49 protein-coding genes, 1 tRNA gene, 1 pseudogene and 1 riboswitch (1 of these 52 running past the window's edge) are annotated in these 57,671 nt (G+C 49.0%); of the genes and pseudogenes, 37 read left to right on the plus strand and 14 right to left on the minus strand.

Annotation, left to right across the window (positions count from 1 at the left end; all coding sequences use genetic code 11):
• Window positions 1-267 precede the first annotated feature (267 nt).
• From Q0612_RS01810 to mscL, 5 genes are all read right to left on the minus strand, one after another.
• A complete protein-coding gene (locus Q0612_RS01810; protein ID WP_021719328.1) occupies window positions 268-747 on the minus strand; it encodes a YbaK/EbsC family protein in 480 nt (159 codons plus the stop codon).
• Window positions 748-772: 25 nt separating this feature from the next.
• Window positions 773-1,633, minus strand: a complete 861-nt coding sequence (locus Q0612_RS01815) for an Mrp/NBP35 family ATP-binding protein (protein WP_298880004.1) — start codon at window positions 1,631-1,633, stop codon at window positions 773-775.
• Window positions 1,634-1,673: 40 nt separating this feature from the next.
• Window positions 1,674-2,999, minus strand: coding sequence for a branched-chain amino acid transport system II carrier protein (gene brnQ / locus Q0612_RS01820; protein WP_298880006.1), 1,326 nt, complete (start codon window positions 2,997-2,999; stop codon window positions 1,674-1,676).
• 102 nt (window positions 3,000-3,101) lie between these two features.
• Entirely contained in the window at window positions 3,102-4,325 is a 1,224-nt protein-coding gene (tyrS, locus tag Q0612_RS01825) for a tyrosine--tRNA ligase (protein ID WP_021719331.1), read from the minus strand.
• 166 nt (window positions 4,326-4,491) lie between these two features.
• Entirely contained in the window at window positions 4,492-4,920 is a 429-nt protein-coding gene (gene mscL / locus Q0612_RS01830) for a large conductance mechanosensitive channel protein MscL (RefSeq protein ID WP_044483902.1), read from the minus strand.
• Window positions 4,921-5,085: 165 nt separating this feature from the next.
• Between mscL and Q0612_RS01835 the strand changes: the two genes are divergently transcribed.
• Both Q0612_RS01835 and Q0612_RS01840 read left to right on the plus strand, forming a co-directional pair.
• Complete coding sequence (locus Q0612_RS01835; RefSeq protein ID WP_021719333.1) at window positions 5,086-5,421, plus strand: hypothetical protein; 336 nt, start codon at window positions 5,086-5,088, stop codon at window positions 5,419-5,421.
• Window positions 5,422-5,502: 81 nt separating this feature from the next.
• A tRNA-Pro gene (locus tag Q0612_RS01840) sits at window positions 5,503-5,579 on the plus strand.
• A 73-nt stretch (window positions 5,580-5,652) separates the two neighbouring features.
• Here Q0612_RS01840 and rhuM read toward each other — a convergent pair.
• The gene (rhuM, locus tag Q0612_RS01845) at window positions 5,653-6,582 is read right to left on the minus strand and encodes a virulence protein RhuM/Fic/DOC family protein (RefSeq protein ID WP_298880010.1); all 930 of its coding nucleotides are present in this window, start codon (window positions 6,580-6,582) and stop codon (window positions 5,653-5,655) included.
• Window positions 6,583-6,991: 409 nt separating this feature from the next.
• On the opposite strand from rhuM, the gene Q0612_RS01850 reads away from it, so the two are divergent.
• Window positions 6,992-8,599: an MBL fold metallo-hydrolase RNA specificity domain-containing protein gene (locus Q0612_RS01850; protein ID WP_298880013.1), complete on the plus strand. Its 1,608-nt coding sequence runs from the start codon at window positions 6,992-6,994 to the stop codon at window positions 8,597-8,599.
• Window positions 8,600-8,689: 90 nt separating this feature from the next.
• Here the strand turns inward: Q0612_RS01850 and fba are convergent, their stop codons facing one another.
• The 3 genes from fba to Q0612_RS01865 form a co-directional block, all read right to left on the minus strand.
• Complete coding sequence (gene fba, locus Q0612_RS01855) at window positions 8,690-9,619, minus strand: class II fructose-1,6-bisphosphate aldolase (protein WP_021719683.1); 930 nt, start codon at window positions 9,617-9,619, stop codon at window positions 8,690-8,692.
• An 85-nt stretch (window positions 9,620-9,704) separates the two neighbouring features.
• Window positions 9,705-10,358 carry an RluA family pseudouridine synthase gene (locus Q0612_RS01860; RefSeq protein WP_298880017.1) on the minus strand — a complete coding sequence of 218 codons (654 nt, stop codon included), beginning with the start codon at window positions 10,356-10,358 and terminating at the stop codon, window positions 9,705-9,707.
• Complete coding sequence (locus Q0612_RS01865) at window positions 10,358-10,555, minus strand: DUF896 domain-containing protein (RefSeq protein ID WP_021719681.1); 198 nt, start codon at window positions 10,553-10,555, stop codon at window positions 10,358-10,360. The genes Q0612_RS01860 and Q0612_RS01865 overlap by 1 nt, the downstream gene beginning before the upstream one ends.
• A gap of 198 nt (window positions 10,556-10,753) precedes the next feature.
• Here Q0612_RS01865 and Q0612_RS01870 point away from each other — a divergent pair, with 198 nt between their 5' ends.
• The 6 genes from Q0612_RS01870 (at window position 10,754) to Q0612_RS01895 (ending at window position 18,648) form a co-directional block, all read left to right on the plus strand.
• Complete coding sequence (locus Q0612_RS01870) at window positions 10,754-11,704, plus strand: ABC transporter substrate-binding protein (RefSeq protein WP_298880019.1); 951 nt, start codon at window positions 10,754-10,756, stop codon at window positions 11,702-11,704.
• Window positions 11,694-12,716 (plus strand): iron ABC transporter permease, encoded by a 1,023-nt coding sequence (locus Q0612_RS01875; RefSeq protein WP_293691173.1) that lies wholly within the window; start codon window positions 11,694-11,696, stop codon window positions 12,714-12,716. The genes Q0612_RS01870 and Q0612_RS01875 overlap by 11 nt, the downstream gene beginning before the upstream one ends.
• A complete protein-coding gene (locus Q0612_RS01880) occupies window positions 12,716-13,525 on the plus strand; it encodes an ABC transporter ATP-binding protein (protein WP_298880023.1) in 810 nt (269 codons plus the stop codon). The genes Q0612_RS01875 and Q0612_RS01880 overlap by 1 nt, the downstream gene beginning before the upstream one ends.
• Window positions 13,526-13,723: 198 nt before the next feature.
• Window positions 13,724-13,877: riboswitch (cobalamin riboswitch) on the plus strand.
• 208 nt (window positions 13,878-14,085) lie between these two features.
• Window positions 14,086-15,042, plus strand: a complete 957-nt coding sequence (locus Q0612_RS01885) for a TIM barrel protein (RefSeq protein ID WP_298880026.1) — start codon at window positions 14,086-14,088, stop codon at window positions 15,040-15,042.
• A gap of 167 nt (window positions 15,043-15,209) precedes the next feature.
• Window positions 15,210-17,486, plus strand: coding sequence for a primosomal protein N' (priA, locus tag Q0612_RS01890; protein ID WP_298880029.1), 2,277 nt, complete (start codon window positions 15,210-15,212; stop codon window positions 17,484-17,486).
• Between the two features lie 127 nt (window positions 17,487-17,613).
• Window positions 17,614-18,648 (plus strand): 3-deoxy-7-phosphoheptulonate synthase, encoded by a 1,035-nt coding sequence (locus tag Q0612_RS01895; RefSeq protein WP_298880031.1) that lies wholly within the window; start codon window positions 17,614-17,616, stop codon window positions 18,646-18,648.
• Between the two features lie 99 nt (window positions 18,649-18,747).
• Here Q0612_RS01895 and Q0612_RS01900 read toward each other — a convergent pair whose 3' ends face one another.
• Window positions 18,748-19,158, minus strand: a complete 411-nt coding sequence (locus tag Q0612_RS01900) for an ACT domain protein (RefSeq protein WP_021719676.1) — start codon at window positions 19,156-19,158, stop codon at window positions 18,748-18,750.
• A gap of 389 nt (window positions 19,159-19,547) precedes the next feature.
• Here Q0612_RS01900 and Q0612_RS01905 point away from each other — a divergent pair, with 389 nt between their 5' ends.
• The 10 genes from Q0612_RS01905 to rpe all read left to right on the plus strand — a co-directional run bounded on the left by Q0612_RS01905 (window position 19,548) and on the right by rpe (window position 29,713).
• Window positions 19,548-20,585 (plus strand): substrate-binding domain-containing protein, encoded by a 1,038-nt coding sequence (locus Q0612_RS01905; protein ID WP_298880035.1) that lies wholly within the window; start codon window positions 19,548-19,550, stop codon window positions 20,583-20,585.
• 171 nt (window positions 20,586-20,756) lie between these two features.
• Entirely contained in the window at window positions 20,757-21,239 is a 483-nt protein-coding gene (gene def / locus Q0612_RS01910; RefSeq protein ID WP_298880038.1) for a peptide deformylase, read from the plus strand.
• A gap of 43 nt (window positions 21,240-21,282) precedes the next feature.
• Window positions 21,283-22,218 (plus strand): methionyl-tRNA formyltransferase, encoded by a 936-nt coding sequence (fmt, locus tag Q0612_RS01915; RefSeq protein ID WP_298880041.1) that lies wholly within the window; start codon window positions 21,283-21,285, stop codon window positions 22,216-22,218.
• Between the two features lie 32 nt (window positions 22,219-22,250).
• The gene (locus tag Q0612_RS01920; RefSeq protein WP_298880044.1) at window positions 22,251-23,066 is read left to right on the plus strand and encodes a DUF116 domain-containing protein; all 816 of its coding nucleotides are present in this window, start codon (window positions 22,251-22,253) and stop codon (window positions 23,064-23,066) included.
• The gene (rsmB, locus tag Q0612_RS01925) at window positions 23,035-24,396 is read left to right on the plus strand and encodes a 16S rRNA (cytosine(967)-C(5))-methyltransferase RsmB (protein WP_298880046.1); all 1,362 of its coding nucleotides are present in this window, start codon (window positions 23,035-23,037) and stop codon (window positions 24,394-24,396) included. Before Q0612_RS01920 ends, rsmB begins: the two co-directional genes overlap by 32 nt.
• 15 nt (window positions 24,397-24,411) lie before the next feature.
• Window positions 24,412-25,467 (plus strand): 23S rRNA (adenine(2503)-C(2))-methyltransferase RlmN, encoded by a 1,056-nt coding sequence (gene rlmN, locus Q0612_RS01930; protein WP_298880049.1) that lies wholly within the window; start codon window positions 24,412-24,414, stop codon window positions 25,465-25,467.
• Window positions 25,467-26,213 (plus strand): Stp1/IreP family PP2C-type Ser/Thr phosphatase, encoded by a 747-nt coding sequence (locus Q0612_RS01935; protein ID WP_298880053.1) that lies wholly within the window; start codon window positions 25,467-25,469, stop codon window positions 26,211-26,213. The genes rlmN and Q0612_RS01935 overlap by 1 nt, the downstream gene beginning before the upstream one ends.
• Window positions 26,206-28,170 carry a Stk1 family PASTA domain-containing Ser/Thr kinase gene (pknB, locus tag Q0612_RS01940; RefSeq protein ID WP_298880055.1) on the plus strand — a complete coding sequence of 655 codons (1,965 nt, stop codon included), beginning with the start codon at window positions 26,206-26,208 and terminating at the stop codon, window positions 28,168-28,170. The genes Q0612_RS01935 and pknB overlap by 8 nt, the downstream gene beginning before the upstream one ends.
• A gap of 2 nt (window positions 28,171-28,172) precedes the next feature.
• Window positions 28,173-29,072, plus strand: a complete 900-nt coding sequence (gene rsgA, locus Q0612_RS01945) for a ribosome small subunit-dependent GTPase A (protein WP_298880058.1) — start codon at window positions 28,173-28,175, stop codon at window positions 29,070-29,072.
• Window positions 29,072-29,713 (plus strand): ribulose-phosphate 3-epimerase, encoded by a 642-nt coding sequence (gene rpe, locus Q0612_RS01950; RefSeq protein WP_367181679.1) that lies wholly within the window; start codon window positions 29,072-29,074, stop codon window positions 29,711-29,713. Before rsgA ends, rpe begins: the two co-directional genes overlap by 1 nt.
• Window positions 29,714-29,820: 107 nt before the next feature.
• On the opposite strand, the gene Q0612_RS01955 is transcribed toward rpe, so the two are convergent.
• Complete coding sequence (locus Q0612_RS01955; RefSeq protein ID WP_298880064.1) at window positions 29,821-30,447, minus strand: DNA-3-methyladenine glycosylase; 627 nt, start codon at window positions 30,445-30,447, stop codon at window positions 29,821-29,823.
• Window positions 30,448-30,708: 261 nt separating this feature from the next.
• On the opposite strand from Q0612_RS01955, the gene gltX reads away from it, so the two are divergent.
• The 8 genes from gltX (at window position 30,709) to Q0612_RS01995 (ending at window position 41,581) form a co-directional block, all read left to right on the plus strand.
• A complete protein-coding gene (gene gltX / locus Q0612_RS01960; protein WP_293725064.1) occupies window positions 30,709-32,178 on the plus strand; it encodes a glutamate--tRNA ligase in 1,470 nt (489 codons plus the stop codon).
• Between the two features lie 140 nt (window positions 32,179-32,318).
• Window positions 32,319-33,161: a protease inhibitor I42 family protein gene (locus Q0612_RS01965; RefSeq protein WP_298880072.1), complete on the plus strand. Its 843-nt coding sequence runs from the start codon at window positions 32,319-32,321 to the stop codon at window positions 33,159-33,161.
• Between the two features lie 16 nt (window positions 33,162-33,177).
• The gene (locus Q0612_RS01970; RefSeq protein WP_298880075.1) at window positions 33,178-33,597 is read left to right on the plus strand and encodes a cell division protein ZapA; all 420 of its coding nucleotides are present in this window, start codon (window positions 33,178-33,180) and stop codon (window positions 33,595-33,597) included.
• A 7-nt stretch (window positions 33,598-33,604) separates the two neighbouring features.
• On the plus strand, window positions 33,605-36,070 hold the full coding sequence (locus Q0612_RS01975; RefSeq protein WP_298880080.1) for a DUF3656 domain-containing protein: 2,466 nt from the start codon (window positions 33,605-33,607) through the stop codon (window positions 36,068-36,070).
• Between the two features lie 280 nt (window positions 36,071-36,350).
• Window positions 36,351-37,604, plus strand: coding sequence for a DEAD/DEAH box helicase (locus Q0612_RS01980; protein WP_298880083.1), 1,254 nt, complete (start codon window positions 36,351-36,353; stop codon window positions 37,602-37,604).
• Window positions 37,605-38,285: 681 nt separating this feature from the next.
• A complete protein-coding gene (glyQ, locus tag Q0612_RS01985; protein WP_293828876.1) occupies window positions 38,286-39,167 on the plus strand; it encodes a glycine--tRNA ligase subunit alpha in 882 nt (293 codons plus the stop codon).
• Window positions 39,167-41,338, plus strand: coding sequence for a glycine--tRNA ligase subunit beta (glyS, locus tag Q0612_RS01990; RefSeq protein WP_298880089.1), 2,172 nt, complete (start codon window positions 39,167-39,169; stop codon window positions 41,336-41,338). Before glyQ ends, glyS begins: the two co-directional genes overlap by 1 nt.
• A gap of 24 nt (window positions 41,339-41,362) precedes the next feature.
• Window positions 41,363-41,581: a hypothetical protein gene (locus tag Q0612_RS01995; RefSeq protein WP_009146335.1), complete on the plus strand. Its 219-nt coding sequence runs from the start codon at window positions 41,363-41,365 to the stop codon at window positions 41,579-41,581.
• 231 nt (window positions 41,582-41,812) lie between these two features.
• Here Q0612_RS01995 and Q0612_RS02000 read toward each other — a convergent pair whose 3' ends face one another.
• Entirely contained in the window at window positions 41,813-42,193 is a 381-nt protein-coding gene (locus Q0612_RS02000) for a desulfoferrodoxin (RefSeq protein ID WP_293828873.1), read from the minus strand.
• A 282-nt stretch (window positions 42,194-42,475) separates the two neighbouring features.
• Between Q0612_RS02000 and rlmD the strand changes: the two genes are divergently transcribed.
• Together rlmD and Q0612_RS02010 are read left to right on the plus strand one after the other, a co-directional pair.
• The gene (gene rlmD / locus Q0612_RS02005; protein ID WP_298880094.1) at window positions 42,476-43,858 is read left to right on the plus strand and encodes a 23S rRNA (uracil(1939)-C(5))-methyltransferase RlmD; all 1,383 of its coding nucleotides are present in this window, start codon (window positions 42,476-42,478) and stop codon (window positions 43,856-43,858) included.
• A 191-nt stretch (window positions 43,859-44,049) separates the two neighbouring features.
• On the plus strand, window positions 44,050-45,753 hold the full coding sequence (locus tag Q0612_RS02010) for an AAA family ATPase (RefSeq protein WP_298880098.1): 1,704 nt from the start codon (window positions 44,050-44,052) through the stop codon (window positions 45,751-45,753).
• An 85-nt stretch (window positions 45,754-45,838) separates the two neighbouring features.
• On the opposite strand, the gene iadA is transcribed toward Q0612_RS02010, so the two are convergent.
• Window positions 45,839-47,008, minus strand: coding sequence for a beta-aspartyl-peptidase (gene iadA, locus Q0612_RS02015; protein WP_298880101.1), 1,170 nt, complete (start codon window positions 47,006-47,008; stop codon window positions 45,839-45,841).
• 296 nt (window positions 47,009-47,304) lie between these two features.
• Between iadA and Q0612_RS02020 the strand changes: the two genes are divergently transcribed.
• The 4 genes and pseudogenes from Q0612_RS02020 to Q0612_RS02035 all read left to right on the plus strand — a co-directional run bounded on the left by Q0612_RS02020 (window position 47,305) and on the right by Q0612_RS02035 (window position 51,132).
• Complete coding sequence (locus Q0612_RS02020; RefSeq protein ID WP_298880104.1) at window positions 47,305-48,111, plus strand: SH3 domain-containing protein; 807 nt, start codon at window positions 47,305-47,307, stop codon at window positions 48,109-48,111.
• A gap of 57 nt (window positions 48,112-48,168) precedes the next feature.
• Window positions 48,169-48,954, plus strand: a complete 786-nt coding sequence (locus tag Q0612_RS02025; RefSeq protein ID WP_298880107.1) for a hypothetical protein — start codon at window positions 48,169-48,171, stop codon at window positions 48,952-48,954.
• Window positions 48,955-49,136: 182 nt separating this feature from the next.
• Window positions 49,137-49,568 (plus strand): annotated as a pseudogene (locus Q0612_RS02030) (peptidylprolyl isomerase); the annotation flags it as partial.
• Between the two features lie 130 nt (window positions 49,569-49,698).
• A complete protein-coding gene (locus tag Q0612_RS02035) occupies window positions 49,699-51,132 on the plus strand; it encodes a glucose-6-phosphate isomerase (protein WP_298880115.1) in 1,434 nt (477 codons plus the stop codon).
• A gap of 68 nt (window positions 51,133-51,200) precedes the next feature.
• Here Q0612_RS02035 and Q0612_RS02040 read toward each other — a convergent pair whose 3' ends face one another.
• A complete protein-coding gene (locus Q0612_RS02040; RefSeq protein WP_298880118.1) occupies window positions 51,201-52,517 on the minus strand; it encodes an acyltransferase in 1,317 nt (438 codons plus the stop codon).
• A gap of 252 nt (window positions 52,518-52,769) precedes the next feature.
• Between Q0612_RS02040 and Q0612_RS02045 the strand changes: the two genes are divergently transcribed.
• The 4 genes in view from Q0612_RS02045 to carB are tightly spaced (at most 2 nt apart) and all read left to right on the plus strand, a layout consistent with a single transcriptional unit that may run on beyond the window.
• Entirely contained in the window at window positions 52,770-53,726 is a 957-nt protein-coding gene (locus Q0612_RS02045; protein WP_040564652.1) for an aspartate carbamoyltransferase catalytic subunit, read from the plus strand.
• Entirely contained in the window at window positions 53,710-55,005 is a 1,296-nt protein-coding gene (locus Q0612_RS02050) for a dihydroorotase (protein WP_298880125.1), read from the plus strand. Before Q0612_RS02045 ends, Q0612_RS02050 begins: the two co-directional genes overlap by 17 nt.
• Window positions 54,990-56,069, plus strand: coding sequence for a carbamoyl phosphate synthase small subunit (locus tag Q0612_RS02055; protein WP_293828858.1), 1,080 nt, complete (start codon window positions 54,990-54,992; stop codon window positions 56,067-56,069). Before Q0612_RS02050 ends, Q0612_RS02055 begins: the two co-directional genes overlap by 16 nt.
• A gap of 2 nt (window positions 56,070-56,071) precedes the next feature.
• A protein-coding gene (gene carB, locus Q0612_RS02060) for a carbamoyl-phosphate synthase large subunit (protein ID WP_298880131.1) crosses the window boundary here: on the plus strand, window positions 56,072-57,671 show its 5' portion. It continues 1,610 nt past the right edge of the window; 1,600 of the gene's 3,210 nt are visible here — the first part of the coding sequence; it begins with the start codon at window positions 56,072-56,074; the stop codon falls past the right edge of the window.

Here is a 57,671-nt window from a genome sequence, read left to right on the forward strand (position 1 = left end):
AAGGTAGTCTCTATGTCTATCTTTTTGAATTGAATTTGCGCAACTTATTATACGTTATCAGGTATTTTGCTAGGTAACTTCTTTAGCATAATTATATTTTGCAAAATGAAAAAATAGCTTGTGAAAATAATCTAAGCATATGCAAAAAGACCTCCTGTAATCAGATATAAAAATCTGCTTGCGGGAGGTTTTTTTATGCGTAAAAAAACACAGCAGACACTGAATCTGCTGCGTATTAAAGATTGAATTTGATGTTGTTACAGATGCTTATTCCTGCCAGCCCTTGCATAAATCTACCCACCCCTGACAGTTGGCGCTGTACTGCTCCAGCTCGTCCGGAGTAAGCTCAATAGCGCTGTTGTGGCTGCCGCAGGCAGGGAAGAAGGTTACAAAGCGTTTGAGGGAAACGTCAAGATAAACCTTAACGCCGTCATTGATGCCGAAGGGGCAGACGCCGCCGATAGCGTGGCCGATATCCGGCTCCACTTCGTCAGCAGTCAGCATTTTGGCCTTGCAGCCGAAGAAATGCTTGTACTTGGCGTTATCTACCTTGGCATCGCCTGCTGTGACAATGAGGATAACGCTGTCATCATGCAGCTTAAAGGAAAGGGTTTTGGCAATGCGCGCAGGCTCACAACCTGCTGCCTGTGCTGCCAGCTCTACGGTAGCGCTGGAGGTTGCAAACTCTATGATACGATTATCTGCATTAAATTGTTTCAAATATGTACGAACCTTTTCTATAGACATGACAAAAGCCTCCCTTTAAAAATGCTTACTGAAAATTATCAGCTAAAAAATCACAGCAATCGTCCAGCTCTGCTACATGGCAGTCCGCCAGCTTGCCTGCATCGCAGGCTGCGGCCAAGGACGGGTTAATCGGCAGGCGGGCGAGCACCTTCAGACCATAGGCATCGGCAGTTTCTGCCAGATGGCTGGGGCCGAAGATTTCGTAATCCTTGCCGTTATCGGGGCAATGGAAGTAAGCGTAGTTTTCAATCAGACCGAGAATCGGAATGTTCATCATACGCGCCATTTTTACTGCCTTGGCAACAATCATAGAAACAAGCTCCTGCGGAGAGGTTACGATGATGATGCCGTCGACAGGCAGGGATTGGAAGACGGTCAGCGGTACGTCACCGGTTCCCGGCGGCATATCAACAAACATAAAGTCTATATCTGTCCAGATGGCATCGCTCCAAAATTGCTTTACCATGCCGGCTAGCAGAGGCCCGCGCCAAACAACAGGGTCAGAATCATTCTTCAAAAACATATTGGCAGAAAGCACCTCCAGACCGCAGGGAGCAGTCAGAGGCAGAATACCGATTTCGTTGGCTTTGGCCTTGCCGTTTACGCCAAGGTTATGTCCCATGGACGGACCGGTGATATCAGCATCCAAAACAGCACAGCGCTTACCGCGGCGCTGCATACTGCTTGCTAAAAGACCGGTGATGAGGGACTTGCCTACACCGCCCTTGCCGCTGACTACGGCGATAACCTTTTTGACGCTGCTCATCGGATTGAGCTGCGCACGGAAATCAGTTGCCTGTGTTTTTTCAGCTGCTGCGGAAGGACAGCCTTCACAGCTGCTGCGTTCGCAGGAAGATGCATTGCTGCATTGTTGTTCGTTAGACATAAATTACACCTTACTCTCTAATTGATTATGAATAAATTTATTAGTTAGCTTTTCTTACAGCCTTCAGCAGCAGGCCTACAGCGATACCGCCGAAGCAGGGAACAACCCAGCCGAAGCCGATGTCAAACAGCGGCAGGTTCTGCGCCAGAAAGTTATCCAATGCCATGAAGCGGATGTTGGCAACGCGCAGACCGTCGAAAACAGCGAAAATAGTTGTCAGTATCAGACAGATGCGGAAGGTCAGCTGATCATCATGGATAATTGCACGACCGATGTTGAGAATTACCAGAGCGATAATAATCGGATAGAGCATGCAGATGACAGGAATGGAGAACTTGATGATGTTTTCCAGACCGAAGTTTGCTACTACCAGGCTGAAAGCAGAGATGAAGAATACCAGTCGCTCGTATTGTATACGATTATTGCTAAGCTCGGAGAAATACCCGGAGATAGCGGTTGTCAGGCCGATGCTGGTGGTGAGGCAGGCAAAGAAAATAATCAAGGCCAATACAACCTGACCGCCGAAGCCCATGTAATAGGTGCAGATTTTGCTGAGCAGAGTAGCGCCGTTAGGAATAACACCGAAAACATTGATGCTCAGTGCGCCGGTGTAAGCCAGTGCTGCATAGATGATAGCAAGGAAGAAGGCTGCAATCAGACCGGCATAAGAGCAGAGCTTGGTCAGAACCTTTTTATCGGTAATGCCTTGAGCTTCAATAGCCTTGATAGTAATAGAACCGAACAGAATTGCTGCCAGAAGGTCCATGGTGTTGTAACCTTCCTGGAAGCCGCGGAAGAACGGAGATGCAGCGAAGTCCGGATTAGGCATTTTCAGGCTGCCGGTAGGATTTACGAAAACGCAGACCACGAGAACTGCCAGACAAATCAAAAGCATGGGGGACAAAAATTTACCGATATGACCGATAATTTTTGACGGATTAATAGAAAAGAAATAGGTCAGAACGAAAAAGAACACGGTGTATACCGGCAGGCCGATAGCTTCGCAGGAAGCAGGCAGCAGGCTGTGAATACCGGTGTCAAAGGAAACGGCAGCAGTACGCGGAATAGCGAACAGCGGGCCGATAGCCAACGCGCAGAGAATGGTAACAGCGCGGGCATACAGGGGATGCATAGGCATAGCAATGGAGTCCGGGTTATCGCTTTGCTTCATAGCCATAGCAAGTACGCCCAAAAGCGGGAAGCCGACGCCGCTCAGGCAGAAGCCGAGCATGCCCCAGCCAATGTTTTCGCCTGCCATTTGTCCCAGAACGGGCGGGAAGATTAAGTTACCGGCACCGAAGAAAAAGGAAAATAACATCAGGCCGATAGGGATGATTAATGAAAAGTTGATTTTATCGTTTTGCATTAAGAGCTCCTTATTACTACCTTAATTAAAAGAGTAGTCTGTATTTTGAAATCATAGAAAAAGCCACCTAGTCCGTCAGGAGCATAGATGGCTTTAAAAGGCTTATTTTACCAGCAGACGGAAATATTTCTTTTTACCCTTACGGATTAACAGGCTCTTATCTGCATCAAACATGTCTGCGCTCAGGCATGCTTCTGCATCCTGCAGGACAGTGTCTGCTACAGTCAGGCCGCCTTGGGCGATTAACTGACGAGCTTCGCGTTTGCTGCTGAAAACTTTAGCGGCAGTCAGTACATCGATAATCTTGGCAGTCATATCTTCCGGGGTAATTTCGATTGCCGGTACGTTGCTCATGTCTTTGGCATTGCCGCCGAAGAGTGCTTCGGTAGCTTCCTGCGCCTGACGCGCTGCTTCTTCGCCATGAACAAGCTTGGTAACCTCATAGGCCAGTACTTTTTTAGCTTCGTTAATAGCTGCATCCTTCAGTGCGCTCAGACGACGAACCTCATCCATCGGCAGGAATGTCAGCAGGGACAGGCAGTTTTCTACGTCGCTGTCTGCAACATTGCGCCAGTATTGATAGAAATCATACGGAGAAGTTTTTTCCGGGTCAAGCCACAGAGCACCCTTTTCGGTTTTGCCCATCTTGCGGCCATCGCTGGTGGTCAAAAGCTTGCAGGTCATGCAGTAAGCAGGTTTTTGATCCTTGCGGCGGATTAATTCTACGCCAGCAAGCATGTTGGACCATTGGTCATCGCCACCCAGCTCCATAATGCAGTTATGGTCATGGTGCAGCTTCCAGAAGTCGTAGCCCTGCATAATCATATAGTTGAATTCAAAGAAGGTCAGACCTTTTTCCCAACGTTTCTTGAAGCATTCGGCAGCCAGCATACGGTTAACGGTAAAGTGTACGCCAACCTCGCGCAGCAGCTGAACATAATTCAAGTCTAACAGCCAGTCAGCATTGTTGACAATAATAGCCTTGTCTTCACCGAAATCAATGAAACGGCTCATCTGCTTTTTGAAGCAGGCGATATTGTGAGCAATGAATTCCGGAGTGAGCATTTTGCGCATCTCGTCCTTGCCGCTCGGGTCGCCGACCATGCCGGTGCCGCCGCCCAAAAGTACGATAGGACGATGGCCTGCGCGTTGCATATGGCTCATCATCATCAGGGCGATGAAATGGCCTACATGCAGGCTGTCCGCGGTGGGGTCAAAACCGATATAAAAGGTGATTTTTTCCTTCTCCAATAATTCTTTAATCTCGTCTTCATGGGACATTTGCTTAATAAAGCCACGTTCCATAAGCACGTCATAAACAGACATCAGATAACCTCCTTAAAATTTAAGCTGTGAAAAACAGCCTAGGCGATATATATAATCTACATTATACAATATAAGCTTGTTTTTAGCAAATAAAAAAGACTTTATAAAAGTGAAAATGGCTGATATGCAGGAAAAAATCCCGAATATCAGCCGAAAGTGTAAACTGTTATTCCAAATGAGATGTGCAGTGCGGGCAACGGGTTGCGTCGTCGGCAATCTCGGATTTGCAGTAAGGGCACAGACGTGGTTCCGGTGCAGGCTCCGGTTCCGGAGTGAGCTTGTTGATCTGGCGAATCATCAGGAAGATGACAAAAGCGAGAATCAGAAAATCCAGTACGGAATTAATGAAGCTGCCGTAAGCGAGCACCGGTGCACCAGCCTTTTTTGCTGCCTCCAGTGTAGCATATTCCTTGCCGTTGAGGCTGATAAACAGATTGGAAAAATCCATCTTGCCAAGCGCCATACCTAAAGGCGGCATAACGACATCGTTTACCAGCGAGCTGACGATTTTGCCGAAAGCACCGCCGATAATAACGCCGACGGCCATATCCATAACATTACCGCGCATAGCAAATTTTTTAAAATCTTCTTTCATAGACATATATGAACACCCCTCGTCAAATGTATTGTTTATAGTATTCTCGTTTAATGCTAAATTTCCTGCTGCTTGACGAAAAAGTGCTTGTGACATATAATAAAAGGGAATAAATTCTGTGTTATGCAGGTTCATTTAGTTAGATATAGAGATGGAGGAAGAATTATGCGTGACGATTTAGTAGTACCTGGCGAAGGCGAGGAGAATTATGTCCTGGCCCGTGATGCCAGAGTTGTGACTGTACCGTTCTCTCCCTTGGAAGAACGTATGCAGAAGGAAAAACCGGAGGTTTTTGCACGTCTGCAAAAGCTGAAGGAAATTATCGGTGAGGAAACCTTCAAGCGCCTTGTAAGCAAGGTGCATAACATCAACTATGCTGATACCCGTATCATGCTTGTTGCTGAAAACGAGCTGCATCGTACCAACATTGAAAGAGAGATTTTACCGGCTATTGCTGAGGCTTTTGAGGTTACCAGCATCCGCGTTGTTACCCAAGGATAAAATTTTTCAAAAAAGTGTTGACAAAAGCTTAAAGATGCTTTATAATTACATTCGTTGCTGATGAACAGCAACAACAAATGTCGGGGCGTGGCGCAGTTTGGTAGCGCGCTTGTTTCGGGTACAAGAGGCCGTGAGTTCGAATCTCGCCGCCCCGACCAAATTTAAAACTTAGGAACCGCATGAAAATGCGGTTCTTTTCGTATTTCGTTGGCATTACGAATACGTTATATCTTACCAATGCAGGAAATTTATAATAACCTGAATCATAATTTCTTTTTCTTCTGGGCGTGATTCTGCAATCATAAGGGTGATGGCGACAAGAGCACTGTCGCTGATAATTTTATTACCATCGTTATATAGTGCGTTATTCTGGTTTAGAAAATATAAGAACAGAGCTGCTGCGATACGTTTGCAGCCATCATTAAATGGATGATCCTTTACTAAGAAGTAGAGCAGATTGGCTGCTTTTTCTTCTAGTGATGGATATGCATCTTGACCAAATGCACTTTGATAGATAGCAGATAAAATACCTTCTAATTTGCCAGGTTCTTTTTCCACGCCAAACACATCAGATGTCTGGCTAAATTCCATACTTTTTATAAGCTTCATGCATTCGCCATACTTAAGTAGATAAGAGGATTTAGAACCTTCAGGTATAGCAACGCATTGATGATCATAGGCATCAAGCAGTTCTAAAGAACGTGAATACTCATGAACTACTTTCAAAACATCTTCTGCATCAATACCAACAAGTCCACCTATAATATTAGACTGTATTTGCACTGTTTTATTCAACACAGCTAATCGTTTTTCATTAATTGCAAATCCTGCTGTTAAATATTGCTTAAGGATATTGGTTGCCCACTTGCGGAAAAGAACGCCGTGAGGAGATTTTACACGGTAGCCAACGGAGATAATGACATCTAAAGAATACATTGTTACAGGTTTGTCTGAATTTGCAATATGCAAAAAATGCATATTGCTTTTTTCGTCTAATTCTCTTTCTTTAAAAATATTTCTAATATGTCTTGCGATAACAGATTGGTCACGAGAAAATAAATCAACCATCTGCGCTTGTGTTAACCATACGGTATCTTCTTCAGGTGAAATATTAACTTCCAGTTCTAATTTGTCATCTTTAAAAGTAACTATATTAGTCATTAGTAAAACTCCTTTCCTAATTTCAACTTGTGACAATTTATCATGGTTTCACCGCCGTCAGCCTTGCGCTGGCGGTATTTTTCTTCAGCAATTCCATACACATCGTCAGACTTCCTTTAAAAAATATATCAATCTACATGTTTTGAATTGCGAAAAAATGTTTATATATTATAGTACCATTATAACTCTGTGTATTGCGTCGTGTCAATGTTAGCATGAAAATATATTTGAGTTTTAAAATTTGTAATAATATAAGATTAGGAACTACGTACTTCACAGATGATACGCTTAATATGCAAGTTCCAGATATCTCATCCCACTAATTTCCACCATAAAAAGGATTTTCCCTTCGTTTTGTAGAATTATAAAATATAACTGAAAATACTATTTGCAGAATGGAGGCTTTGCGATGAAAATAACTTTTTTAGGTGCAACGCGCACCGTTACCGGTTCCTGCTATCTGCTGGAGGTCAGCGGACATAAGTTTTTAGTAGACTGCGGCATGTTCCAAGGCTCCAAGCTGATAAAAGCGCTGAACGAAAAGGAATTTTTGTTTCATCCGGGAGAGATTGAGGCTGTTGTATTGACGCACGCCCATGTTGACCACAGCGGTCTGTTGCCGAAGCTGGTCAAGGAAGGCTTCCGCGGCCCCATCTATTGCACTAAATCGACAGAGGAGCTGTGCTCGATTTTGCTGCCGGACAGCGCGCACATTCAGGAGGGTGAGGCAGAATACGCCAACCGCAAAGGTATGCGTGCCGGCAAAAAAATTGTTGAGCCGCTGTTTACGGTTGATGATGCTGCCAGAGCCTTGCATTTGTTCAAGCTGCGCAGCTTTGGCGAAGCGTTTAATGTTGTTCCCGGCGTTACCGTAACCTTCCGCGTTGCGGGACACATTCTTGGTTCTGCTTTCGTAGAGATGTCTGTTAACGAAGGCGATAAAAAGACGCGCTTGATTTTTACCGGCGATATCGGTCAGCCGAATCAGCCGATTATTGAGGACCCGGCGGCAGCAGGCGGTGCGGATTTTATTATTACGGAATCCACCTACGGCAACCGCATCCATGAAGCCTACGATAAAGAGGGCGAGCTGGCGAATATTATCAACGATACTGTCGAGCGTGGCGGTAACGTTATCATTCCTGCGTTTGCTGTAGGGCGTACGCAGGTACTGCTGTACTATTTCCAAAAGCTGCAGGCGGAAGGCAAAATTCCGGAGATTCCTATTTACGTAGATAGTCCTATGGCCAACAGAGCTACGCAGATTACTATGACGAATCCCGAGGAATATGATGAGGAAGCGCGGGCACTTTACGCAATGCAGGGACGCAGGCTGGTGTCTATGCATAATTTGCGCTTTACTGCCACGGTGCAGGAATCCATGGCGATTAACGAAATTCCGGGCAGCAAGATTGTTATTTCGGCCAGTGGCATGGCAGACGCCGGTCGTATTCTGCATCACCTTAAGCATAATCTGTGGCGTGAGGACAGCAGCATAGTATTTGCCGGCTATCAGGCGGAGGGCACTATCGGACGCAGGCTGATAGAAGGTATTAAACGCATTAAGATTATGGGCGAGGATATCAGAGTCAACGCCAAAATTTACAATATGAAGGGCTTTTCTGCCCATGCGGACAAGCAGCAGCTTTTAGCCTGGTATAGCAGCATGAAGGAGGTTCCTAAGGCCTTTTTCGTTACGCACGGCGAGCTTGATGCAGCTATGGAGCTGGCAGATTCTTTGGGACGCAATCTGGGAACGGCAACCTACATCCCGCACTTTGGTGACTGTGCCGAAATCCATGGTACCGAGTGGCAGATGCATGAATCCGAAATGGTTCAGGTTGAGCCTGCTGCTATCGACCTGCGTGCTTACATGCGTGGTATGGAACACGATTATCTGCTGCAGCGCAGCAAAATCGAACAGATTGTGGCGCGTAACCCGGATAAGGCGGTTATGGTACGCAAGAAGCTGGAAAAGCTGCATAAATATATGGACGATATCCTGAAGGATTTGTAAGAAAAAATGATATACGCTTTGCGTAAATAAAAAATGCACCATTCCTTGACAGTAGGGAATGGTGCATTTTAGTTTTTAAATCGTTATAGCTTACAGTCTGTTGCTGCTGTTGAGTACGTCACGCATTTTGTGAGCTACCATGTCCTGGATAGCCTGACGTGCGGGTTTCAGGTATTGGCGAGGATCGAAGTCGCCGGGGTTTTCTACCAGGTGCTTACGGATGGAAGCGGTCATTGCCAGACGCAGGTCGGTATCGATGTTGATTTTGCAAACACCGAATTTGCCTGCTTGCAGCAGCATGTCTTCGGGTACGCCTTGAGCGCCGTCCAGCTTGCCGCCGTATTTGTTGCATTCTTCAACAAAGGACGGGATAACGGTGGAAGCACCGTGCAGAACCAGAGGATAACCAGGCAGCAAGTTGGTGATTTTTTCCAGACGTGCGAAGTCCAGTTCCGGTTTGCCTTTGAATTTGTAAGCGCCATGACTGGTGCCGATAGCGATAGCCAAGCTGTCGCAGCCGGTGCGTTCAACGAATTCTACAGCCTGATCGGGATCGGTGTAGGTAGCGTCCTTGGTGTTAACCTTAACAGCGTCTTCAACGCCTGCCAGGCGGCCAAGCTCTGCCTCAACTACAACGCCTCTTTCGTGTGCATATTCAACAACACGACGAGTCATTTCGATGTTTTCTTCAAAAGGATGCTTGCTGCCGTCAATCATAACGGAGGTGAAGCCGCCGTCGACGCAGGCTTTGCAGATGTCAAAATCTTCGCCGTGGTCCAGATGCAAGCAGATAGGCAGACCGGTGTCTTCGATTGCTGCTTCAACCAGCTTCATCAGGTAGATGTGGTTAGCGTATTTGCGGGCGCCGGCACTTACCTGCAGAATCAGCGGGGATTTTTCCTGTTGTGCTGCGGCAACGATACCTTGGATGATTTCCATGTTGTTGACGTTGAAGGCACCAACAGCATAGTGACCTTCGTAAGCTTTTTTGAACATTTCAGTAGATGTAACTAAGGGCATTTGTCTATTCCTCCTTATTCAGGGTAGCCTTACAGCTACTCTGTCTTTACATTAGTATACACTAATTATATCATGCTCTGCTTATTTAGTACAGAAGTTTCAGTAAATCATTTGGTAAAGAACGGGTAATTTCTAAAAATACATCGCTTACCGGATGCTTAAAGGCCAGACGATAGGCATGCAGCGCATGGCGCGCCTGGGGGCCGGGAGTGCCGTAAAGATTGTCGTTTACGAGCGGATGGCCGATGGAGGCAAGGTGTACGCGTATCTGGTGCGTGCGTCCGGTGAAAAGACGGACCTTGAGCAGCGTATGATTACTGTAAGACGCTAAAACCTCATAGGCCGTTTTGGCGTATTTGCCGCATTCGTAATCAACGCAGCGTTCGATGATACTGCCTTCCTTGCGGGCGATAGGTGCTTCGATAATACCTTCGCTGTGTTCAAAGCGTCCGCAGGCCAGTGCCAGATATTCCTTTTCAACCTGCTGCTGGCTCAGCCAGTGCTGTACAACAGGCTCCTTGGCGAAAATAACTAGGCCGGAGGTGTTGCGGTCCAGACGCGATACGGGATGTATACCGGCATCAATGCCGTTGGCTTCATAATATGCTTTGACGTAATCGTAAAGCGTAGTACCGCGCTCGCTGACGGTGGGGTGCACCAGCATGCCTGCAGGCTTATCGATAATCAGCAGAAAATCATCCTCGTAGGCAACCATGGATGGCGACAGGATAGCAGCCATCAGTGCAGCTGTTTTTTATCCGGCAGCTCGTCGACTACTTCGATGTTATCGAGCTGTGCCTTCAGCTGGCTGCGGATGTTTGCCAGATATTCCTTGTACAGCTCCTTTTGCTCTGCAAGCTCCTCCGGGGTCAGACCGGAGGTTTTCTTCTTTTTGGCTAATGCATTTATGCGGTTAATCATTGCATTGATTTCCATAATATTTCTACTCCTTTGTTATAACAAGCTTATTATTTTATTATACTATTATGAGCGCTTCTTAGCAACTTTCATTGACTACACTTCTGATTTGTGCTATTATGAGGGCGATATTATTAAGCTTTTTTTATCAGAGAGTTATATATATTGCCAAAGCCTTGGGCTTGGGCAATGTAAGATGAGTATGAGGTGATTAACATGTTCTTGAAAAAAATTGCTTGTGGTCTATTATGTGCGGCTATGCTGCTTGCTGCCGGTTGCGGCGGTGTAGGAACGCAGACTGGCGGTGACAAGGCTTATCTGCAGCTTACCGATGCTGCAGGCAGACAGGTTTCGCTTGCCAAAAAGCCTGAAAGAGTGGTAAGCCTCAGCCCTTCATATTTGAGTATGATTGAGGCTGTCGGCGGCACCGTAGTCGGTCGCGCCAGCTCCAAGGTAGGCAAGATCCCCGAATCTATGAAGTCTGTGCCGGAGGTAGGCATGGTCTACAATATTAATATGGAAGCGCTTGTGGGCCTGAAGCCTGATCTGGTTCTGGCCAGCAAAAATCAGCATGATAAATTTATTCCGATGCTGCAATCCAACAAAATCAACGTAGTGGAGTTTGATACCCAAACCTTTGAGGATGTCAAAGGTGCCATTAAAACCTTGGGCGATATTTATGGTACGCAGGATAAGGCCCAAAAGGAAAATGAGCTGTTGGATAAACAGGTTGCCGCCGTTACCAGTAAGCTTCCTAAGGAAAAGAAACGCATCGTTATTATGCATGCAACAGCCAGCGCCGTTACGGTAGAAGGCTCGCACAGCATTGCCGGCTGTGTAAGCGACATCCTGGGCTTTGAAAACGTTGCTGCTGCAGCGCTCAAGGGAAAATCCAATAAAACTCCTTACAGCATGGAAACACTGGTTGAGCAGAACCCGGAAATTATCTTTATTACCTCTATGGGTAAGCCTGAGGAAATTGAAAACCGTCTGCGCACCGACTTTAAAAATAACCCCGCATGGAACAGTCTGCCGGCTGTAAAAGCAGGCAGAGTATATGTGCTGCCGGAAAAGCTGTTTTTGATTAACCCCGGCCTGCGCTATCCTGAGGCTGTAAAGTTTATGGCACAGCAGGTTTATCCGGAGGTCTTTACTAATGGAAAATAAGCAGTCTGCAGAGCAGACGGAGCATTTTGGTATCGGCCGTACTAAATGGCGTATTACTATTCTTGTGATATTTTTGTTCTTGGCAGTATTGGGCAGCTTTTTGAGCTTAACAAAAGGCTCTAGCATTATCAGCATCAAGGAGATTACCGATATTCTGCTTAATCCCGGTGATGATCCGCGCAGTCAGATTATCTGGAACATCCGTATGCCGCGTACCATCGTCGGTGCCTTGGTCGGCATCAATCTGTCGCTTTCTGGTGCGATTCTGCAGGCGATTATGCGTAATCCGCTGGCAGACCCGCATATTATCGGCATCAGCTCCGGCGCAGGACTGGCAGGTGTTGTGATTATGATTTTGTTCCCGGCGATGGAATATCTGATTACGCCTGTTGCCTTCATCGGTGCGATGCTGGCTGCTGTCTGCATTTATATTCTGGCGTGGAAAAACGGCATCAAGCCGGTGCGTATTATTTTGGCCGGTGTTGCGGTATCTGCCTTTTTGGGTGCAGGTATCAGCGGCCTGATGATTTTTTACAGTGACAGAGTGCATGGCGCTTTAATGTGGATGGTAGGCGGTCTTGCCGCACGCAGCTGGCCGCATGTAAATATTATTCTGCCGTATGCTGTTATCGGCCTGATTTTGGCGCTTGCCAGTGCCGCTTATCTGAACATCCTTCAGCTGGGTGATGAGATGGCGCGCGGTCTTGGTGTCAATGTTGAGGTAACGCGCATTATCCTTACGGCTATTGCAGCCTTGCTCGCAGCCAGCGCTGTCAGCGTTGTCGGCCTGCTGGGCTTTGTAGGCCTTGTGGTGCCGCATGCTGCGCGACTGCTGATAGGCAGCGACTACCGCTTTCTGCTGCCTGCCTCCGCACTTTTGGGCATTGCCATTGTTACGCTCAGTGATACCTTTGCGCGTGTAATTTTTGCGCCGATTGAACTGCCTGTTGGTATTATTATGGCCTTTTTGGGCGCGCCCTTCTTCTTATTCCTGTTAAGGAGGGAAATTTGATGACACAAAATAATGCAGCGCCCTTTAAAGCTGTTTTAGAGGCAACGCATATTGATATAGCAATTAACAAAAAAACAATCATCCATGATTTGTCGCTGGCGATACCCGAGGGTAAGATTACCGCTATCATCGGCCCCAACGGCTGCGGCAAGAGCACAACGCTGAAGGCTATTGCCCGCATTCTGCCTTGTGCCAAGGGCAGCATCAGCTTCTTGGGTAAGGATATTCATAGCCTGTCGCACCGCGAGTTTGCCCGCTGCCTGGCGATTTTGACGCAGTCACCTGTTGCGCCTACGGATTTGACGGTGCAGGATTTGGTTGAAATGGGACGCTTCCCGCATCGTAGCTTCTTAGGGCGCGGTGATAAGGATGATGCACAGCACGTTGCCTGGGCACTGGAGCAGACCAACATGACCTCGATGAGCCATCGCCTTCTGCATACGCTGAGCGGCGGCGAGCGTCAGCGCTCCTGGATAGCGATGGCGCTGGCGCAAAGACCGCAGGTGCTGCTGCTCGATGAGCCTACGACATATCTTGATATCTGTCACCAGCTGGAGGTTATGCAGCTGCTTGATAAGCTCAATAAGGAGCTGGGGCTGACAGTTGTTATGGTTATCCATGATTTGAACCATGCCATTCAGTACGCTGATTATGTTGCCGTTATCAAGGCGGGACGCTTAGTAGTCAGCGGTGAGCCGAAGGAGATTGTTACGTCTAAGCTGCTGGCGGACGTATTCCGCGTGCAGGCGGATGAGTTTGCGTGCAGTAATGGGCTGCCCGCCCTTGTTCCTATTACAGTCTGTCGCTAAAGCTCCGTCTGCGTTATGGCGCATATTCAAATGCAAACTCCCGAAAGCATCGTGCTTGCGGGAGTTTATTATTCTGCAGTATTGATACGTAAAAATTTTCATATCTCTCTTGCCAAAATTTTTGATTGATGATATACTAATTATACTATAAATAGTAGATATTACTATTACACAGCTTTCGTCAGATAAAGAAAGCAAGACAATAAAAACTTAATATGCTTTGAGCAGAAGGAAAACCAGTGTGAATCTGGTACTGTACCGCAACTGTAATGTGAGCTTGGCAGCGCATATCCTCACAAGATGCTGCCCTGGCGATGAGCTTAGTCAGAGTGCCTATGCCCAAAAGTTTTTTCCGCAAGCTTGCGATGTACAGGTGAAAGGAAGGATGGTAAAACCATCTTTAGTATTCGAGTAGTGCTGCTTGCGTGAGCTAAATTATGACTGCAGCGTTACCGCCGCAGTTTTTTTATGAAACAAGGATTCCAAGCTATTTGCCGGTAGCACAGTTGAAGCAAGGTTTACGTTAAAAGTGTGCAGTATGTAGCAAAGAAGGGTGAGAAATGACTAAGCATCTTATTAACTATTGTCCGATTGATTGGTATGAAGATGAGCTGAAGCGTAAGGGGATGACCTTAGCCGGTTTAGTGCAGCAGTTGGGGGTCGATGGTATTGAACAGTTTGTTTACAGAGAGCCGGGAGCTTTCCCTGATTACAAGGAGCTGACGATTGGTGCACATTTGAATTATTGGCCGTACTGGATGGATTTCTGGCTGCGAAAGGCTAAACGCCTGCAGCAGCAGTTCCGCAGTATCCACGAACGCCAGACATATTTTAAGACAGCCATGAGCTGTGATGAATGGCTGGCGGTTATCCGCCGCAATATCTGCGCTGCTATTTCGCAGAAGCCGGAGTATTTGGTATGGCATGTAGCAGAGGCTGATACAGAAACAATCTTTACCTTTGATTTCCATTATGATGACCGTGAGGTATTGGCTGCTTCGGCAGATGTTTTCAATGCAGTGGCGGATGAGATTCCTGCCAATGTAACGGTGCTGTTTGAGAATTTGTGGTGGCCCGGTCTGCGCCTGACGGATGCGCGCAAGGTGAAGTTTTTCTTTGAGCGCATTGAGCGCAAAAACGTCGGCATTATGCTTGATACCGGTCATCTGATGAATACGAATCAGCGTCTGCGCACAGAGGCGGAGGCAGCGGATTTTGTCTGTCGCACGGTGGACAAGCTCGGACCGTATGCTGAGCTGATTAAGGGCGTGCATCTTTCCTGCTCGCTTTCCGGCAAGTATTTGCGCAGCTTTGAACGCAAGGTGCCGGCTGATTCAAGTGCGGAAGTTATTTGGCGTCATATTGCGGCGATTGACCAGCATAAGCCTTTTACTACCACGGCAGCTAAGCAGATTCTGCAGTGCGTTCAGCCGCAGTATGTAAATCATGAGCTGGCATATGAAACTATCGAGGAAATGATTCCGCTGATGCAGCAGCAGCTTTCTGTTGCCAGATAAATAAATGTGAAATTTTCGCAGCGTCCCGATGGCTATCGGGGCGCTGTTTTGCGCTTTTGAGTATGGTTTGAATTTTCTTATGCTTGCGTTTGTGGAGGCTTTGACGTTTTATCTTCTCTTTGATTTATGTTATAATAAGCTACAAGTATGTTTGCAGGAGGTTGGCCATGTTTGCTGTTAATGTTGCGATAAATTTACCGGTAAAAAATCTATTTCGTCAGTTTACATACAGTGTGCCGGAAGCGCTGCAGTTTATAGACAGCGGCTGGCGTGTAGTTGTTCCCTTCAGTGGGCAGAAGGTGGAGGGCTTTGTGGTGGAGCGTGTGCCATTGCCTGCTGACCTGAAGCTACGCGGTAAGCTGAAGCCTGTGGAGGCTGCCTTGGGCGATACTCCCTGGTTTGATAAGGAAATGCTTGCTACTGCCAAATGGATGGCAGATTATTATATTTGCTCGCTGGCAGAGGCTATGCGTCTTTTTGTGCCGGGGAAATCGAGTATTAAGCGGCGTGCCGTGCGTGATGCGCAGGGACGTTTGCTTTATTATGTTTATAATGAGCGCTTGCAGGAAAAAACTGTGTTGGCTTACCGCATCAATGTAGCAGGAAGGCAGGCGTTGGTTGATGGAACATTAGCAAGGCGTGCCAAAGGCCAGCATGCTGCCCTAGGCGTGCTGGCGCAGGCTGCGGGAGCGCTTAGCGTAAGCGAGCTGGCGCAGCAGGGAGTGAGCGCTGCGGTGGCGCGCGCATTAGCGCAGAACGGTTTGGCGGACGCAGTGCAGAAGCGTGTGCTGCGTAACAGCTACAATACGGTGCAGGAGCGTGGTGAAAGCCTGCAGCTGACGACGGAGCAGCAGGATGCTGCGGCAAAGATTAATCAGGCGATAGATGCGCAGCGTGCGCAGTCGTTCTTGTTGCAAGGAATTACCGGCAGCGGCAAGACGGAGGTTTATCTGCGCGCGGCGGCTCATGCTGTGGATGCAGGCTGGCAGGTGCTGATGCTGGTGCCGGAAATTGCGCTCACAGCACAGCTGGTGAAGCGCTTTCAGGCGTGGTTCGGCAGCGAAATTGCTGTAGCGCACAGTAAGCTTTCACAAAACGAAAGAGGCGACGTGTGGTACCGCATGCGCACAGGCAAGGCAAGGGTGCTGATTGGAGTGCGCAGTGCTGTGTTCGCTCCGTTTGAAAAGCTTGGCCTGGTGATTGTCGACGAGGAGCACGAGGGCAGCTATAAGGAGGAGGACCACCGCCCGCATTATAATGCACGTGATGTTGCCCGCACCCGCTGCCGCCTGACCGGCGCAGCTTTGGTGCTTGGCAGTGCTACGCCGGATTTATGCACGTATTATAGGGCACTGCAGGGCGAATGTACACATTTGCATCTTACGTCACGTCCTAATGGTGCTGCTTTGCCAAAGGTTGAGATCGTGGATATGCGCAAGGAGCTGGAGGCGCGCAATTTCAGCGTGCTGTCGCGCGCGCTGCAGCAGGCGCTGGTGATGACGGCGGCGGCGGGCGAGCAGGCGATTGTCCTCTTGAACCGCCGTGGCTATTCTACCTTTGTGATGTGCCGTGACTGCGGCCAGACGATTACCTGTCCGCATTGCGCAGTAGCAATGGTTTACCATAAGAAGAACGAGGATTTGCGCTGCCATTACTGCGGTAACACGATGCCGCTGCCACAGGAATGCCCAAATTGTCACAGCCGCCGCATCAAATATTTCGGCAGCGGTACGCAGAAGGCGGAAGAACAGTTGCAGCAGCTGCCGGAGGTGCGTGTGCTGCGTATGGATCAGGATTCGACTGTGGCGAAGTTTGCGCATGCTGATATCTTGCGGCGCTTTGCCGACGGTGCGGCCAATGTTTTGATAGGTACGCAGATGGTGGCGAAGGGACATGATATTCCCAATGTAACGCTGGTGGGAGTGCTGGCGGCGGACAGCACGCTGCATCTGCCGGATTACAGAGCGTCGGAGCGCGCTTTTTCACTGCTGACGCAGGCAGCGGGGCGTGCGGGACGCGGTGACAGGCCGGGGCATGTAATCTTCCAGACCTATGATCCGGATAACCCGATTCTGCAGCTGGCGGTGACGCAGGATTACGACACCTTTGCCAAGCGCGAGCTGCAGGAACGTCAGAACTATTTTTATCCGCCGTTCGCCCAGATGCTTAAGCTGCAGGTGGTGGATAAGGATGAGGGTGCAGGCCTGGCGCTGGCGCAGCAGGTTGTCTTCTATCTGCAGAGCTTAAAGCTGCAAGGAAAGCTGGAGGATTTGCTGATTGCAGGACCGTTCCCATCATTGGTAGCTAAGGCCTACGATCTGTACCGTTTCAACGTGCTGCTGAAGGCGCAGGACCTGAAGGAAACTAAGGAAGCATTGTTGAACAGTGAATTCAAGGAAAAGCCTAATCTTTACTTTAATATTGATCCTGTAAGTGTAATTTAACGTGGTAAATGATTGTATAAAAACAGAGTTTGTGTTACAATATAGAAGATTTAACACTGCTAATGCCGGTAGAATGTTGCAAAAAATCTGCTGGTGTCGGCAAATTGATTAATGGGAGTAATTGTTTATGAGCATGCAGATGGAATTTATCAAGGTGCTGCCGTCGCCGCAGGCCTTAATGGAGGATTATCCGGTAAGTAAGGCTTCTAAGCTGCTGAAGCTGCAGCGTGACGAGGCTATAAAGAATATTTTTACAGGCAAGGATGACCGCTTTTTGCTGGTTATCGGTCCCTGCTCCAGCGATAACGAGGACGCTGTGTTGGACTATGTTTATCGTCTGGCCAAGCTGCAGGAAAAGGTGCAGGATAAAATTTTTATCGTACCGCGTCTGTATACCAACAAGCCGCGTACTATCGGCGTAGGCTATAAGGGTATGCTGCACCAGCCTTCTCCCGAGGGTGAGGAGAATATGCTGGGCGGTATTATCGCTATCCGCAAAATGAACGTGCGCGTAGTAGAAGAAACAGGTCTGACCGGTGCAGAGGAAATTCTCTATCCTGAGGTTTTCCGCTATCTGTCAGATTTGTTGAGCTATGCCGCAGTTGGCGCGCGTTCCAGCGAGGATCAGCTGCACCGTATGATTGCCAGCGGCGTAGGCATTCCCGTAGGCATGAAGAATCCTACCAGCGGCGATTTGTCCGTTATGCTCAACAGTGTGGCGGCAGCGCAGCATGAGCAGGAATTTTTGTTCCGCGGCTGGGAGGTGCGCACCAAGGGCAACCCGCTGGCGCATTCCATTCTGCGCGGTTATGTTGATCCCATCGGCAACAGTTTCCCCAACTACCATTATGAGGTACTGAAAATCGTTATTGATATGTACGCAGAACGGCAGCTGCAGAATCCGGCAATTATTGTGGATACCAACCACGCTAACTCCGGCAAAAAATATCTGGAGCAAATCCGCATTGCCAAGGATATTGTGCATTCCCGTAAGCTGAACGCGGGCATCAACAGAATCGTCAAGGGCCTGATGATTGAAAGCTATATCGAGGACGGTGCTCAGGGCGTGCATGACGGCGTTTACGGCAAATCTATTACCGACCCCTGCCTGGGCTGGGAAAAAACGGAAAGATTGCTGCTTGACCTGGCGGAAGAATTGTAAACTGATAAGTATGAGCTGCTGCGGCGAAGGCTGCAGCAGCTTTTTTGCATGCAAAAAGACCGCCTGCTTCAGCAGGCGGCCTCTAAACTTTCTCAGCTATTAAAATGTTTCCAGCAGCTTGTAGCCACGACCGATAAGGAAGGTGGCAGTTTCCGGCTCGTTGGTTTTGAAAACTACTACTGGTTTAACATTGTCGCGGTTAAAGGAAATGTAAAGGTAAGAAATGTCGATGTTGGCACCGTGGATAGCGGAAAGAATTCCGTCCAGATAACCCGGAGTATCGTTCATCTCTACGGCAATAACCTTGTCCTGACGGCATTGGTAGCCTTCTGCCTTCAGCACCTCGATAGCAGTTTCTGCCTTGTCCACAATCAGGCGCACAATGCCGAATTCCGCACTGTCATTGGCCAGCATAGTGTAAATATTGATATTGGCTTTAGCGAGAATGGTAGTGATTTTGAACAAACCACCCTCGTTGTTTTCGGTGAATAAAGAAACCTGGTTCAGCATATGTAAAAATCCTCCCTAAATTATCATAAAGCGGGCTGTACTGTTGTCAGTTTTTGCTTGCTTAATAAAAGATTATAGCACAAACTTTGATGAGAAGAAAGAGGCTTTTGTAAAGTTATCTTTACCTGACGCAAGCTATTGTGAAGTGAAAGAGGACAAAAATAATATTTAGCTTTGATTTGAACGCGGAAAAACAGCTTTGATTTGTGATAAATATAATGCTTGCTGAGTCTTTTATTATTTAATGTTTACGTGGTTATTGAGTTTAGGGTAAAACAAACAAAAATTACAAATTGCTTGATTTTTCTTGTAAAAGTGTTACAATATTGTTGATAACATATGAGCAATTTTTGAAATGTTGCTCATATAAATAAGCGGAGGTTGATAGTATGGGTATGAAGAAATTGTTAGCAGTTTTATTCTCGGCTTTACTGCTTGTAGGCGTTGCAGGCTGCGGCGGCAACAATGCGCAACAGGGCGCGGTAACACAAAAGGTTATGAACGCCAAAACTAAGCAGGATTTTGAGCCTGTAACAGAAATTAAGGAAGGACGCAAAAACGTTTATGCCGTACTTAAGGTTATGAAGGGCAACTATTGGGAAGAGGTTATCCGCGGCATTAAAGACGGAGCAGCTAAGGCTGACGTTAACGTTTATGTAGGCGGCGTTATGAAGGACGGCGACTGGGAGCTGCAACGCGATATGGTCAAAGAGCTTCCCGGCAAAAAAGCGGACGCAGTAATTCTTGCTCCGGCGGACAGCTCCAATATGACGGCAAGTGCGAAAACTCTGCGCGAGCAGAAGCTGCCGGTATTTTTGGTTGATACCGCATTGAGCAGCAATGATTACGATGCAGCTTTCCTTACCAACAACCTGGAGGCAGGTGCCGAGGTTTGCCAACAGATGGTAGAGCAGATGAAGGCTAACGGCGTTAAGGAATCCGAGGAGGCAACAGTTTTGGTACATGTCAGCACCTTGGCTAGCACTACGATTGCCGACCGCTTGAACAGCATTATGGCAAACTGGGGTAAATTTGCTCCTGCAAGCTGGAAAATCGAACATGATTATATTATTAACTATGGTGATGATGCAGGCGCTGCCAAGCTGGTTGCCGAAAAAATCAAAAATACTCATAATGTTAAAGGCATTATTGCCTGCAACAACGGCTCCACCAATGCGACCGTTGAGGCTGTAATGGCTGCAGGCCGTAAGGATATTGCCATTACCGGCTTTGACCTTGGCAAAAAGACTTTACTGGGCTTGGAGGACAAGAACTATAGTATTGCCGTTGCCGTACAGAATCAGTACAAAATGGGCTACGAGGCTGTGATGGCTGCCGCTGCTGCAGCAAAAGATGGCAGCAAGCCGGCACAGAAGCTGGTGAATACCGGTATCCGTATGGTAGATAAAAACAATTATAAAAAATAAATAACTAAAAAGCTTCAAAGCCTTCTGACGTTGACGGGAAAAATCCGCCTGACGCAGAAGGCTTTTGCTGTTTGGGCATAAATATATGAGGAAGCCTGCACAGAGAATTTGTTTTTTTCTGTAGTAATGTGTTATAATGAACTATTGGAATAGCTACAAGGAGGAACAAAAATGGCTAAGTTAAAAATAGTGGTTGCTGGCGCACCGGTGCTGCGTGAGGTAGCTCAACCGGTAGAGCGTATAGATAAAAAATTGCAGCGTCTGCTGCGTGATATGGCAGAAACAATGTATGCGGCCGACGGTGTAGGCCTGGCAGCACCGCAGGTGGGTGTAAGCAAGCGCGTAGTAGTTATTGACGTAGGCGAAGGCCTGTACGAGCTGATTAACCCTGAAATCGTTAAACGCGAAGGCAAGGTGCTGGGCAGTGAGGGCTGTCTTTCCGTGCCTGATTACGAGGGCGAGGTAGAGCGCTCCGAATATGTGGAATGCGAATTTACCGACAAAACCGGTCAACGCATGCTGCTTTCCGCAAGTGGTCTGCTGGCTATCTGCATTCAGCATGAGCTGGACCATCTGGACGGTATTCTGTTCATCGACAAGGCTAAAACCATTTCGCCTAAGCAGAAGGAAAATCCCGAGGATGCTGTAAGATAAATCCTGAGTGGGATATGAAAAAAAGATATACGGAGGAAAACAAATGCGTATAGTATTTATGGGAACACCGGATTTCGCAGTCGGCAGCCTGCAGGCGCTGTGCGAAAGCGGTAAGCATGAAATTCTGGCGGTAGTAACTCAACCGGATCGTCCGAAGGGACGCGGCAACAAGCTGCTGCAAACACCGGTTAAAGAATATGCGCTGGCGCAGGGATTGACTGTTTACCAGCCGCAAAAGGTAAAAACCCCTGAATTTGTTGAGCTGCTGCACGAGCTGCAGTCGGAGCTGATTGTAGTAGCTGCCTTCGGCCAGTTCTTGAGCAAGGAAATTCTGGAGCTGCCGAAATACGGCTGCATCAACGTACACGCTTCCCTGCTGCCGAAGTATCGCGGTGCGGCGCCGATTCAGTATGCCATCATCAAGGGCGAAAAGGAATCGGGTGTAACGATTATGCAGATGGATATCGGTATGGATACTGGCGCTATGCTGGACAAGGTAGTAGTGCCTATTGCAGAAAATACCACGATGGGTGAGCTGCATGACGTTCTGCGTGAGCAGGGTGCAGCGCTGCTGCTGCAGGTTATCGACAAGATTGCGGCAGGTACTGCCGTTGCGGAACCGCAGGATAACGAGCAGGCCACCTATGCAACACTTCTCGACCGTAGCATGGAGCATATCGACTGGAGCAAAACGGCGCAGGAGGTGCACAACCTCATCCGTGGCTTCAACCCTGCACCCAGCACCTTTACCAAGCTGCCGAACGGCAAGAGCCTGAAAATCTGGGGCAGCAAAATGACCGGCAAAAGCAGCACTGCTGCTGCCGGTACCGTTATCGAAACTGGCAAGCACAGCTTCTTTGTTGCTTGCGGTGAGGGCGTACTGGAAATCACCGAGGTACAGCCCGAATCCAAAAAACGTATGCCGGCGCAGGTTTTCCTGAACGGCCGCGGTGTACAGGAGGGCGACCTGCTTGCCTGAAGCAGGCTGTAAATTGAAGGAGTAATCTTTTAATGAACGAAGATAGTGTATTTAAGCCCAAAAAACGTATATTTATGGCTCTGACCTCCATCAGCGCCGTATTAGGTGCGTTGATGTTTTATGTTGTCTGGAAGGTAACCTTTCCGGGGCTTTATGAAATCAGCCGGTTTTTGCCGATAGTCGTTGGTTTTTTTGGCGTGCTTATAGTGTTGGCGATGCTCAGCGGCGTGCTAGGAATTGTTATGGCGCTGTTGGGAATACCGGTACTCAAGATTTTGTATTTTTGGGCGTGGAAGGCGATTAATATTCTTTTCCCCTTTGCGGTAGTACTGGGACGCTTGTTCAACATTCCCCGTGACCGCATCGAGCAGTCCTTTATCGAGGTCAGCAATAATCTGGTACTGCAGCATAAGGTGAAGGTGCCTGCCAATCGAATTATGATTTTAACACCGCATTGTATCCAGCTGGATACCTGCGTACATAAGATAACCCGTAACGTAGAGAACTGCCGTCAGTGCGGACGCTGCAGCGTAGGCGCTATGCTTGGACTGGCGCACAAATATGGCTGCCATTTTGCCGTAGCTACCGGCGGTACCCTGGCAAGGCAGATGGTAAAGCAGGCAAGACCAAAGGCTATTGTGGCTGTGGCCTGCGAGCGTGATCTGACCAGCGGCATTCAGGACGTGTTCCCGCTGCCGGTGCTGGGCGTTTTAAACGAGCGTCCCTTCGGTCCCTGCTTTAATACGCGGGTAGATATTGATAAGCTGGAAGCAGCAATTTTAGCATTTATGGAAGATGATGAGGAAGAAACAAAGCATGCGGAAGGAACAAAAAGCAAATTATCCTGAGAGCGCCCGCGGAGCAGCGGCGCTTTTGGTGCGTATGGTGCTGGAGGACGGCGCTTATACGAATATCGCGCTGAACCAGTACCTGCGCGGCAGCAGATTGAGCGACCTTGACAGAAGGCTGGCAACGGAGCTGGTATACGGTACGGTGAAGGCCAGCGGTACGCTTGACTGGTATCTGGCGCAGTGCGTCAGCCGTCCGCTGGACAAGGTGGCCGGTGATATTCTGGCGATACTGCGCATCAGCACCTACCAGCTGCTGTATATGACGCGCATTCCTGCGTCGGCGGCAGTAAATGAGGCGGTGAAGCTGGCACGCTCGGTGAGCCATGAGGGCAGCGCCAAGTTCGTCAACGGCGTTCTGCGCGGTCTGCTGCGTAAGCAGGAGGCGGGCGCGTTTGTCCTGCCTGATGCCGAAAAGCAGGATGCAGATTATCTGTCATTGAAGTATTACCATCCGCGCTGGCTGGTGAAGCGCTGGCTGGGACCGTGGGGCCGCGGCGGCACCGAACGCCTGCTGGAATTTGATAACACAGCTGCGCCGGTGTGCCTGCGTGCCAATACGCTGGTGACTACGCGCGACAAGCTGTTGGCTGATTTGACGGAAATGGGTGCGCAGGTGCGTGCTTCCGAATGGAGTCCCTATGGCATTGTGGCAGAGCATCTGCCGTCGCTGCATACACTTCTGGCGGCACTGCCGCAGCATTTTTACATTCAGGACGAAAGCTCTATGCTGGTAGCGCCGGTGCTGGCGCCGCAGCCCGGAATGCGCGTGCTGGATATGTGCAGTGCTCCCGGCGGCAAGGCAACACACGTGGCACAGCTTATGCAGGATAAGGGCGAGGTTATCGCCTGCGACATCCACGAGCATAAGCTGGAGCTGATTGCCGAAAATGCTGCCCGTCTGGGCATGAAGAGCGTCAAAGCACTGCAGAACGATGCTCTGCAGCTGCGCAGCGAATGGTTGGGCGCGTTTGACAGAGTTTTGGTTGATGCACCCTGCTCCGGTCTGGGTGTGCTGCGCCGCCGTGCGGAAGCACGTTGGCGCAAGCAGCGCAAGGATTTGAAGCTGTTCCCGCCGCTGCAGCTGGCAATTTTAAAGAATGCCGCACAGTACGTGAAGGATGGCGGTACCATGGTTTACAGCACCTGCACGATTGAGCAGAGTGAAAACCATTATCTGGTGGAAGAGTTTTTAACGCAGCATCCCGAATGGCAGCGTGTGGAGTTTACGCATCCACTGACGGGTGAGCAGGTACAGGAGCTGCAGCTTCTGCCGCAGAATGACGGCATTGACGGCTTTTATATCTGTAAGCTGATGAAAAAGCAGTAATATAGAGGTAAGAAAATGCAAGATATCTTTGCTTTACCAATAGAAGAATTACAGGATTTATTTGTGGCGGCAGGCCTGAAAAAGTTCCGTGCCAAGCAGGTATTTCAATGGCTGTACCAAAAGTCGATCTTTGATTTTGCCGCTATGCACAACCTGAGCAAGGCCGATATTGCCGTACTGCAGGAAAAATTTACCGTGCTGCCGCGCAGTCTGAAAATTTTGCGTGAGCAGAATTCCTCCGACGGCATGACGAGCAAGCTGCTTTTGGCCTTGCCTGACGGCAATTCGGTAGAAACGGTTCTGATGCACCATGATTACGGCTACAGCGTGTGTGTTTCCAGTCAGGTCGGCTGCGATATGCACTGTGCCTTCTGCGCCAGCGGCCTGAAGGGCGCTGTACGCAATCTGACGGCGGCAGAAATCGTGGCTCAGGTTTACCTGTTCAACGAGCGCCTGCGTGAGCAGGGCGCGATGGTGAGCAGAGTGGTGGTTATGGGCAGCGGTGAGCCGATGCTGAACTTTGACAGCGTTTTGCAGGCGCTGGACTTTTTGCACCGCAAGGACACCTGCAACATGAGCTACCGCAATATGACGCTTTCTACCTGCGGCATCATTCCGGGCATCAAGCGTCTGGAGGAGCAGGGCAAGCCGATAAATCTGGCAATTTCACTGCACGCGGTAAAAAACGAGCTGCGTACGGTGCTGATGCCTGTCAACAAGGGCTATCCTTTCGTGGATGTGCTGACAGCTGCCGAAAGCTACAGCAAGGCCAGCGGCAGGCAGATAACATATGAATATATTCTTTTGAAGGGAAAAAATGACAGTCCGCAGGACGCGGAGCTTTTGAGCAATTACCTGCGCTATAAGCAGGCATCCGTTAATCTGATACCGGCTAACCCGGTACCGGAGCAGGGCTTTGAGCGTCCGTCCAAGGCGGCAGTAGAACGCTTTTTGCGCATCCTGCAGAAAAACAGGATTAACGCTACCGTTCGTAAGGAGATGGGCAAGGATATTGATGCAGCCTGCGGTCAGCTGCGGGCTAAATTTGCCAAGGAACAGGAGCAAAAATAATGCAGGTAATCAGCAGAACCCATGTGGGCCTGGTCAGAGAAAATAATGAAGATGCGCTGCTGGTGCGCGAGCCGTATCTTTTTGCTGTAGCAGATGGTATGGGTGGCTATGCGGCAGGCGAAATCGCCAGCAGGTCTACTATCAAAGCCTTTGAGGCTGCAACACACAGCCTGCGCCATGAGCAGGAGGAACAGAATATCCGTAAGGTTATGCTGGAGGCCTTTGACAAGGCCAATACGCATGTTTTCAAAATGGCGGTGAGCAATGAAAGCTATTCCGGCATGGGAACGACGATGACGGCGCTTTATCTGCCGGGGGACGGGCACGGCTACTGCTGCCATGTAGGCGACAGCAGACTGTATCTGTTCCGCAACGACAAGCTGGAGCAGCTGACGCATGACCATACACTGGTAGCAGATTTAAAGGAACAGGGAAAAATCACGGACGAGGAAGCCTTTGTACATCCGCAGCGCAATATTTTGCTGCAAGCCCTGGGGGTAGAGGAAACAGTGCAGGCTGACTTCTTCAGCTTCAGCCTGCAGGATGGTGACAGACTGCTGCTTTGCAGTGATGGACTGTCGGATATGCTGCGTGCTGCTGAAATCAGTCAGCTTATAGGCTGCAGTGATTTGGAGCAGGCGGCGGATAAGCTGCTGGAGCAAAGCCTGGACAACGGCGGACGCGATAATGTGTCCCTGATTCTGATTGATTTAACTACGCAGGGGGAGGAAAGCTGTAATGGATAAAAATGGCAAGACCATCTTGAACGGACGCTATGAGATTATTCGTCCGATTGGCTATGGCGGTATGGCCGAAGTCTTTTTGGCCCACGACCAGCTTTTAGACCGTAATGTGGCTGTAAAGATGCTGCGCGACCAGTTCTTGGAGGATAACGAGCTGCTGGAGCAGTTCCGTAGAGAAGCAAAATCCGCGGCGCGTCTGGTGCATCCGTATATCATCAATATTTATGATGTTGTGTCGGAGGGCAGCAACCAGTATATAGTTATGGAATATGTTGACGGTGTGACGCTGAAGGAATACATGCAGGAGCACAAGCTGAGCCTGAACACGGTATTGGAAATTGCTGTGCGACTTGCCGATGCACTGCAGCATGCTCATAGCCATAATATTATTCACTGTGACATCAAGCCGCAGAATATTTTGATTGACAAAAATATGAATCCGAAAATCGCCGATTTCGGCATTGCCAAAATGGTCACCAACCAGACAATGGTTTATTCCAAATCGGTGATGGGTTCAGTGCATTATATTTCACCGGAGCAGGCCTGTGGCGGTAAGATTACTGCCAGCAGCGATGTCTATTCCTTGGGCATAGTGCTCTTCGAAATGCTTACGGGTGAGGTTCCTTACGTTGGTACAACGGCTGTTTCTGTTGCTATGATGCATGTAGAAAAGCCTGTGCCGCAGCTGAAGGACTACATGGATAATGTTCCCGAGGGCATGCAGGAGATTATGAACAAGGCGCTGGCGAAGCGCTGTGAGGACAGATACGCTAACGCCGGACAGATGCGACGCGATTTGCTGAACCTGAAGATGAAGCTCTTCCCGTTCAGCAGCGAGGACTATCATCAGGAGCTGGGCGCGGTGAAGTCCAACGGCAATGTTGTCGATAGCCCTGATGACGGTGCTACGGTGATTATGAAGCCGGTGCGCAGTGAGCTGCCGCCGAAGCAGGTAACTCCGGTTGTAACACAAGAGCCGGAAAAAATTCAGGAAAAGCAGGAAGCAATGCCTTCCGAAAAAACAGGGGATGAAAAACCGGTGGTTAAGAAAAAGCTGAATTATACCAAACTGATAGTAATGATTACTGCTGCGGTAGTAGCAATTTCGCTGGTAGCGCACTTTATCTTCAACCGCAATTTGGCGGAGATCGAGGTGCCTAACGTTACCAATATGACGGTAGTTGAAGCACAGAAGCTGCTGGAGGAAAAACAGTTTAAGGTAGGGCTGGAGGAAAAATACGGCGATCCTGATAAGTTTAAGCCCGGTACTGTTATGGAGCAGTCTCCAAAGGCCGGCGAAAAACGTAAGCAGGGCAGCCTTATTATCCTGACCATCTGCAAGGGTGCAGAGCTGAAGGCTGTGCCTGATGTTACAGGCATGTCGCTCTCAAAGGCGGAGCAGCAGCTGGCGGATGCAGGCTTTAAGGTCGGCAAGGTGACGCGCAAGCATGTGGACGGCGGCAAAATCGGCGCTGTTCTCAGCCAGTCGCCGAAGGGCTTGGACAAGGCTCCTAAGGGAACTGGCATCGACTTGGTAATTAACGAAGGCGATAAGCCGGTACCGGATATTATCGGCAAATCTGTTGACGAAGCTAAGGGTATGCTGGAGCAGGCAGGCCTGAAGCTGGGCGAAATCAAAAAGGTTCAGGATGCCAGTGCCAAGAAGAATGTTGTTTTGGCCTGCAACCCGGGTGTAGGCAGTAATCTTAACGATGGCGCGGCCGTAGCGATTACGGTGGCTGCCGGCGGCGAGAAGAAGAGCGCCTACGTTGACTTTGTCGTACCGAGCGGCAAGCCTGCCAACGTGCGTATTGTGCTGACGGATGACAATGGCACGGCAACACTGTACAGCGGTACACAAAACGGCAGCGTGCGTCTGCGTCAGAAGGTGGAATATGCAGGCAATGCCAAGGTTCAGTTCTTCTGTGACGGCAAGCTCATTTCTGAAAGGAATCTGTAAGCATGGCAGAGCTACAGGGCAGAGTCCTGAAAAATTATAATGGCTATTATTACCTTAAGGTAGAAGGCGAAAGCGAGCCCTATACCTGCAAGGTAAAGGGGAAAATGAAGAAAAACCGTTTTTCGCTGGCAACAGGCGATATTGCCGGCTTTGAGGTAAGCAGCAGCGAAAAGCGCGAGGGGATGATTACCGGTGTGCTGCCGCGTAGAAATTTTCTGCCGCGTCCTACGCTGGCTAATCTGGATTTATTTGTAGCAGCCTTTGCCTGTGCTGCGCCGGATTTCAGCTTTCTGCTGGCAGATAAGCTGCTGGCGTTGGCAGAGCTGGCGAAAATTCCTGCAATTTTGGTGCTCAACAAGGAGGATAACGCTCCTGCGGGCCTGATTGAGCAGGTGAAGGCAGTTTATGAGCCTATCGGCTACGAGGTTTATACTCTGTCGGCGCAGAACGGTACCGGTGTGGAGGCTTTGCGAGAGCGGCTGCGTGGTAAAATCTGCGCTTTTGGCGGACCTTCGGGCGTAGGCAAATCTTCTACAATTAATGCTATCGACAGCAGTGTAGACCTGCGCACTGGCGAGGTAAGCGAAAAAATCGGCCGCGGCAAGCATACTACACGCTATGCGCAGCTGCTGCCGTTTGATGAAGGCTACATTGCGGATACGCCGGGCTTCGGCAACCTGCTGCTGGAGGGCCTGAACGCCGAGATGGTGCTGGCCTCCTTCCGCGAGTTTGCCGATTATGAGGCAGGATGCAGGTTCTGTCCTTGTACGCATACACACGAACCTGTCTGCGGTGTAAAGGATGCTGTGGCTGCAGGAAAGATTTCTGCCAGCCGTTATGAATCATATTTGACAATGTTAGCAGAGGTGAAACTGCTGCAAGAGAAAGAGGGAAGAAAATGATGATTAAAGTTGCTCCATCAATTTTATCTGCCGATTTTGCTTATCTGGCGGATGAAATCAAAAAAATTGAAGCTGCCGGTGCCGACTGGGTACACATCGATGTTATGGACGGCCAGTTTGTACCTAACCTGACCTTCGGTGCTCCTGTAGTGAAAAAAATCCGTAAGGTAACCGATCTGTTTTTCGACTGCCATCTGATGGTAGAAAATCCGGAAAAATACGTTGCTGATTTCAAGGCTGCCGGTGCCGACCAAATTGTTGTGCATGTAGAAACCACCAAGCACCTGCACCGCTGCATTCAGCAGATCAAGGCTGAGGGCATGAAGGCCGGCGTTGCACTGAACCCTGCTACCAGCCTGAGTACGGTAGAAGAAATTCTGCCTTACGTTGACATGGTACTGCTGATGACAGTTAACCCCGGCTTCGGTGGCCAAAGCTTTATTGAAGGCGTAGTGCCGAAGATTGAGCACCTGCATGCGATGATTACCGAGCGTGGCCTGAACGTAGATATTCAGGTTGACGGCGGCGTTAATGCCGAAACCTCCAAGCTGGTGAAGGCTGCCGGTGCCAACGTATTGGTAGCAGGCTCCTATGTTTATGGCGCTGAGGATACTGCTGCTGCTATTGCCAGCCTGAAATAGTATTCAGTGATTAGTGAACAGTAAATAGTGTTCGGAGAATAAGAAAAACCGTCCTTTCCCGTTATCTGCATGATCGCAGACTGGGAAGGACGGTTTTGTTTTTAGCGTTATTTTTTTTCGGAATCGTTGGCTTTTTGCCAAATGTACCACACTGCGAGCGAGCGCCAGGGACGCCAGCTTTCTGTTAGTGTATTGATTTTGCCGCGTTTAGGAATTTCGCTCAGATTGAGCATTTTTTGCAGCTCCTTTTTGAAGATGAAGTCAGCGCTGGGAACAACGTCCGTGCGGCACAGAGCCAGCAGCAGAAACATTTCAATGGTCCATTGACCGAGACCGCGGATTTGCATCAGCTGTTTGGTAATCTGGCTGTCGGTCATATCATCGAACTTATCCATGGTTACGCTGCCATTGATGACTGCTTCAGCAAAGCTGCGCACGTAATCTATTTTTTGCTTTACAAGACCGATTTCGAGCAGAGCATCAATCGGGGTTGCCAGTACTGCCTGCGGTGTAATGGGATTGCCGGTGAGTGCTTCCAGCTTTTTCATCAGCTCCTGACTGACATTTGGCGGCAGCTGTTGGGCAATTATACCGGTTAATAATGTAGTAAAATAAACCTCTTTAGATTTTGGGGTTAACGGACATGGCGAATAACGTGTAACTAACGGGGCGAGCTCTGGAACGTTTTCACGCAGATAGCGGTCACCAATAGACCAATCTGGGGCTTGGCACATAAGCATCCTCCTTTATGTTTACTTTATTACAATATTATAATACGAAATTGACGGTTAGACAAACGAAAAAAATGCGAAATAATAGCAATAAAAGACGTTTTCTATGAACGAAGCCGTTCAGAAATGTTTTTTCTTTGAATCATGAAGAAAAATAAAAGCAGACGACAAGACAGATTAATATTTGCACTTTTTTCAGTAAAGCTGTATAATTAATCTGGTTGACAATCTATATTTGTAATTAAAATGTAAGGAGACGATGAAATGTCTGAAGTCAGAGTAAGATTTGCTCCCAGTCCTACTGGGTATTTACATATTGGTGGTGCGCGTACTGCGCTGTTTAACTGGCTGTTTGCCCGCAAAATGGGCGGCAAGCTGATTCTGCGTATCGAGGATACCGATATTGAACGTCTGAAAGAGGATTCCGTGAGCCAAATCCTTACCAGCCTGAAATGGTTGGGCATCAACTGGGATGAAGGCCCGGAGGCCGGCGGCGAATACGGTCCTTACTATCAGTCCGAGCGCTTTGATATTTACAAAAAATATGCTCAGCAGCTGCTGGACGAAGGCAAAGCATACTACTGCTTCTGCACTACCGAGGATCTGGCTGCACAACGTGAAAAACAACGCGCTGCTAAGCAACCGTTCCGCTATGCACGTACCTGCCGCGATATTCCGGCAGAAGAGGCTAAAGCACGTATCGCTGCAGGCGAACCGTATTCTATCCGTATCAAGATTCCTGCTGAAGGCACCATTACCGTACATGACCTGATTCATGGCGAGGTTACCTTTAACATGGATCAGTTCGATGATTTCGTAATTGTAAAATCTAACGGTATTCCTACCTATAACTTTGCTGTTTGTGTCGATGACCATCTGATGGGCATGACTCACGTACTGCGCGCCGAGGAACATCTTTCCAACACTCCGAAGCAGCTGCTGGTTTACGAAGCACTGGGCTGGGAGCCGCCTAAGTTCGGTCATATGCCGATGATTCTGGCTATGGACCGTTCCAAGCTTAGCAAACGCCACGGTGCAACCTCCGTTGAAGAATTCCGCAGCCAAGGCTACCTGCCGGAAGCTATCATCAACTATCTGACTCTTCTGGGCTGGGGCCCCGGCGATGAGCGCGAAATCTTCACTCTGGAGGAAACCGTTAAGCTGTTTGAGCTGGAGCAGATGAGCAAAAAGGCTGCTATTTACGACACCAAAAAGCTCACCTGGATGAACGGCCAATATCTGTCCGAGCTGCCGCTGGCAAAAATTCTGCCGGATGCTAAGCCTTTCTTCGTGAAAGATGGCCTGGTAACCGAAGAATGGTTCAACGATGCTGCCAACGAAGCATACTTTGAAAAGCTCGTAGACGTTGTACGTGTACGTGTTAAAACTCTGCAGGAGGTTGCTGATGCCTCCACCTACTTCTTCAAGGATGTTGAAGAGTATGATGAAAAGGGTGTGGCTAAGCACTTCAAGGCAGAAAATATTCCTGTACTGGAGCAATGTATTGCAGCAATTAAGGCTGATGATGTTTATGATCTTGCTTCTACCGAAGCAGCTTATAATAAGATTGCTGCCGATAACGGTCTGGCTCTGGGCAAGGTTATCCATCCGACTCGTCTGGCTCTTACCGGACGTACCGTAAGCCCCGGTATGTTTGACGTTATGGTACTGCTGGGCAAGGAGAGAACTCTGGCACGTCTGGAAAAGGCTGTGGAGTACATTAAAAGTTTATGATTGTAAAATAGCGATTAGCGGCTAAATTTAACGCGATGGCTTTAATTAAGCAGGAGGGATTTCTTCCTGCTTAATTTTTACAGGGCATATTGAAGCTTAATATGTCCCGGGAAATGTTTTTTGAAAAGGAGCTGCAGGCTATGAAAATCCTGTTGACAACATTATTATGCTTATGTTTATCGCTGCCGGTATTGGCAGACCAGCAGACAACGGTGCTTACCGAACAGACCTCTGTCGGCAAGGCAGCGGCAACGCTGCCCTACATCGATGGCAGTAATTCCGCAGAGCTGGAAAAACAGGCCAACGCTTTGGTGCGCGACGCTGCAGCTAAGCTGGTAAAAGAGGTAGGCGGTCAGGGCAGTGTAACCTATAAGGTGATGCTGAACCGTCCGAGTATGGTGAGCCTTTTATTGGAGGCAGACAACGGCGGACGCAAGGCATATGCCGGACTGAATCTTGATTTGACCACCGGCAAGGAGTTCGAGGTTACGGATTTCTTTGTCGATAATGATAACGTAAAGGCAGCTTTGGGTAATTATGATAATGTGCTCTTTGGTGAAGAGGGCTTGTTTGTGCGCAGCAAGAAGAACGCAGCGTATAGCAGCTTTGTGCCCTACAGGGATGTAGTTACCTCCCTGCGTATCGGCGAAGCGGGACGCTTGCTGCAGCTGGCGAAAATTACCGATAAGGCTGCAGGCAAAACATTGCGTCTGCCTGCAAGCGGACTGATGGCGCTGAAGCTGGACAGCAATCCTTCCACCGGCTACGGCTGGCAATTTGCCTGCAGCTCGCCGGCAGTAAGCAAGGTAGGCAGCTCGTTCACCATTCCGCGCGGTGACGAGGAAAGAATGGGTGTGCCCGGCGTTGAAATTCTGGTGCTGGCAGTTACCAAGCCTGGTACCTATAATATCCGCATGGATTACAAGCGTTCCTGGGAAAAGCTGAGCCTGCAAAGCTTTAATTTTACCGTTATCGCAGAATAAGCTAGAGGATGTGTTTATGGAGAAAGCATCAGTTTCTGTAAAAATATATAATAGTACCTATGCATTAACGACCTCTGCCTCCGAAGAGCAGGTACTGAAAATAGCAGCAGAGGTAGACAGAAGAATGCAGGAGCTGGCAGAAAGCAAAAAGCTGCTGCAGACGGATAAGCTGGCTATTTGGACTGCGCTTGACCTGGCGGCTGAAAAATTGGAGATGCAGGAAAAATGTGCTGCCTTGAAGCAGGAGCTGCAGGAAAAGTGTACTGCTATGGAGCAGGAAATGCAGCAAAAATGTATAGCGGCAGAGCAGCAGATGCAGGAGAAATATACTGCCATGGAACAGCAAATGCAGCAAAGAAATGCTGCTCTGGTACAAGAGCTGCAAGAGCTGCAGGCCAGATATGAAAGACTGCAGGCAGCAGTGCGTGAAAGGTAGATAATATATGGAAAAGAAAACAATAGAACTGCTTGCTCCCGCAGGCAGCTGGGAAGCATTGGAGGCAGCGGTAAACGCCGGCGCCGATGCTGTATATATGGGCGGTAAAGCCTTTGGCGCACGTGCCTATGCCAGCAATTTTGATGAAGAGGAAATGGCGAAGGCGGTGTATTTTGCGCATATGCACCATGTGCGCCTGTATATTACCGTCAATACTTTGGTTGATGACAGCGAGCTGGAGGCCTTGTCCGCTTACCTGCTGTTTTTGAATAACGTGGGCGTAGACGGACTGATTGTACAGGATTTGGGTGTTATCCGTCTGGCGCAGAAAATTGTGCCGGAGTTGCCGCTGCATGCCAGCACGCAGATGAGCATTACCAACAGCAGCGGTGTAGACTTCGCTATGGGCGCAGGTATGGAGCGCAGCGTATTGGCGCGCGAGCTGAGCTTGAAGGAAATCGGCGCAGCCTGCAGTCGTGGCAGTGAGATTGAAACCTTTATTCATGGCGCTTTGTGCGTCTGCTACAGTGGACAATGCCTGATGAGCAGTCTTATCGGCGGCCGCAGCGGCAACCGCGGACGCTGTGCCCAGCCTTGCCGTTTGCCGTATAAGCTGCTCAACGCGAAGGATGAGGATATGCTGCAGGGCAAGGATGCAGGCCAGTATCTGCTGAGCCCCAAGGATATGAATACCTTGAGCATTTTGCCGCGGCTGATTGACGCAGGCGTTGTGTCCTACAAAATCGAAGGACGCATGAAGCGCCCCGAATATGTTGCGGTAGTAGTAGATGCTTACCGCCGTGCGATTGACAGCTATCTTGCCGGTGACTACAACGTGCCGGAGGAGGATTTGACGAATATCGAGCAAATCTTCAACCGTGACTTTACCACCGCTTATCTGGAGCGCCGTCCCGGACGCACAATGATGAGCGACCGCCGTCCTAACAACCGCGGTGTGCTGATTGGTCGTGTAGCGAAGTTGGACAAAAACCGCAATAAGGCAGTTATCAAGCTGGATAAGGAGCTGCATCTGGGCGACGGACTGGAATTTTGGGTAAGCGTCGGCGGACGTGTGGGCACCACTGTTACTGAAATGCTGTGCGGCGGCAATAGCGTGCAGAGCGCTGCCCACGGACAGCAGGTAACGATTGACGTGCCTAACGGAGTACGCTTGAATGACCGCGTTTTCCGTACGCTCGACAGCAGACTGATGAGCTATGCGCAGCAGTTCTTCGGACCGGACGCCAAAAAGCGTATTCCGGTAGATGCTGTAGTTACTGCGCGTCTGGGCGAGCCGATGACCGTTACATTGACAGATGATGAAGGCAATGTAGGCTACGGCGAAACAGATTTTATCGTCGAGGCAGCACGCAAGCGTGCGCTGGACGAGGCCGGTGTGCGCAAGCAGCTGGACCGCCTCGGTACGACAGAATATTTCCTGAACAGCCTGCTCTTTGAGCATGATGAAAATGTTATGGTGCCGATGAGCGAAATGAACGAAGCACGCCGTATGGCGTGCGAAGCATTGGACGCTGCGCGTCTGAATGCCTTCGCACCGGCGCGCACAGCGGTGCACAGCTTCAGCGAGCAATTAGTGCCACATGCACATAAGGCTAAACAGCATGAATCCGTTCTGGTAGTGCATTGCGACAGCGTTGACAAGGTCAACGCTGCGCTGCAGGCAGGTGCGGAGCGTATTCTCTTCGGCGGTGACTGCTTCAACCATCAGCTGCCGTCTGAGGCGGATTATGCCAAGGCTGCCAAGCTGGTGCGCAAGGCTGGTCGTCAGCTGGCCTTTGCTACACCGCGTATCATCAAGGAAGCACAGCTGGCATATTTCGATAAGCTCTTCAAATTGTGGGAAGAGCTGCAGCCGGATTTTGTTTATATCAACAACAACGGTTTGTGGCCCTTGGCGAAGAAGTACGTCGGTCTCAACCTGGTGGCAGACATGTCTTTGAACATCTTCAACAGCCAGACGCTGCAGTTCTGGCAGGAGCAGGGCGCTGTAGGTGCAGTGCTCAGTCCGGAGCTGACTATGGCGCAGGTTGAGCATCTTGTAAGCGTCAGCCCGCTGCCGTTGGAGTGCATGATTCAGGGACGTTTGGAGATGATGGTTTCCGAATACTGCGTAGGCGGCAGCTTCCTGGGTGCGCTGGATAAGGGGGCCTGCAAGTTTAACTGCGCAGAGCCTTTGTTCCTGGGTGACCGCAAGGATGCACGCTTCCCGATTGTGACGGACCAGTTCTGCCGTATGCATATTCTGAACGCGCATGAGCTTTCGATGACTGCCAATGTACAGCATATGGCGGAAGCAGGCGTGGCAGTGCTTCGAATTGACGGACGTGATTACGATGCAGCACGCTTGGGCGAGCTTGTGGCGCTGTACCGCAAGATTATCGGCGGTGCGGTGGAAGCACCGGAAAATCTGCCCGGTACTACAAGAGGCCACTATTTTAGAGGCGTAATGTAAAAGTAAATATAAGCCGAATAGGCTGAATAAGCCAAGGCCCCTGCCGGCAATTGCCGACAGGGGCTTTTTGGCGCTGTTGCGCCTTGGCTTTGTAAGCTGTGTTATTACAGCCTTAGCCATCACAAGCAGGGATATTTTTCAGGCTGATGCAATTATTTTGGCTGGAAAAACTTTACAGCATCTTTCCGTTCCTGCCTGATTTATGATATAATACTAAAGTTATAAAGAAAAAAGGCCATAAGGTCTGAAGATAAATTTATAAGGAAAAGAGGAATGTGAAATGACAAATGGATTTGCAGCCTTAAAGGTTTGTGCGCACACTGTAGAGCAGCTCCAGAAAATGGGCATCAAAAAGCCGATGCCGGTACAGGAGCAGGCTATCCCGGCGCTGTTTGCCGGACGTGACGTAATCGCCCGTGCGCAGACTGGCACAGGCAAGACACTGGCGTTTTTGGTACCGCTGGCAGAAAAAATCGACATTGCCAAAAGCTACGTGCAGGCACTGGTAATTACGCCGACACGCGAGCTGGCACAGCAGATTGCCACCGAAATGAAAAAAATCCTGGGCGAAAGCGATATTAAGGTGCTGGCTGTTACCGGCGGACGTGATTTTGAAACGCAGAAATATAAGCTAGAGGGACGCAGCCATGTGCTGATTGGTACTCCTGGCCGTCTGCTGGACCATATCCGCAAGGGTAATACTGACCTTGGCGGCGTGCGTTACCTGGTATTGGACGAAGTAGACGAAATGCTGCAGCAGGGCTTTATGGATGAAGCGCTGGAGCTGATTGCTATGACTGCGCCGGAGCATCAGACGATGCTTTGTTCAGCAACACTGTCGGAAGAGGTGCGCAAGCTGGGACGCAAGCTGACGAAAAACTGCGCGTTGATTGATATTAACCCCGACAAGGCTACCGTTGACAAAATCAAGCAGGTTTGCCTGAAAACAACCGATGAATATAAGAATAAGGCTGTGGCAGCGCTCATTGACCGCCTGAACCCGTATCTGATGATTGTCTTCTGCATGAGCAAGGAGCGTACTAAGGAGCTGGGCGACTGGCTGGGCATGCAGGGCTATAATGTTGACGTGCTGCATGGCGAAATGTCTCCTGCCAAACGCAAAACTGTTATGAAGGCCTTCCGTGATGCCAAAATCCAGATTCTTGTTGCCAGCGACCTGGCTGCCCGCGGATTGGACGTTGAAGGTGTAACCCATGTGGTGAACTATGATATTCCGCATGATGTTGACTGGTATGTTCATCGCATCGGCCGTACCGGACGCGCAGGCAATGAGGGCGAAGCAATTACGCTTTATACTGCCGACGAGGTTAAATGGCTGCGTAATATTGAAAATAAGCTGGGCATTCTGATGGAACGCCAAAACCTGGAAGGTGAGGTTGTAGCACGCCGCGTCGCTGTGGCTGCCAAAAAGAAGAAGCCTGCTGCACCTAAGCGCGGACGCAATGCTGTTGCTGATAAGCGCAAGGCTCCCAAAACAGGCAGCAACCGCCGTCAAGGTGTGAAAAAAAAGTAAGTTCGTTCTGTATTACTTGCAAAAGCTAGTCTTTTGTGATATATTGAACATAGAAAGACAACCGCCCACAGAGGTGGGTTGCCTTAAGTAAGTGGTTTAGAAAAATCCGCTCCGCTAACCGGCAAAGTTTTGGGGCGGTTTTTCTATGCACGCATTATTTACAAAACAGAAAAATAAAGGTCAGCAATGCCAAAATGAACATTCCAAAAGCCATTAGGTCCTGAAAAGTGAAATGCTTCATAGACATCACCTCCATTCTATTTAAGAATGGGGCAACGCCACCCTGCAACACGGTTGTCTTCTGTTTGTGAGTATAACACATAAACAAATTTTTAGCAATATCTCTTTTTGTTTTTAGTATTTCTTGCCGGTTGCTCTTGACAAATAGCGCAGCATTTTATATACTAACAGTTAAGCTAAGAAGAAGAGTAGTAGTCTGCAAACTTAGCGAGCCGTGACAGTGCAAGGCGGCAAAGGCAGATGAAGGCACTTTGGAGCTGCAAAAGAAAATTGATTGAGGCGGGCTGCAGATAATTGCAGTCAAGCAGGGTGGAACCGCGGAGTTTGAGCTGTAAGCACTCCGTCCCTGTAACATTTATGTTACGGGGACGCGGGTGCTTTTTGCTTTTCGGACAAAGCTGCTGCCATTGCCGTCTTTGTAACAAATATAGGAGGTAAAACATGGATTTTCAGACAATTATTTTGAAGCTGCAAAAATTCTGGGCAGGCCAAAACTGCATTATGGCACAGCCCTATGACATCGAAAAAGGCGCAGGCACTATGAACCCGTCTACCTTTTTACGCGTACTCGGACCTGAACCCTGGCGTGTGGCTTACGTAGAGCCTTCCCGCCGTCCGGCAGACGGCCGTTATGGTGATAACCCGAACCGCCTGTTCCAGCATCATCAGTTCCAGGTTATCGTAAAGCCCTCTCCGGAAAACATTCAGGAGCTGTATCTGCAGAGCCTGGCTGAGCTCGGCATTCATCAGGAGGAGCATGATATCCGCTTTGTAGAGGATAACTGGGAATCTCCGACTCTGGGCGCTTGGGGCCTGGGCTGGGAGGTTTGGCTGGATGGTATGGAAATCACCCAGTTCACCTACTTCCAACAGGTAGGCAGCATTGACGTTAAGCCTGTAACTGTTGAAATCACGTACGGCCTGGAGCGTCTGGCTATGTATATCCAGGGCGTAGAAAACGTATTCGATATCCAATGGGTTGGCGATGTTACCTACGGTGACGTTTTCCACACCAACGAGGTAGAACAATCCTTCTACAACTTCCAGGTAGCAGACACCGCGCTGCTGTTTGACCTGTTCGACAAATATGAAGCAGAAGCTAAGCGCGTTATCGAGCTTGGTTATATCCGTCCTGCTTATGATTACGTTCTGAAATGCTCCCATGCATTCAACCTGCTGGATTCCCGCGGAGCAATCAGCGTAAGTGAACGTACTGCCTACATCGGCCGTGTACGTGCGATGGCCCGCCTGTGTGCAAAGGCTTATGTAGCACAACGTGAAGAAATGGGCTTCCCGCTGCTCAAGAAAGGGGAGAATAAATAATGGAAAAATTACTTTTTGAAATCGGTACAGAAGAGATTCCTGCGAAATTTATGCCTGCCATTCTGGCACAATTAAAGGATTTGGCAGAAAAGAAAATGACTGAGCTACGCATTCCCTTCGAAGCAGTTAAAACCTATGGCACTCCCCGTCGTATGACCTTCATTGCCAGCGGCGTTGCCGAGGCTCAGGAGGACAGCACTGTTGAGGCTAAAGGTCCTTCCGCAAAAATCGCTTTCGTAAGCGGCGCTCCTTCCAAAGCAGCTATCGGCTTTGCTCGCGGCCAAGGCGTTGACGTAAAAGAGCTCGTTGTCCGTGATGAATATGTATATGCTGTTAAGCATCTGGCAGGCCAACCGGTTAAGGATTTGCTGCCTGGCTTATTAATGGATATCCTGACCAGCCTGAACTTCCCGAAAAACATGCGTTGGGCAGACCATGAATTCAAATTTGTCCGTCCTATCCGCTGGCTGGTTGCACTGTTCGGTGATGAAGTTATCCCTGTTGAAATCACCGGCGTAAAATCTGGCAAATTCAGCCGCGGTCATCGCTTCCTGCGTCCTTCCGCTCTGGATAATGCTAAAGCTCATGAGTCCATCGGCGATGCTGCCAAGGCTCTGTTCGACACTGTAAAGAGTAAGGCTAAGAACGCAGTAGCTTCCGCTGCTATCGGCACAATCGGCGCTGTAGAAATCCCTTATGCTGATTCCTATGAAAAGGTTATGTATGACAACTATGTTATGGTTGACCAGGACGCTCGCCGTGAACTGATTCGTCAACAGGTTACCGACCTGGCAATTGCTGAAGGCGGTCATGCAGAAATCAATGAAGACCTGCTGGAGGAAGTAAACTATCTGGTAGAATGGCCGACTGCTCTGTGCGGCAAATTCGAAGAAAAATTCCTCACCCTGCCGAAGGAATGCATCATCACCCCGATGCGCGAGCATCAGCGTTACTTCCCGGTACTGGCAGAGGATGGCTCCCTGTTGAACAAGTTCATCACCGTCCGCAATGGTGGTAAGGAGCATCTGGAAATTGTAGCTCACGGTAACGAGCGCGTACTGCGTGCACGTCTGAGCGACGCTGAATTCTTCTTCAATGAAGATAGAAAACAATCTTTGGCTGACCGTCTGGAAAAACTCAAAACCGTTTCCTTCCAGGAAGGCTTGGGCAATATGAATGATAAGAGCAACCGTCTGGTACAGGCTGTTGATATGCTGGCTATGGCTATCAATGCCAAGGTTGATAAAGAAAAGCTGGAGCGCACTGCACTGTTGTGCAAATGCGACCTGGTAACCGGCATGGTTATCGAATTCACTGAGCTGCAGGGCGTTATGGGCCGTGAATATGCTAAGCTCGACGGTGAAGCACCTGAGGTTGCACTGGGTATTTACGAGCATTATCTGCCGCGCTTTGCCGGTGACGAGCTGCCGAAGACTGATATCGGCCGTCTGACCGGTATTGCTGATAAGCTGGACAACATCTGCGCTACCTTCAGCCGCGGTCTGGCTCCGACCGGCTCTCAGGATCCGTATGCACTGCGCCGTCAGGCTCTGGGCATCATCAACATTCTGCTGGACGGCAACTATCATCTGTCCCTGTACAAGATTATTGCCGGCGCTCTGTACCTGCTGAACATCCCGGCAGAGGATACCAAAAAGCTCGTACCGCAGATTGCTGAGTTCATGAAACAGCGCCTGCGCAACATGCTGATGGATCAGGGCATCCGTTACGACGTAGTTGATGCAGTTCTGGCTGACCAGATGAACGATGACTTCACCGATCTCGTTGCCCGTGCTAAGGCTCTGAACAGCTTCGTTGCTTCCGCAGAGGCTCCGGCACTGATTCAGGCTGCAACCCGTGTTGCTAACCTGTGCAAGAAGATTGAAGAGGAATCCGCTATCAACCCGCAGCTCTTCGCTGTAGAGGCTGAAGGCGCTCTGCACAATGCTGCTATGGCAGCCAGCAAGGAAGTGCTGGTTGCAGCAACCAAGTATGACTATGCTGCAGTTCTGGCTGAAGCAGTTAAGCTGGTTGACCCGATCAACAAATTCTTCGAAGACGTTATGGTTATGGACGAGGACGTTCGCGTGAAGAACAACCGTCTGGCACTGTTGGCAGCAGTTAAGGATATTACCCATGCTGTAGGTGACCTGAGCGTTATCGTACAATAATAAAAGCTAAGGAGATTTAGTCTAATGGAACAATTTAATGCAGAAGCAAAAGCACTTGTAGAAATGCAAAACGAATACGTTTTACTGACCAGCAAAAACCCCAGCGAAATGTGCCACGATGATTTCATCCGTGCAGAAGAGCTGAACGTACAGATTAAAGACGCAACCAAGGTTATGGCTGCGCTGGCAATCGAATTTGCCGGCTACAAAAAAGACGAAAAGGGCTTGTGGGTAGAAAAATAATTCTTCCACTGTGCTTTTTGGACAAGCCTTGAGGTTTAACGTTATAAACCTCGTGTGATTGTTTTTGTAATTTAACCGGTCTCCGGTATGCTATTGAAGATAGCATTATCGGAGGCTGGTTTTATTTTTGCCAGAAATAAAATAAGTGCCGGAAGTCTTGAGCCAGGTTAAAGCAAATCAAGATTCCGACACTTATCAGAGGCATATTTTGTTAGTGTAAGGCATTAGCTGTTACAGCTTTGCTGCCCACAGTCCGTGCAGGTTGCAATATGCATAAGCAGCAATCGGAGCTGCATCGCCGGCAAGTGCAAAGACCGCCTCCGGCTTGTCACCGGGCTTTAAAATATAGCGCTGACCGCCATGGGTTGTCTGCAGATAAATCCATTGGATGTAGTGCTTTTCAATCATGGGATGCTCCACGCTGCCTACAGCAACACGTACTGTGCTGCCGCTGGTGGTAATAACCGGCACGTGCTTTTCCTGCGCTGCGTCTTCTGTGTTGGCAACAAGCTCCTGCATCGGCTTACCGCAGCAGACAAGCTCGCCGCCACCGTCCTGAATCAGGCCAACGATATTACCGCAAATAGAACATTTCAAAAATTTTACTGCCATTGTGCATCGCTCCTTTCGCAAAATGAAACATTTTTAGACCTGGAAACTCAATGTCCCTAACTTAATTATAGCTTATGTTATATGCAAAGTATATAGTTTTGTGGAAAATGTTGCACACTTATCACAATCACCGGAAAGATGCAAAGCGTTATTTAGGACGTAAGATAAGCGTTTGTATTGATGCATAGCATTATCTTAGTGTGCTGCTGTTTCTTTGCAGACTGTTTTTGTGATATAATTAGATATATATGCAATAAAATCGAAAAGGTCAGGTGGAAATATATGAAGCAGATAATTCCCGTAAAACTGGGTGATAATATTACATTAACGATTAATGGTCTTGGCAGCAGCGGTGAGGGCGTAGGCAAGTACGAGGGCTTTACGGTTTTCGTTAAGGGAGCACTGCCTGAGGAAGAGGTGCGCGTAAAAATTACCTTGGTAAAGAAAAGCTATGCAGTTGGTGCACTGGAGGAGATTGTCAAAGCGTCTGCCGAGCGTGTGGAGCCTGCGTGCCCGGTATACAAGGAATGCGGTGGCTGCCAACTGCAGCATTTGAGCTATAAGGGACAGCTGGCGTGCAAGCGTCAGCAGGTGCAGGATGCGCTTACCCGTATCGGACATCTGGAGTTGGAGGCATTGCCGGTGTTGGGGGCGGCGGAGCCATGGAGCTACCGCAACAAGATGCAGTTCCCGGCGGCAGCGGACGCTGAAGGCGTGCTGCAGATAGGCTGCTATGCAGCGGCAACGCACAGCGTTGTAGATACGGATGCCTGCATGATTTCCAAAGAGGCGAACAATGCGATTATGAAAACGGTGCGCACCTGGATGCAGCATTATAACATCAGCGCCTACGACGAAAAGACAGGCAAGGGACTCGTGCGCCATATTATGGGACGCGTGGGCGTGCACAGCGGCGAGGTGATGGCGGTTATCATTACCTCCGGCTATGATATTCCGCACCGCGGCGTACTCATTGAATGGCTGAAGCGCCATGTTCCGGGCCTTGTGAGCGTAGTGCAGAACATCAACAAAAAGCAGACGAACGTGGTCATGGGCAGCAAGACGCGTGTGCTGTACGGACCGGAATCGATTAAGGACAGCCTGGGCAGCCTGAGCTTCCATATTTCTGCGCAGGCCTTCTTCCAGGTGAACAGCGAGCAGGCAGAAAAGCTATATAATAAGGCGCTGGAGTTTGCGGCGCTGAGCGGTAAGGAAACCGTGGTGGACGTTTATTGCGGTACCGGTACGATTTCTCTGTATCTTGCGCGTCACGCCAAACAGGTTTATGGTATTGAGATTGTGACGCCTGCGATTGAGAATGCGAAGAAGAACGCCGAAGAGAATAAATGCGCTAATGCGGAATTTATCTGCGGTGATGCAGCGGTAGAGCTGCCGAAGCTGTTGGCTGGCGGCGTGCGTCCTGACGTTGTGGTAGTTGATCCTCCGCGTGCGGGCTGCGAGCAGAAGGTGCTGGCGGCGATTGCGGATGTACAGCCTGAGCGTGTTGTTTATGTGTCCTGTAACCCTGCATCCTTGGCGCGTGATTTGGCGTTTATGGAGCAGCATGGGTATAAGGCGATTGTGGCGCAGCCGGTGGATATGTTCCCGATGACGAGCCATGTGGAAACTGTGGTGCTGTTAAACCGCATGAATACGGCATTTTAAGGGTTTCGGAAGGGTGAAATTTGTGCGCATGTGCGCATTTTGTGCGCAATTCGTATATCAATATCTTTTGCAACTTTATAGAAGGAGCCTTGCGTAAGCTGGTGGCTTAAGGAAAGCTTAAGCGTGAGGGTTTATATGAAGACATCCTTTCAATACTTCCCGAATAGCTTCAGAAGGGAGCGTGTTATATAATGACTAAGCAATTAAAGCTGCCTGTAGGCATAGACAGCTTTGAAGAAATCCGCAAAAGTGAATTTTATTATGTTGATAAAACAAGGCTTGTTGAGCAGCTTTTGGAGAACTGGGGCGCAGTAAATCTGTTTACCAGACCGCGTCGCTTTGGCAAGACTCTAAATATGAGCATGCTCAAGTGCTTTTTTGAAATAGGTACGGACAGAACTCTGTTTGATGGACTTTATATAGCTGAAAAGCAGCCGCTTTGCGAGCAGTATCTTGGAAAATTCCCTGTGCTGTTTATTTCGCTCAAGGGAGTTGACGGCGAGAGCTTTGAGCAAGCAAGCTATGCATTTACTAACATAGTTGCTAATGAAGCCAGACGCTTTGCTTTTTTGCTTGCTAGTGACAAGCTTACCGAAAAGGATAAGGATGAATACCGTGCGCTGATTGCTATGCGTGAGGGAATATACACTATGGATGAAAAAATCCTTGCCACCTCTTTGCAAAAGCTTTCAGAACTTTTGTGTAAGCATTATGATAAGCAGGCTATCATTCTTATTGATGAATACGATGTTCCTTTGGATAAGGCCTTTCAAAATGGCTATTACCGAGAAATGGTTACGCTGCTCAGAGGCATATTTGGCAACGCGTTAAAAAGCAATCCTTTTCTGAAGTTTGCTGTTTTGACAGGCTGTCTGCGCGTATCGAAGGAAAGCATTTTTACCGGCATGAATAATTTTAAGGTGCTTTCTATAACTGATCCGCGTTTTGATGAACAGTTTGGTTTTACTGAAGATGAGGTGAGCCAGCTGCTTGCTGCCTATCATTTGGAGGAGCATTTACCGGAAATCAAGGAATGGTATGACGGTTACCGCTTTGGCGATGCCGATGTATATTGTCCTTGGGATGTAATCAATTACGTGGATTTGCTGCGCTATGATGCTCAGGCAAAGCCGCAGGCTTACTGGATTAACACCAGCAGCAATGCTTTAGTGAAGCGTTTTGTGGATAAGGCAGATAAATCCACGAGGGATGAGCTGGAGCGTCTTGTTGCAGGTGAGCAGATAGAAAAGCATTTGCGTCTTGATTTGACCTATGATGAGATTGATAATAGTATCGAGAACCTTTGGAGCGTTTTGTTTACGACTGGTTATCTGACTCAGGCAGGCATGACGGAGGATGGTGCTTATAAGCTTATTATCCCTAACGCGGAGGTTAGAGAGGTTTATAAGCTGCAAATACAGGATTGGTTTAAGCGCATTGTTTTTGCCAATACGGAGCAGCTGGAGCTTTTTTGGCAGGCTTTAGCAAAAGGTGATGCCAAGGCAGCAGAAAGATATTTAAACAAGACTTTGAGTAATAATATCAGCCTTTTTGATATCAAGGGACAAGCAAAGGATAGGGAAAACAGCTATCACTTATTTTTGGCAGGCTTGCTTATCGGTAATGCTGAGTGGCTGGTGCGTTCTAATAGGGAAGCAGGCGATGGCTTTGCTGATATAATAGTGGAAACCGATGATCCTGATGCCGGACTTGTTATTGAGCTGAAGAGCGTTAGCGGGATTACGGAGCTGGACGGCGCGTGCGCGAAAGCTTTGCAGCAGATACATGAGCGTCATTATGACGAATATTTGCGTGATGAGGGACGTGAGGATATTTGGGCGTATGGCATTGCCTTTTATAAGAAAAGGTGCAGGGTTATGGCAGAGAGAATATAAGCTATGGTTCCCATAAAATTAAAGGATTCCGCAGCTTACCTGATGCAGGTAGTCTGGCGGAATCCTTTTTTACAACTTACCCTTTTTATTTTTCAAAAGTACCTTTTACAAGCGCTTCACCTGCTGCCACCATAATCTGACCTTTGGCAATTACAGTGTCAACGTCATATGTATTGCTGTAAATAATCAGGTCGGCATCACTGTCAGGCTGCAGGCAGCCCTTTTGCGGATATAAGCCGTTCGCCTGCGCAGGATTACTGCTGACAACCTTTGCTACAACATCCGTGGGAACGCCTGCAAGCAGAGCCTCCTTAACCTCCTCCTGGAAGGAATCCGGCGATACAGCAAGCTGCTTTCGCCTGCCGTCCGGAAGCGTTACGCTCATGCAGCCGTTGGCATCTGAGCTCATGGTGATTCTGTCCAGCGGCACGCCCTCTTCGTAAAGAATTTTGATAGCGTCACTGGGCTTGACGCAGGCAGGGAAGCCATCCTGTTCCCTGATGCCGGAGGTGATATCCACATAACCGCCTAAGCGGGCAAATTCCTTGGCCTGCTCAAAAAGATGGAAGGCACGGTTAACGTGGGTGGGGATAAAATGACGGGCGGGGATTTCTGTTTCCTTGACAATCGCCAGCAGGACGTCCATGCCACGCTTGCCCACGCCCATGTGGAACTGCACGACGCCGGCCTTGCCGGAAAGCATGCCGCCCAGACGAGCCTGAGTAAGCACCTTTTCCAGCTCCTCGCGTGTAGGCTGCGAGCTTCTGTGGTCGGATAGAGCAACTTCGCCGATGCCAAGGCATTCGTTAATCAGGATGATGTCGCGGCGTACATCGCCGGTCATATTGTGCAGGGGGATTTCGTAGGAGCCGGTGAGCATGTACGCGGTGATGCCTTCATGCGTCAGACCTCTGGCCTTGGCCAGCAGGCTTTCGTTATGCCTTGAGGTGCCGTCGGTGCCTAATACGCCGACTACGGTAGTAATGCCAACCTTTGTCAGCTCGCTGAGGTTGATTTCCGGCGTGCGGCTGTAGGGGCCGGATTCACCGCCGCCACCGATGATGTGCACGTGCTGGTCAACATAACCGGGGACTACCTTGCGCTCTTGGGCGTCAAGGATTTGGCAGTCCAGGCCTTGGGGAGCGGTGAGCTGTTGGCCTATTTTGGCGATTTTGTCGTTGATGATCAGGAGGTCGACGATTCCGAGGGGCTGCGGAGCATAGACATCCGCGTTTTTAATCAGTAAGCAGTTCATGTGAGGATTCTCCGTTTCTGAATTTATTTATGCTTTAATTATACACTGAATTGTTGAAAATAGCACTTGGGAGAAGAAAGTTTTCGGGGGATTATGGTATAATAGAGATAATATATAGCTGAAACGTTTGCAGGAGCTTGATGAGGCATAAGAATTTACCTTTCCTCCCCAAAAATTCCCCCTCGCCCTACCCGAATTCGCGCTTTCGGGTAGGGCGCTTTTCTTCTTTTCACGCTACAATATAATCAGGAAAATAACTGCCAGTAACGCAGATGGCAGGAATAGGAGGGATGGATATGCAAAAGAAAATATTCTTAAGCGCAGCGCTTGGTCTGGCAATATTTGCCAACACTGCCTTTGCTGAAGTTAACACAGCTTATTTGGCCAACGAGCTCAGGTCTTATCCCGGCTGGCCGCTGGAGGTATATTGCAACGCAACTGATGTTAATGTCAGAACACAGCCTAACACCGATTGTGATGTTATCACCATGCTGCAAAGGGGAGATAAATTTTATGTAAGCAGAGTTGTGGATGTAGTAAAAAGTGAATATAAATGGCTTCTTGGTACTACTGAAAAGGGCCATGTTGGTTTTATGGCAAGCAAATATCTTGATACAACCCCGCAAGCTGCCAGCGCAGCAGGACGCTTTAATGCTGCCCTGGAGGCAGATTGGATTATGGATCCCGAGATTTTTGCTTCAGGTGCCTATTACCCGGGGCCTGTGGAGCAGAATACGGATGATACTATCTCCTATGCCGATAAGAAGCTGCAGGTCGGACCGCGCTTGTTCTATATAGATTCGTCAAAAAACAGAGTTAGTGAGGTGAAAATCAATAAGCTTCATGGCATGATGGCAGGCTATGCTGTCGGCCAGCTGCTTAATACTGACAGCCAGATTCGTTTGGACGGTTACCTGAAAATGAACGGCTGGGAGGATGATTATATGGGCGGAGGCCGTTCTGATACGCATTATATGATCGGCTGGTTGAAATATGCCTATAACGCAAGAGGGCAAAAATTCCTGCACAAGAGCTTTTATGTGAAATTGGATTCTAAAGATGTGATTTCGGAAATTATTTACTGCGAGCATGACGTTCATTAAGCAAAGTAAAGGACAAAGCAATTTTTGCTAAAACATCTTTTGACAGGAGGTGGCGTAATGAAGCGGAAGCTGTTTAAGAGCATGTGCCTGGCAATGCTTCTGGCGGCATTTGCCGGTTACGGCACAGAAAAAAATGCCGTATTGCCGCAGATGGATTTGCCTAAGGCGGAGGCCGCTGCCAAAGCAGCGCCGGTCTATGAGCAGGAATATGCGAAGGTTGTAGACAGCGTTTATGAATTTATCTCTGACGGTACGAGTGATAACCTGCCGGAGCAGGGAAGAACAGGCATCTGCGAGGTGCGGGATTTCGCCAGCCGGGAGGCAGCCCTGCAGCAGCTTGGCTACACGCTGCAGGATATCAGCGGCGACGGTGTTCCGGAGTTGCTTATCGGTTGGATTAGCCAAAAACGCGGCGTGGGGCATTACGGTAAGGAGATTTATGCGATTTACACCTTTGCGGACGACAGAGTGAAATACGTTGCGGAGGGCTGGAGCCGCAGCAGTTTGCAGCTTATGGCAAATGACAATCTGGTGACACGAGGCGGCACCGGCATTTCGCATCAGGTGCTTGCTGTGGAGCATTTGCAGCCTGACGGCAACCTCGGATGCTATGAGCTTTATTTTACCTGGCCGAAGGATGACGGCCTTTGCGTTTACCGTAACATGAACTGTAGAAGTGAGGCAGATGCTGCGCAGGAAACAGATATGACTGTGGAAGAGTTCAATGAAATGAGGTCTGAATACGCTAATAACAGTGTTGAAATTGAATATTTGCCGTTGAAGGACTTCAAAAAGCAGGGCTTTAAGGGTCTGATGAGGCAGTATCTTTCTGCAGGAAGGTGAATAAAAGGGCTGATGTGCAGAGCCGGAAATATGATGGCAGTCGGCATTTAACCGGCTGCCGTTTTTTTTGAGGTGAAATAAACAGCGATATATAGTATAATATACATAACTGTAACTGATATACGCTTATAACGGCTTTATATCAAAAATTTTTATGAGGTGAATTAATAATGAGCAATGAATTAACCGGACGTAATGTAGGAAAAACCTGTCGCGTACACTATAAAGGTACCTTTAATGACGGCAAGCAATTTGATTCCTCCTATGACCGTGGCGAGCCGCTGGAATTTGTTTGCGGCGCAGGCCAGATGATCAAAGGCTTTGACGCAGCTGTTGCTGACCTGGAGGTTGGTGCTGAGGTTGATATCCATCTGCTGCCGGCAGAAGCATATGGCGAGGCTGATCCGCAGGCTATCTTCACCATGCCGATTGCCCAGCTGCCGGGTTCCGAAAACCTGACCGTCGGCCAGAGAGTTTATCTGCAGAATCAATTTGGTCAGCCGGTACCTGTACTGGTAACTGAAAAGGACGATACCAACATAACCTTTGATGCTAACCATGAAATGGCTGGTAAGGAATTGAACTTCCATATTGAGCTGGTAGAGGTAAAATAAAGCTTCAGTCTTGTTTGCGATAAAATATTACTTGCTCTTATAGTCTATGGAATTTACTATATGAATATGTTATAATAACATATGTACAATAGCATATTATAGGTGCAACTAATATTTGGGAGTGTATATTTTGGAATATAAAATTGTTATGCCCAGCGGTATTGTTTTTGACTTCAACAATATGGTTGGAGCGGGCAGACTGCAAGCGCAGGAAGTGGAGCAGGCACTGCAGCAGCAGGGAGCCGCAGCCGAAAAGGCTGTGTGCGAGCTGCGAAGTACCGGTTTTTCCAAGAATCATTTATCTAAGGATGGCACGCCGGAGCATGTTTACTTTCCGCGGATGCCATATATTGCTGACGGCAACCCCAATACAGAGCAGTCGATTATTAAGCTGATGCGCTACAGCAAGCATTTGCGCAGCAAGGATGTAGTGATCTTTTTGGGTGTTGGTGGCTCCTACCTGGGCAACAAGGTTTTGTTTGATGCCTTTGGCGGTTATCATTGGAACACCAGTGCGACACTGCGCCAAGGCCAGCCCTGCATTTATTTTTCCGGCAACAATCTTGACCCGGTGGACTGTAATTCGCTGCTGTTCAAGATGCGCCGTATGGCTGGAGTAAGTGCGCAGGAAGGCAAAAAGCTGAAGATTATGCTGGTGCCGATTTCCAAATCCGGTACTACACTGGAAACTATTTCGGCCTTTACGTATTTTTATGCTAATTTGTCTCAAAATGCTGATATCGACCTTGACTGCACGGTAGTTACCGATTTAAAGGCTCCGGTGGAAACTGCGCCGCTGTTGCAGCTGGCGGAAAAATTTGGCTGGGAGCGCTTTGATATCAAGGAGGGCATTGGCGGCCGCTTCTGCATTATGACTGACCCGGGACTCGTGACGATGGCTGCCCTGGGCGGTGATATCGAGGAGTTTTTGCGCGGTGCGCGTGATATGGATATCTATTGCCAGCAGGCGGAGCCTGCGGAGAACCCGGCACTGCTCAATGCTTTACTGAAATTCATGGCCTATGAGCGCGGACGCGATATTGAGGTGTTCATGCCATACAGCATGCGCCTGAAATCGTTGAGCGAATGGTACGTGCAGCTGTTGGCGGAATCGTTGGGCAAGCGCCGCAACCGTGAGGGTGAGGTAGTTTACTACGGTAGAACGCCGATTGTTGCGGTTGGTACGACGGATATGCATGCGCAGACACAGCAGCATCAGGATGGCCGTCTGAATAAGGTGGTGCAGTTCCTGGAGGTTGCCAATCCTGAGGTGGAGGCAGTTTTGCATAATCCCTTTGCCGATGTACCGTTCTTCGATAAATACGAGGGCCTGGATATGGCGAAGGCGCTCAAGGCGGCGCTGAATGCCAATGAAGCGGCGCTGACGGGTGATAACCGTTACAATGCGCGCTTTACACTGCCAAAGCTGAATGAGTATTATCTTGGTCAGCTGATGTACTTTTTGATGCTGACGATTGCCTACGAGGGAGAGCTGGCGGATGTGGATGCATTTGACCAGCCCGGCGTTGAGGTATATAAGAAATTAATGAAGGCTCAACTGTAAATTTTAAAAGAAAAAATTAGACGTTGTGTGCTGAAAAGCACGCAACGTCTTTTTGCTTTGTATTGAATTCACCGTTTACCTGTGAACAGCAGCTTTGCCGTACTGCATTTTTCAAATGCTTTCGTCAGCAGAATGCTGAGCGCCAACGAGCCGAGCACCAGTAATACGTAGGAGAGGGCTACTTTTTTAACGGTCATGATAATGCTGAAATGGTTGTAGGCACTGCTGAGCCAGTCCAAGAGCAGCGGATGCACAAAGTAGATGAGCATGGAGTAGGCGGAGAGAATGCTGATGGCTTTATAGAGAAGGTTGGCGAGGGAACCCCTCTCAGTCACCTTACGGTGACAGCTCCCCGACGCTAAGACCCAGCTTGTCGTGAGCTTGCGCGGCGACAAGCTGTTGGTCGTGCTAATGTCGCTTGCGACGACAAGGGGAGCCTCCTTTGTATGCGATGCTGCTTGAGGGATAGATTGCAGTGCATTGGGAGCCTCTGTATGTGCTTTTGCCTGCGCTCTGCGCTCCAGCCAGTCCAGTGCCAGGCAGAAGAAGAGCAACGAGCCGACGGTGTAGCAGAGCCCCTGCGGGCTGAGCTGGTGATAGGTATTGGCCAGATCAATCAGCGTGTAGCCTTTGACCGTAACTGCTTCGTAGCAGCTTTGCACGTCCCAGGCAACGCTTGCAGCAAAAATTACGCATACCATTGCGCTGTAGCTGCGCAGAAGGGTGATGAATTTTTGCCAATAGCAGGCTGCCAGGCCGCCGCTCATAAAAATAAGCAGATAATGCAAGGGGAGATAGTTGAGGCGATAATCAAAGAAATTTTTAGCCAGAACACTCCAACCAGCTGTATTCAAGCCCGGATGCGTTGTCCACCAGTTGAAAGCAAGCTGAAAAATGAATAAAAGCAATAGCATAAACGGTATGCTTTGATGTATAATTATACGCAGAAGCCGACGCCAGAGCGGATAGCTTGCATAAAACCACAGCAGGATGACCATAAAATACAAATGGTAGCAGCCAAGGCCGAAGAATAATACATAGGCCACATGCAGCGGATTCCAGCTGACGAAGCCCGGTGGCAGAATCAGCCAGAAGTAGAACATGTAAAAAAGCGACCAGCTGAGGTAGGGCAGGCCTGCTCCCCGCAGACGCTTCTTCATAAAGTCGATATAGTTCAGCCGGCTGCCGCTTAATAGGCCTTTATCCGTACAGGCCAGGCCGTAGCCGGAGATAAAGAAAAAGGAGGGGACGCTGTAACGGCTTAAAATCTCCAGTAATAAGTAAAGAGTAAAGTTGTTGGGGGCAAGTGCCAGGCTGCCGATATGAATACCGATGACGCCAAGCATGCAGATGCCACGCAGATTATCTATAATAGTGTTTCGCATAATTACCTCGCAATTTTTTAATCTTCTTTATTATACTATACCTGAAAAATTCCTGCCAAGATTTTACCTCGAAATATTTGACGTATTCTTCATTAAGGTGTAAAATATATACAATCAATTTGCACCTTTAAATTGGTCCTGTGAGACTGCAAGGTATAAGTTATTATGAAACCTAAGGCCTTTTTGCACCATCATGGGACGAGAAGGCCTTTTATTATGCAATTTTATTATAAAAAACAGGAGGTAAAGCTAATGGCTAAATCAAATGTATCTCTGGGTGGCAGAGATATACTGGATCTGGAAAGCCTCAGCGTTGAGGAAATCGAGCTGGTTTTGAAAACAGCTGAGGAAATGAAGAAGATTATGAAGAGAGATATCAAAAAGGTGCCCTCACTGCGCGGTAAATCTATCATCAATCTGTTCTATGAGCCCAGTACACGTACCCGTACATCCTTCGAGCTGGCAGGCAAATATCTGGGAGCCGATGTAGTAAACATCACTACATCCTCCTCCAGTGTTGTCAAAGGTGAATGCCTGCGCGACACCATCCTGACTGTACAATCCATGGCTTGCGATGCGATTGTTATGCGTCACCCCATTGAAGGCGCTGCAGCTTATGCTGCTAAGGTTGCTGATCCTGTAATCATCAACGCAGGCGATGGCGCACACGCACATCCTTCTCAAGGCTTCCTGGATATGTTTACTATCCGTGAGCAGGGTAAAAACCTGAAGGGCTTGAAAATGGCAATTATCGGCGATATTCTCTACAGCCGTGTTGCCCGCACCAATATTGCTGCCTGGACCAAAATGGGCGCTGAGGTACACGTTGCAGGTCCTATGACTCTGCTGCCGCACGACATCGCTTCTCTGGGCGTTACTGTACACAAACGCGTTGAAGAAGCAATCGAAGGCGCTGACGTAATCGATATCCTGCGTATCCAGCTGGAGCGTCAGCAAAAGGGCCTGTTCCCGTCTCCGCGTGAATATGCACGTATCTTCGGTATTAATGAAAACCGCCTGAAGCTGGCTAAGCCTGACGTAACCGTGCTGCATCCCGGCCCGATGAACCGTGGTCTGGAAATCTCCTGGGAGGTTGGTTACTGCGATAACGCCGCAATCCGTACTGAGGTACAAAACGGCGTAGCTGTACGTATGGCACTCTTATTCTTGACTTTGACAGGAGGTAAACACATTGAAAACGTTGATTAAAAACGGCAGGGTAGTAGACCCCAGCCAAAAATTAGATGCTGTAATGGATATCCTCGTTGAGGATGGCAAAATTAAAGCTTTGGGCAAGGATATTGCCGAAGCTGCTGACGAGGTTTTTGATGCAACCGGCCTCGTAGTAACTCCTGGTCTGATTGACGTACACACTCATATGCGTGAGCCCGGCCTGGAAGCTAAAGAAGATATTATCAGCGGTACCAAGGCTGCTGCTGCCGGCGGTGTAACCACCGTTGCTTGCATGCCGAATACCAAGCCTGTTATTGATACCTCCATCGTAGTAAGCGGTATCAAAGAACGCGCTCGCGAGGAAAGCTACGCTAACGTTGAAGTTATCGGCGCAATCAGCAAGGGCGAAAAGGGCGAAGAGCTGGCAGAGATGGGCGACATGGCAGAAAAAGGCGCTATGGGCTTCTCTGATGACGGTCACTATGTAAAGAGCTCCCGCCTGATGGTGCTGGCTGCCAAATATGTAACCGCTTTTGACAAACCTTTGCTGTGCCATGCAATTGATCCTGAACTGGATTCCGAAGGCTACATGCATGAAGGCGTTGTTTCCGCACGTATCGGCGTACCGGGCGTACCGGCAATCAGTGAGGATATCGCTGTTGCACGTGACTGCATCATCGCTGAATACACCGGCGCACATGTACACATCTGCCACGTTGCCTCCAAGGGTGCTATCGATATCATCCGCCAGGCTAAAAAACGCGGCGTAAATGTTACCAGTGAAGTAACCGTACATCATCTGACTCTGACTGATGAGGCTTGCGCAGATTATAATTCCGCAACCCGCGTTAACCCGCCGCTGCGCAGTGCAGACCACGTACAGGCTATGCGCGAGGCTGTTTTAGACGGCACTGTTGACGCAATCGTTACCGACCACTCCCCGCACGCACCGGAAGAAAAGGATGTTGAATTCCGTTATGCTCCGAACGGCTTCTGCGGTCTGGAAACCTCTCTGGCAGTAATGCTGACTGACTTGTATCACACCCATGTATTTGATTTGAATACTATTATCAGCAAAATGAGCTGCGAGCCTGCTAAGCTGTTCAAGCTGGCCGGCGGCACCCTGAAAGAGGGCAGCGTTGCTGATATCACTATTATGGACTTAAATAAAGAATGGACTGTTGACAGCTCCAAATTCTATACCCGCGGCAAATTCACCCCGTACGAAGGCAAGGCTTGCACCGGCAAGGCAGTTGCCACTATGCTGCACGGTAATTTTGTAATGAGGAATGGTGTAGTATGCACGAAAAAGTAAGAAAAGGAAAATTAGTTTTAAAAGACGGCAGCGTTTTTGAAGGTACTCTGTATGGTGGCAAGCGCAATGCTGTAGGTGAGGTTGTATTCACCACCGGCATGAGCGGTTACCAGGAGACCTTGACCGACCCGTCCTTCTGCGGTCAGATTGTTGTAATGACCTATCCTCTGGTAGGCAACTATGGCTGCAACCCGCTGTTTAACCAAGGTAAGCAATGCTTCTTCCAGGGCTTCGTTATCGGCGAGCTGTGCGATTGCCCCAGCAACTGGCGCAATGAACAGAGCCTGGAGGACTTCCTGATTGAACAGGATATCCCGACCTTAGCAGGTGTAGATACACGTGCTATCACCCGTAAAATCCGTAATCACGGCGTACTGCAGGGCGTAATCGTTCCGGCAGAAATGCCTGATGATGAAGTACAGAAGCTGCTGGCTTTACCGGCAGTATGCAACCAGGTTGAGCAGGTTACCACTCCCGAGGTTTACACCATGGGTGAGGGCAAGCTGCATGTAGCTGTTATGGACTTCGGTATTAAACGCAATATCCTGAAATCCATTGAAGCCTTTGGCTGCCGCCTGACAGTATTCCCTGCTTCCGCTACCGCAGAAGAGGTACTGGCATGCGATCCGGACGGCATCTTCCTGTCCAATGGCCCTGGCGACCCGAAGGATTTGCCTGAGGTTATTGAAAACATTAAGAAATTAATCGGCAAGAAACCGATTTTCGGTATCTGCCTCGGTCATCAGCTCATGGCTTTGGCTAACGGCGCTGATACCTATAAAATGAAATTCGGCCATCGCGGTATCAACCAACCGGTAAAATACCTGGCAACCGGCCGCATCTACATCAGCGCCCAAAACCACGGCTATGCTGTAGATGAAAAATCTCTGGAAGGCAAGGGCATCAACATCAGCCATATTTCCATGAACGATGGTACTATCGAAGGCTTGGAATACACCAAGCATCCTACCTTTACCGTTCAATATCATCCGGAAGCCTGCCCTGGCCCCGGCGATCATGATTATTTGTTTAAACATTTTGTTGATATGATGGAGGGTCGTTAATTATGCCGAAACTTAAAGATATTAAAAAGGTTCTCGTTATCGGCTCCGGCCCTATTATCATCGGTCAGGCAGCAGAGTTTGACTATGCAGGGACTCAGGCTTGCCGTGCTCTGAAGGAAGAAGGCCTGGAGGTTGTACTGATTAACAGTAACCCTGCAACCATTATGACTGATGTGCATGTGGCTGACCGTGTATATGTTGAACCTATCAGCGTTGAATTCATTGAAAAAATTATCAAACGTGAGCGTCCTGATTCCCTGCTGGCAACTCTTGGTGGTCAGGTTGGCCTGAACATGGCTATGAAGCTGGAAGAGCAAGGCATTTTGGACAAGTACAATGTTCGTCTGCTGGGCACTCAGATCAGCGCTATCAAACGTGGTGAAGACCGCGAAATGTTCAAGGAAACTATGGAGAAAATCCATCAGCCGATTCCTGAAAGCACTATCGTAGAAACCATTGAAGCTGCTTGCGATTTCGGCAAGGAAATCGGCTATCCGCTGATTGTCCGTCCTGCTTATACCCTCGGCGGTACCGGCGGCGGTATTGCTGAAAACGAGGAAGAGCTGATTGATATCGTGCAAAAGGGCCTGGGCTACAGCCCCATCGGCCAATGCCTGATTGAACGCAGCATCGCCGGCTGGAAGGAAATCGAATACGAAGTAATCCGCGACGCTGCTGACAACTGCATCACCGTCTGCTCCATGGAAAACCTGGATCCTGTTGGCGTACACACCGGAGACTCCATCGTTGTGGCTCCGGCACAGACTCTGAGCGATAAAGAAGTACAGCTGCTGCGTCAGGCTTCTATCGATATCGTGCGTGAGCTGGGCGTAGTTGGCGGCTGTAACGTACAGCTGGCTCTCGACCCGTACTCCGAAAACTACTATGTAATCGAAGTTAACCCGCGTGTAAGCCGTTCTTCCGCACTGGCTTCCAAAGCTACTGGTTATCCGATTGCTAAGGTTACCAGCAAAATTGCTGTCGGCTACAACCTGGACGAAATCGAAAACGCTGTTACCAAAAAGACTAAGGCTTGCTTCGAGCCTACCATTGACTATATCGTACTGAAATTCCCGCGTTGGCCGTTCGATAAATTCGTAACCGCTGACCGCACCCTGGGCACTCAGATGAAGGCTACCGGTGAGGTTATGGCAATTGAGCGCAGCTTTGAAGCTTCCATGCTGAAAGCAGTTCGCTGCCTGGAAATCGGGCTCAACCATCTGGAAATGCCTGAGCTGAAGGCTTTGAGCGATGAAGAAATTCATGACCGCATCAAACTCATTGACGACGAGCGCTGCTTCGTTGTTGCTGAGGCTATCCGCCGCGGTATTACTCTGGAAGAGATTCACGATATCACCAAGATTGACCTGTGGTTCCTTTCCAAAATCCAAAACATCATTAAAATGGAAAAAGATCTGGAAACTCACGAGCTGACTCCGAGCCTGCTGCGTAAGGCTAAGAGAATGGGCTTTGCCGATGCTGTTATTGGTAAACGCGTAGGCAAGACTGAGTTTGAAATCCGCGATATGCGTAAGGCTAACGGCATTCTGCCGACCTACAAAATGGTTGATACCTGCGCTGCGGAATTTGAAGCTGCAACCC

The organism is uncultured Phascolarctobacterium sp. (assembly GCF_937920985.1).
Classification (GTDB): domain Bacteria; phylum Bacillota; class Negativicutes; order Acidaminococcales; family Acidaminococcaceae; genus Phascolarctobacterium_A.

Excerpts from the sequence above, each read along its gene's own strand:
- rhuM (WP_298880010.1), bottom strand. The coding sequence starts at position 6,582 with ATGACTAATATAGTTACTTTTAAAGATGACAAATTAGAACTGGAAGTT.
- glyQ (WP_293828876.1), top strand. The coding sequence starts at position 38,286 with ATGGATTTTCAGACAATTATTTTGAAGCTGCAAAAATTCTGGGCAGGC.
- Q0612_RS01865 (WP_021719681.1), bottom strand. The coding sequence starts at position 10,555 with ATGGAAATCAATGCAATGATTAACCGCATAAATGCATTAGCCAAAAAG.
- Q0612_RS01870 (WP_298880019.1), top strand. The coding sequence starts at position 10,754 with ATGTTCTTGAAAAAAATTGCTTGTGGTCTATTATGTGCGGCTATGCTG.
- iadA (WP_298880101.1), bottom strand. The coding sequence starts at position 47,008 with ATGAACTGCTTACTGATTAAAAACGCGGATGTCTATGCTCCGCAGCCC.
- fmt (WP_298880041.1), top strand. The coding sequence starts at position 21,283 with ATGCGTATAGTATTTATGGGAACACCGGATTTCGCAGTCGGCAGCCTG.
- Q0612_RS02045 (WP_040564652.1), top strand. The coding sequence starts at position 52,770 with ATGGCTAAATCAAATGTATCTCTGGGTGGCAGAGATATACTGGATCTG.
- Q0612_RS01895 (WP_298880031.1), top strand. The coding sequence starts at position 17,614 with ATGAGCATGCAGATGGAATTTATCAAGGTGCTGCCGTCGCCGCAGGCC.
- Q0612_RS01935 (WP_298880053.1), top strand. The coding sequence starts at position 25,467 with ATGCAGGTAATCAGCAGAACCCATGTGGGCCTGGTCAGAGAAAATAAT.
- Q0612_RS01970 (WP_298880075.1), top strand. The coding sequence starts at position 33,178 with ATGGAGAAAGCATCAGTTTCTGTAAAAATATATAATAGTACCTATGCA.
- Q0612_RS01860 (WP_298880017.1), bottom strand. The coding sequence starts at position 10,358 with ATGGCTGCTATCCTGTCGCCATCCATGGTTGCCTACGAGGATGATTTT.
- priA (WP_298880029.1), top strand. The coding sequence starts at position 15,210 with ATGTTTGCTGTTAATGTTGCGATAAATTTACCGGTAAAAAATCTATTT.
- rsmB (WP_298880046.1), top strand. The coding sequence starts at position 23,035 with ATGCGGAAGGAACAAAAAGCAAATTATCCTGAGAGCGCCCGCGGAGCA.
- Q0612_RS01920 (WP_298880044.1), top strand. The coding sequence starts at position 22,251 with ATGAACGAAGATAGTGTATTTAAGCCCAAAAAACGTATATTTATGGCT.
- mscL (WP_044483902.1), bottom strand. The coding sequence starts at position 4,920 with ATGAAAGAAGATTTTAAAAAATTTGCTATGCGCGGTAATGTTATGGAT.
- tyrS (WP_021719331.1), bottom strand. The coding sequence starts at position 4,325 with ATGTCTGTTTATGACGTGCTTATGGAACGTGGCTTTATTAAGCAAATG.
- Q0612_RS02000 (WP_293828873.1), bottom strand. The coding sequence starts at position 42,193 with ATGGCAGTAAAATTTTTGAAATGTTCTATTTGCGGTAATATCGTTGGC.
- Q0612_RS01965 (WP_298880072.1), top strand. The coding sequence starts at position 32,319 with ATGAAAATCCTGTTGACAACATTATTATGCTTATGTTTATCGCTGCCG.
- brnQ (WP_298880006.1), bottom strand. The coding sequence starts at position 2,999 with ATGCAAAACGATAAAATCAACTTTTCATTAATCATCCCTATCGGCCTG.
- Q0612_RS01810 (WP_021719328.1), bottom strand. The coding sequence starts at position 747 with ATGTCTATAGAAAAGGTTCGTACATATTTGAAACAATTTAATGCAGAT.
- Q0612_RS01875 (WP_293691173.1), top strand. The coding sequence starts at position 11,694 with ATGGAAAATAAGCAGTCTGCAGAGCAGACGGAGCATTTTGGTATCGGC.
- Q0612_RS02020 (WP_298880104.1), top strand. The coding sequence starts at position 47,305 with ATGCAAAAGAAAATATTCTTAAGCGCAGCGCTTGGTCTGGCAATATTT.
- fba (WP_021719683.1), bottom strand. The coding sequence starts at position 9,619 with ATGCCCTTAGTTACATCTACTGAAATGTTCAAAAAAGCTTACGAAGGT.
- glyS (WP_298880089.1), top strand. The coding sequence starts at position 39,167 with ATGGAAAAATTACTTTTTGAAATCGGTACAGAAGAGATTCCTGCGAAA.
- rlmN (WP_298880049.1), top strand. The coding sequence starts at position 24,412 with ATGCAAGATATCTTTGCTTTACCAATAGAAGAATTACAGGATTTATTT.
- Q0612_RS01975 (WP_298880080.1), top strand. The coding sequence starts at position 33,605 with ATGGAAAAGAAAACAATAGAACTGCTTGCTCCCGCAGGCAGCTGGGAA.
- Q0612_RS01955 (WP_298880064.1), bottom strand. The coding sequence starts at position 30,447 with ATGTGCCAAGCCCCAGATTGGTCTATTGGTGACCGCTATCTGCGTGAA.
- Q0612_RS01880 (WP_298880023.1), top strand. The coding sequence starts at position 12,716 with ATGACACAAAATAATGCAGCGCCCTTTAAAGCTGTTTTAGAGGCAACG.
- Q0612_RS01905 (WP_298880035.1), top strand. The coding sequence starts at position 19,548 with ATGGGTATGAAGAAATTGTTAGCAGTTTTATTCTCGGCTTTACTGCTT.
- rlmD (WP_298880094.1), top strand. The coding sequence starts at position 42,476 with ATGAAGCAGATAATTCCCGTAAAACTGGGTGATAATATTACATTAACG.
- Q0612_RS02010 (WP_298880098.1), top strand. The coding sequence starts at position 44,050 with ATGACTAAGCAATTAAAGCTGCCTGTAGGCATAGACAGCTTTGAAGAA.
- Q0612_RS01900 (WP_021719676.1), bottom strand. The coding sequence starts at position 19,158 with ATGCTGAACCAGGTTTCTTTATTCACCGAAAACAACGAGGGTGGTTTG.
- Q0612_RS01995 (WP_009146335.1), top strand. The coding sequence starts at position 41,363 with ATGGAACAATTTAATGCAGAAGCAAAAGCACTTGTAGAAATGCAAAAC.
- Q0612_RS01885 (WP_298880026.1), top strand. The coding sequence starts at position 14,086 with ATGACTAAGCATCTTATTAACTATTGTCCGATTGATTGGTATGAAGAT.
- pknB (WP_298880055.1), top strand. The coding sequence starts at position 26,206 with ATGGATAAAAATGGCAAGACCATCTTGAACGGACGCTATGAGATTATT.
- Q0612_RS01850 (WP_298880013.1), top strand. The coding sequence starts at position 6,992 with ATGAAAATAACTTTTTTAGGTGCAACGCGCACCGTTACCGGTTCCTGC.
- Q0612_RS01835 (WP_021719333.1), top strand. The coding sequence starts at position 5,086 with ATGCGTGACGATTTAGTAGTACCTGGCGAAGGCGAGGAGAATTATGTC.
- def (WP_298880038.1), top strand. The coding sequence starts at position 20,757 with ATGGCTAAGTTAAAAATAGTGGTTGCTGGCGCACCGGTGCTGCGTGAG.
- rpe (WP_367181679.1), top strand. The coding sequence starts at position 29,072 with ATGATTAAAGTTGCTCCATCAATTTTATCTGCCGATTTTGCTTATCTG.
- Q0612_RS01815 (WP_298880004.1), bottom strand. The coding sequence starts at position 1,633 with ATGTCTAACGAACAACAATGCAGCAATGCATCTTCCTGCGAACGCAGC.
- Q0612_RS01980 (WP_298880083.1), top strand. The coding sequence starts at position 36,351 with ATGACAAATGGATTTGCAGCCTTAAAGGTTTGTGCGCACACTGTAGAG.
- Q0612_RS02055 (WP_293828858.1), top strand. The coding sequence starts at position 54,990 with ATGCACGAAAAAGTAAGAAAAGGAAAATTAGTTTTAAAAGACGGCAGC.
- Q0612_RS02025 (WP_298880107.1), top strand. The coding sequence starts at position 48,169 with ATGAAGCGGAAGCTGTTTAAGAGCATGTGCCTGGCAATGCTTCTGGCG.
- gltX (WP_293725064.1), top strand. The coding sequence starts at position 30,709 with ATGTCTGAAGTCAGAGTAAGATTTGCTCCCAGTCCTACTGGGTATTTA.
- rsgA (WP_298880058.1), top strand. The coding sequence starts at position 28,173 with ATGGCAGAGCTACAGGGCAGAGTCCTGAAAAATTATAATGGCTATTAT.
- Q0612_RS02040 (WP_298880118.1), bottom strand. The coding sequence starts at position 52,517 with ATGCGAAACACTATTATAGATAATCTGCGTGGCATCTGCATGCTTGGC.